This is a genomic window from Pseudomonas fluorescens (assembly GCF_902498195.1).
Classification (GTDB): domain Bacteria; phylum Pseudomonadota; class Gammaproteobacteria; order Pseudomonadales; family Pseudomonadaceae; genus Aquipseudomonas; species Aquipseudomonas fluorescens_BU.
This window is the reverse complement of the sequence record NZ_CABVIY010000004.1, coordinates 511,448-568,435: the sequence shown is the minus strand read 5'-3', so window position 1 is coordinate 568,435 and position 56,988 is coordinate 511,448. Positions and strand designations below refer to the sequence as shown.

General features: G+C 61.9%; 52 protein-coding genes and 3 pseudogenes (2 of these 55 only partly in view). 29 read left to right on the top strand and 26 right to left on the bottom strand.

Features of this window, described 5'->3' with window-relative positions:
- The 4 genes in view from F8N66_RS17855 to F8N66_RS17840 are tightly spaced (at most 29 nt apart) and all read right to left on the bottom strand, a layout consistent with a single transcriptional unit that may run on beyond the window.
- Positions 1–167, bottom strand: the 5' end (the start) of a protein-coding gene (locus tag F8N66_RS17855) for an amidase (RefSeq protein ID WP_150771427.1). It extends 955 nt beyond the left edge of the window; 167 of the gene's 1,122 nt are visible here — the first part of the coding sequence; its start codon is at positions 165–167; the stop codon falls past the left edge of the window.
- Positions 164–634, bottom strand: coding sequence for a nuclear transport factor 2 family protein (locus F8N66_RS17850; protein ID WP_150771426.1), 471 nt, complete (start codon positions 632–634; stop codon positions 164–166). The genes F8N66_RS17855 and F8N66_RS17850 overlap by 4 nt, the downstream gene beginning before the upstream one ends.
- 3 nt (positions 635–637) lie before the next feature.
- Positions 638–1,009 carry a hypothetical protein gene (locus F8N66_RS17845; protein WP_150771425.1) on the bottom strand — a complete coding sequence of 124 codons (372 nt, stop codon included), beginning with the start codon at positions 1,007–1,009 and terminating at the stop codon, positions 638–640.
- Positions 1,010–1,038: 29 nt separating this feature from the next.
- Positions 1,039–2,202: an acyl-CoA dehydrogenase family protein gene (locus F8N66_RS17840; RefSeq protein WP_150771424.1), complete on the bottom strand. Its 1,164-nt coding sequence runs from the start codon at positions 2,200–2,202 to the stop codon at positions 1,039–1,041.
- Between the two features lie 257 nt (positions 2,203–2,459).
- Between F8N66_RS17840 and F8N66_RS17835 the strand changes: the two genes are divergently transcribed.
- From F8N66_RS17835 to F8N66_RS17810, 6 genes are all read left to right on the top strand, one after another.
- The gene (locus F8N66_RS17835) at positions 2,460–3,941 is read left to right on the top strand and encodes a sensor histidine kinase (protein WP_150771423.1); all 1,482 of its coding nucleotides are present in this window, start codon (positions 2,460–2,462) and stop codon (positions 3,939–3,941) included.
- A gap of 224 nt (positions 3,942–4,165) precedes the next feature.
- Entirely contained in the window at positions 4,166–5,317 is a 1,152-nt protein-coding gene (locus F8N66_RS17830; protein ID WP_150771422.1) for an amine dehydrogenase large subunit, read from the top strand.
- A gap of 14 nt (positions 5,318–5,331) precedes the next feature.
- The gene (locus F8N66_RS17825; RefSeq protein ID WP_150771421.1) at positions 5,332–5,871 is read left to right on the top strand and encodes a MauE/DoxX family redox-associated membrane protein; all 540 of its coding nucleotides are present in this window, start codon (positions 5,332–5,334) and stop codon (positions 5,869–5,871) included.
- A 5-nt stretch (positions 5,872–5,876) separates the two neighbouring features.
- Entirely contained in the window at positions 5,877–6,512 is a 636-nt protein-coding gene (gene mauD, locus F8N66_RS17820) for a methylamine dehydrogenase accessory protein MauD (protein WP_150771420.1), read from the top strand.
- Between the two features lie 18 nt (positions 6,513–6,530).
- Entirely contained in the window at positions 6,531–7,052 is a 522-nt protein-coding gene (locus F8N66_RS17815; RefSeq protein ID WP_008062110.1) for a methylamine dehydrogenase light chain, read from the top strand.
- Positions 7,053–7,218: 166 nt separating this feature from the next.
- Positions 7,219–7,740 carry a cytochrome C gene (locus F8N66_RS17810; RefSeq protein ID WP_150771419.1) on the top strand — a complete coding sequence of 174 codons (522 nt, stop codon included), beginning with the start codon at positions 7,219–7,221 and terminating at the stop codon, positions 7,738–7,740.
- Here the strand turns inward: F8N66_RS17810 and mug are convergent.
- Together mug and F8N66_RS17800 are read right to left on the bottom strand one after the other, a co-directional pair.
- Complete coding sequence (gene mug / locus F8N66_RS17805) at positions 7,734–8,252, bottom strand: G/U mismatch-specific DNA glycosylase (protein ID WP_150771418.1); 519 nt, start codon at positions 8,250–8,252, stop codon at positions 7,734–7,736. The genes F8N66_RS17810 and mug overlap by 7 nt on opposite strands.
- 7 nt (positions 8,253–8,259) lie before the next feature.
- Complete coding sequence (locus tag F8N66_RS17800; RefSeq protein WP_150771417.1) at positions 8,260–8,886, bottom strand: TetR/AcrR family transcriptional regulator; 627 nt, start codon at positions 8,884–8,886, stop codon at positions 8,260–8,262.
- Positions 8,887–9,099: 213 nt separating this feature from the next.
- Here F8N66_RS17800 and F8N66_RS17795 point away from each other — a divergent pair, with 213 nt between their 5' ends.
- From F8N66_RS17795 to F8N66_RS17775, 5 genes are all read left to right on the top strand, one after another.
- Positions 9,100–10,215: an HlyD family secretion protein gene (locus tag F8N66_RS17795; protein ID WP_150771416.1), complete on the top strand. Its 1,116-nt coding sequence runs from the start codon at positions 9,100–9,102 to the stop codon at positions 10,213–10,215.
- 2 nt (positions 10,216–10,217) lie between these two features.
- Positions 10,218–11,696, top strand: a complete 1,479-nt coding sequence (locus tag F8N66_RS17790; protein ID WP_150771415.1) for a DHA2 family efflux MFS transporter permease subunit — start codon at positions 10,218–10,220, stop codon at positions 11,694–11,696.
- Between the two features lie 19 nt (positions 11,697–11,715).
- A complete protein-coding gene (locus F8N66_RS17785) occupies positions 11,716–13,182 on the top strand; it encodes an efflux transporter outer membrane subunit (protein ID WP_150771414.1) in 1,467 nt (488 codons plus the stop codon).
- 129 nt (positions 13,183–13,311) lie between these two features.
- The gene (locus F8N66_RS17780) at positions 13,312–14,262 is read left to right on the top strand and encodes an aldo/keto reductase (protein WP_150771413.1); all 951 of its coding nucleotides are present in this window, start codon (positions 13,312–13,314) and stop codon (positions 14,260–14,262) included.
- 180 nt (positions 14,263–14,442) lie between these two features.
- On the top strand, positions 14,443–15,387 hold the full coding sequence (locus tag F8N66_RS17775) for a LysR family transcriptional regulator (protein ID WP_150771412.1): 945 nt from the start codon (positions 14,443–14,445) through the stop codon (positions 15,385–15,387).
- A 53-nt stretch (positions 15,388–15,440) separates the two neighbouring features.
- On the opposite strand, the gene F8N66_RS17770 is transcribed toward F8N66_RS17775, so the two are convergent.
- From F8N66_RS17770 to F8N66_RS17720, 11 genes and pseudogenes are all read right to left on the bottom strand, one after another.
- Complete coding sequence (locus tag F8N66_RS17770; RefSeq protein WP_191623016.1) at positions 15,441–15,713, bottom strand: DUF2790 domain-containing protein; 273 nt, start codon at positions 15,711–15,713, stop codon at positions 15,441–15,443.
- A 413-nt stretch (positions 15,714–16,126) separates the two neighbouring features.
- Entirely contained in the window at positions 16,127–17,785 is a 1,659-nt protein-coding gene (locus F8N66_RS17760) for a BCCT family transporter (protein ID WP_150771608.1), read from the bottom strand.
- A 225-nt stretch (positions 17,786–18,010) separates the two neighbouring features.
- Positions 18,011–19,258: an MFS transporter gene (locus tag F8N66_RS17755; protein WP_191623015.1), complete on the bottom strand. Its 1,248-nt coding sequence runs from the start codon at positions 19,256–19,258 to the stop codon at positions 18,011–18,013.
- A 61-nt stretch (positions 19,259–19,319) separates the two neighbouring features.
- Positions 19,320–19,685 (bottom strand): ethanolamine utilization protein EutQ, encoded by a 366-nt coding sequence (locus F8N66_RS17750; RefSeq protein WP_150771411.1) that lies wholly within the window; start codon positions 19,683–19,685, stop codon positions 19,320–19,322.
- Positions 19,682–21,010 carry an NAD(P)/FAD-dependent oxidoreductase gene (locus F8N66_RS17745; protein WP_150771410.1) on the bottom strand — a complete coding sequence of 443 codons (1,329 nt, stop codon included), beginning with the start codon at positions 21,008–21,010 and terminating at the stop codon, positions 19,682–19,684. Before F8N66_RS17745 ends, F8N66_RS17750 begins: the two co-directional genes overlap by 4 nt.
- A gap of 10 nt (positions 21,011–21,020) precedes the next feature.
- Positions 21,021–22,262: an FAD-dependent oxidoreductase gene (locus F8N66_RS17740; RefSeq protein WP_224790504.1), complete on the bottom strand. Its 1,242-nt coding sequence runs from the start codon at positions 22,260–22,262 to the stop codon at positions 21,021–21,023.
- Positions 22,251–22,415: pseudogene (locus F8N66_RS31825) on the bottom strand (rubredoxin); the annotation flags it as partial. The gene F8N66_RS17740 and the pseudogene F8N66_RS31825, both read right to left, overlap by 12 nt.
- Positions 22,416–22,420: 5 nt before the next feature.
- The gene (locus F8N66_RS17735; RefSeq protein ID WP_150771408.1) at positions 22,421–23,866 is read right to left on the bottom strand and encodes an aldehyde dehydrogenase family protein; all 1,446 of its coding nucleotides are present in this window, start codon (positions 23,864–23,866) and stop codon (positions 22,421–22,423) included.
- Between the two features lie 12 nt (positions 23,867–23,878).
- Positions 23,879–25,066 carry an aromatic ring-hydroxylating oxygenase subunit alpha gene (locus F8N66_RS17730; protein ID WP_191623014.1) on the bottom strand — a complete coding sequence of 396 codons (1,188 nt, stop codon included), beginning with the start codon at positions 25,064–25,066 and terminating at the stop codon, positions 23,879–23,881.
- A gap of 276 nt (positions 25,067–25,342) precedes the next feature.
- Positions 25,343–26,260, bottom strand: coding sequence for a LysR substrate-binding domain-containing protein (locus F8N66_RS17725; RefSeq protein WP_150771407.1), 918 nt, complete (start codon positions 26,258–26,260; stop codon positions 25,343–25,345).
- A gap of 258 nt (positions 26,261–26,518) precedes the next feature.
- A pseudogene (locus F8N66_RS17720) lies at positions 26,519–27,370 on the bottom strand (cation:dicarboxylate symporter family transporter); the annotation flags it as partial.
- 2 nt (positions 27,371–27,372) lie between these two features.
- Between F8N66_RS17720 and F8N66_RS17715 the strand changes: the two are divergent.
- The 4 genes and pseudogenes from F8N66_RS17715 to F8N66_RS17700 all read left to right on the top strand — a co-directional run.
- Positions 27,373–27,972 (top strand): annotated as a pseudogene (locus F8N66_RS17715) (LysR substrate-binding domain-containing protein); the annotation flags it as partial.
- Between the two features lie 246 nt (positions 27,973–28,218).
- Entirely contained in the window at positions 28,219–29,754 is a 1,536-nt protein-coding gene (locus tag F8N66_RS17710) for a CHASE2 domain-containing protein (protein WP_150771406.1), read from the top strand.
- Entirely contained in the window at positions 29,751–30,173 is a 423-nt protein-coding gene (locus F8N66_RS17705) for a hypothetical protein (protein WP_150771405.1), read from the top strand. The genes F8N66_RS17710 and F8N66_RS17705 overlap by 4 nt, the downstream gene beginning before the upstream one ends.
- Before the next feature lie 27 nt (positions 30,174–30,200).
- Positions 30,201–31,298, top strand: coding sequence for a M48 family metalloprotease (locus F8N66_RS17700; protein WP_150771404.1), 1,098 nt, complete (start codon positions 30,201–30,203; stop codon positions 31,296–31,298).
- 10 nt (positions 31,299–31,308) lie between these two features.
- Here the strand turns inward: F8N66_RS17700 and F8N66_RS17695 are convergent, their stop codons facing one another.
- Together F8N66_RS17695 and F8N66_RS17690 are read right to left on the bottom strand one after the other, a co-directional pair.
- Positions 31,309–31,629 carry a DMT family transporter gene (locus F8N66_RS17695; protein WP_150771403.1) on the bottom strand — a complete coding sequence of 107 codons (321 nt, stop codon included), beginning with the start codon at positions 31,627–31,629 and terminating at the stop codon, positions 31,309–31,311.
- Between the two features lie 61 nt (positions 31,630–31,690).
- Positions 31,691–32,146, bottom strand: a complete 456-nt coding sequence (locus F8N66_RS17690; RefSeq protein WP_150771402.1) for a carboxymuconolactone decarboxylase family protein — start codon at positions 32,144–32,146, stop codon at positions 31,691–31,693.
- 222 nt (positions 32,147–32,368) lie between these two features.
- Here F8N66_RS17690 and F8N66_RS17685 point away from each other — a divergent pair, with 222 nt between their 5' ends.
- The 3 genes from F8N66_RS17685 (at position 32,369) to F8N66_RS17675 (ending at position 35,160) form a co-directional block, all read left to right on the top strand.
- Positions 32,369–33,787 (top strand): PLP-dependent aminotransferase family protein, encoded by a 1,419-nt coding sequence (locus F8N66_RS17685; RefSeq protein WP_150771401.1) that lies wholly within the window; start codon positions 32,369–32,371, stop codon positions 33,785–33,787.
- A 112-nt stretch (positions 33,788–33,899) separates the two neighbouring features.
- On the top strand, positions 33,900–34,532 hold the full coding sequence (locus tag F8N66_RS17680; RefSeq protein WP_150771400.1) for an FMN-dependent NADH-azoreductase: 633 nt from the start codon (positions 33,900–33,902) through the stop codon (positions 34,530–34,532).
- Between the two features lie 25 nt (positions 34,533–34,557).
- Complete coding sequence (locus F8N66_RS17675) at positions 34,558–35,160, top strand: TIGR00730 family Rossman fold protein (protein WP_150771399.1); 603 nt, start codon at positions 34,558–34,560, stop codon at positions 35,158–35,160.
- Between the two features lie 75 nt (positions 35,161–35,235).
- Here the strand turns inward: F8N66_RS17675 and F8N66_RS17670 are convergent, their stop codons facing one another.
- The 4 genes from F8N66_RS17670 to F8N66_RS17655 form a co-directional block, all read right to left on the bottom strand.
- Positions 35,236–35,892: a hypothetical protein gene (locus F8N66_RS17670; protein ID WP_150771398.1), complete on the bottom strand. Its 657-nt coding sequence runs from the start codon at positions 35,890–35,892 to the stop codon at positions 35,236–35,238.
- 698 nt (positions 35,893–36,590) lie between these two features.
- A complete protein-coding gene (locus tag F8N66_RS17665; protein ID WP_150771397.1) occupies positions 36,591–37,007 on the bottom strand; it encodes an organic hydroperoxide resistance protein in 417 nt (138 codons plus the stop codon).
- Positions 37,008–37,454: 447 nt separating this feature from the next.
- Positions 37,455–37,625: a hypothetical protein gene (locus F8N66_RS31510; RefSeq protein WP_191623025.1), complete on the bottom strand. Its 171-nt coding sequence runs from the start codon at positions 37,623–37,625 to the stop codon at positions 37,455–37,457.
- Positions 37,626–37,978: 353 nt separating this feature from the next.
- Positions 37,979–38,308, bottom strand: a complete 330-nt coding sequence (locus tag F8N66_RS17655) for a hypothetical protein (protein WP_150771396.1) — start codon at positions 38,306–38,308, stop codon at positions 37,979–37,981.
- A gap of 185 nt (positions 38,309–38,493) precedes the next feature.
- Here F8N66_RS17655 and potE point away from each other — a divergent pair, with 185 nt between their 5' ends.
- From potE to F8N66_RS17610, 8 genes are all read left to right on the top strand, one after another.
- Entirely contained in the window at positions 38,494–39,876 is a 1,383-nt protein-coding gene (potE, locus tag F8N66_RS17650; protein ID WP_150771395.1) for a putrescine-ornithine antiporter, read from the top strand.
- Between the two features lie 23 nt (positions 39,877–39,899).
- The gene (locus F8N66_RS17645) at positions 39,900–42,185 is read left to right on the top strand and encodes an Orn/Lys/Arg decarboxylase N-terminal domain-containing protein (RefSeq protein ID WP_150771394.1); all 2,286 of its coding nucleotides are present in this window, start codon (positions 39,900–39,902) and stop codon (positions 42,183–42,185) included.
- A gap of 170 nt (positions 42,186–42,355) precedes the next feature.
- On the top strand, positions 42,356–42,757 hold the full coding sequence (locus F8N66_RS17640) for a hypothetical protein (protein WP_150771393.1): 402 nt from the start codon (positions 42,356–42,358) through the stop codon (positions 42,755–42,757).
- Between the two features lie 223 nt (positions 42,758–42,980).
- A complete protein-coding gene (locus tag F8N66_RS17635) occupies positions 42,981–43,520 on the top strand; it encodes an RNA polymerase sigma factor (protein WP_150771392.1) in 540 nt (179 codons plus the stop codon).
- Positions 43,517–44,353, top strand: a complete 837-nt coding sequence (locus F8N66_RS17630) for a FecR family protein (protein ID WP_150771391.1) — start codon at positions 43,517–43,519, stop codon at positions 44,351–44,353. Before F8N66_RS17635 ends, F8N66_RS17630 begins: the two co-directional genes overlap by 4 nt.
- Positions 44,354–45,218: 865 nt before the next feature.
- Positions 45,219–47,558: a TonB-dependent siderophore receptor gene (locus tag F8N66_RS17620; protein ID WP_150771390.1), complete on the top strand. Its 2,340-nt coding sequence runs from the start codon at positions 45,219–45,221 to the stop codon at positions 47,556–47,558.
- 108 nt (positions 47,559–47,666) lie between these two features.
- Positions 47,667–48,935, top strand: a complete 1,269-nt coding sequence (locus tag F8N66_RS17615; RefSeq protein ID WP_150771389.1) for an OmpP1/FadL family transporter — start codon at positions 47,667–47,669, stop codon at positions 48,933–48,935.
- Positions 48,936–48,981: 46 nt separating this feature from the next.
- Positions 48,982–49,656: a DUF3313 domain-containing protein gene (locus F8N66_RS17610; RefSeq protein ID WP_150771388.1), complete on the top strand. Its 675-nt coding sequence runs from the start codon at positions 48,982–48,984 to the stop codon at positions 49,654–49,656.
- Between the two features lie 93 nt (positions 49,657–49,749).
- On the opposite strand, the gene ligD is transcribed toward F8N66_RS17610, so the two are convergent.
- Positions 49,750–52,329, bottom strand: a complete 2,580-nt coding sequence (gene ligD / locus F8N66_RS17605) for a DNA ligase D (protein ID WP_150771387.1) — start codon at positions 52,327–52,329, stop codon at positions 49,750–49,752.
- Between the two features lie 185 nt (positions 52,330–52,514).
- Here ligD and F8N66_RS17600 point away from each other — a divergent pair, with 185 nt between their 5' ends.
- Positions 52,515–52,955: a cupin domain-containing protein gene (locus tag F8N66_RS17600; RefSeq protein ID WP_150771386.1), complete on the top strand. Its 441-nt coding sequence runs from the start codon at positions 52,515–52,517 to the stop codon at positions 52,953–52,955.
- A 103-nt stretch (positions 52,956–53,058) separates the two neighbouring features.
- On the opposite strand, the gene F8N66_RS17595 is transcribed toward F8N66_RS17600, so the two are convergent.
- Both F8N66_RS17595 and F8N66_RS17590 read right to left on the bottom strand, forming a co-directional pair.
- Positions 53,059–53,817: a tellurite resistance TerB family protein gene (locus F8N66_RS17595; RefSeq protein ID WP_150771385.1), complete on the bottom strand. Its 759-nt coding sequence runs from the start codon at positions 53,815–53,817 to the stop codon at positions 53,059–53,061.
- Positions 53,818–53,927: 110 nt separating this feature from the next.
- A complete protein-coding gene (locus F8N66_RS17590) occupies positions 53,928–54,665 on the bottom strand; it encodes a GntR family transcriptional regulator (protein WP_150771384.1) in 738 nt (245 codons plus the stop codon).
- A 116-nt stretch (positions 54,666–54,781) separates the two neighbouring features.
- On the opposite strand from F8N66_RS17590, the gene F8N66_RS17585 reads away from it, so the two are divergent.
- Both F8N66_RS17585 and dctA read left to right on the top strand, forming a co-directional pair.
- Positions 54,782–56,137, top strand: a complete 1,356-nt coding sequence (locus F8N66_RS17585; protein WP_150771383.1) for an adenylosuccinate lyase family protein — start codon at positions 54,782–54,784, stop codon at positions 56,135–56,137.
- Between the two features lie 71 nt (positions 56,138–56,208).
- A protein-coding gene (dctA, locus tag F8N66_RS17580) for a C4-dicarboxylate transporter DctA (protein ID WP_150771382.1) crosses the window boundary here: on the top strand, positions 56,209–56,988 show its 5' portion. The gene runs 522 nt beyond the window's last position; the window shows 780 of its 1,302 coding nt (coding positions 1–780); the start codon lies at positions 56,209–56,211; its stop codon lies off the right edge, out of view.

Below are 56,988 nucleotides of genomic sequence, written 5' to 3'. Positions count from 1 at the left end.
GCGTTGATAATCGCGTCCACCACCTCAGCGTTTTGGGTCGCTGCCGGTGCATCGGCGAAGGCGCGGCTGCCCGAGCGGGTCGGGTAGCCGGCGATGTCGATGGAGTCCTTGATGGCAACGCGCTTGCCGTTGCCACCGAGGAGGAATTCGCTGATGAAGGTGCTCATACGCTCAGCTCCTGGTTGAAGAGGCGTTGCGTGCGGAAATGCGCGATCAGCCAGGTGCCGTCGACGCAGCGAAAATCGATGTTCAGGCGGGTGCCGAACATTTCAGTGCGGCCATCGGCGTAGGTGGAAATCTGCTGCATGATCCACTGCCCCTGCGCCGTGTTGCCGTCGACCGCAATCCACTCGCTGGTGAGGTAGTGCAGGTTCAGCCGGAAGTGATCCGACGGCGGCAGGTAGCCGCCGACGAAAGCGGCCACGGCCTCGCGTCCACGATGCTGGCCGAAGGTCTGCGCAGTCTCGCGCCCCACGCCTTCCCAGATCGCATCGAGGCAGAACAACGCCGCCAGTTCGCTGACTAGGGCCTGCGCCCTCGGCACATCGCACAGGTCCATGTAGCGCGCCATCAGGCGGCGCACTGCACTTTCCCCTTCCAGCGTCGCCAGACGCTGCAGCAAGGCCTCGTTCATGGCTTACACCTTGGCCGCGTCGGGAATGGTCAGCGGGCGACCGATGCGCGCTTCGACCTTGGCGTAGCGCCACAGGCTGTACTCGTTCACCGGCGTGGTGCGGAACAGGTTGCAGGCGTCGATCACCGACTGGTGGCAGTCGACGTCGGCCATGATGTACACGGTCCAGGGCGATGTGGTGGACGGGCCGACCATCAGGCGGTCGTCATCCATGGCGCCGAGCACGTTGATGCCGGGCATTGCACCGAGGTCCGCCATCATCCGGCTGAAGCCTTTCCACACGCTCAGGCCTTCGCCGGTGGGCAGGTCGAAAAAGTTCTGGGTGATGCCGATGCAGAAGACGACGCGCAACGGTTCCTGGGTAGCTTGGGACATGTTGTAGATCCTTAATCAAATAATGAAATTCAGATGTAGCCAGGGAACGGCGGCACGCCGAGGAACACCGAGCCGGCGCCGTCGTACAGCCCTTCGCTGAGGAAGGCGTGCTGGGTCACCACCATCGAGTCGCGCAGGTAGCGTTGCAGCGGATGGCGCAGGTAGATGGCGGTGGTCCCGGCCAGGCTGTAGGCGCTTTGCACCACGGCGGCACCGGCCTGGGACGCGTGGATCGCGGACAGGCGCAACAGGCTGGTCTGCTCAGGCGTGACCGGGTTGCCGGCCAGGATCGAGTCCCACACCTGTTCGGTGGTGTTGTAGAAGAACCCGCGAGCGGCGCTGAGCCTGGCTTCGGCCTTGGCGATTTCAATACGAACGTAGGCGCGGTCGGCCATTTTCGGTGCACCGGTGATGCCACCGCCGCCGGCCATGCGGCTGACTTCATCGAGGGCGGCACGGGCCAGGCCGAGGTTGACCACCGCCAGCACTTGCGCGGCGTAGGCAATCGACGGGTAGCGGAACAGCGGTTCATCAATGGTTGCAGCCCCACCCCTGATAAACGTCCAGCGCTCATCGATGTGCTTGTTGGTCACGCGCAGGTCATGGCTGCCGGTGCCCTTGAGGCCGACCACGTCCCAGTTTTCGACGATCTCGACCTGGTCCGGGCGGAACACGGCGGTGCGTGGCTTGCCGCCTGCCGCGCCGATGCCGACACCGAGCAAGTCGGCGCCTTTGCAGCCGCTGGCGAATTTCCAGGTGCCGTTGACCTGCCAGCCTCCGTCGACGGCTTCGGCCGGTTGCAGCGGGAACAGGCCGCCGGCGAACACCAGGTCCGGGCTGTCGGCGTAAATTTCAGCCAGGGTTTCTGGCGGCAAAGCGGCGAGATAGACACCGGCGCTGCCAAAACTGGCGACCCAGCCGGCGGAACCGTCGGCTTCGGAAATGCGTTCGATCAGTTGCAAGAACTGTGCAGGCGCCAATGCATCGCCGCCGTAGCACTTCGGCGTGGCGGCGCGATAGATCCCCACCTGCTTGAAGCGCTCGATCATGTCCCGTGGCACGTGGGAGACGCTGTCGAATTCGTCGCGACGTTGGCGCACTTCATCCAGCACTTGCTGGAATGCCAGGCTGTCGACGACAGGCTCGTCAACGCCGACCGGGGCGTCTTGTTGCGCAACCGCTGAACGCAGCATGGGCTTTCTCCGTTTTGCTTATTGTTTGGTGGGGTAACCGCGTGCCGCTCTTCGTAGGGGATCGGCGTCACCCTTGCATTGCGGTCCAGTGTAAAAACCGCGTCCCGGCGCAACTATTGGTGCGTGCAGCCCCCCGACTAAAGAAAACCCCTAGACCGCCCCCGGTTACCTCTGAGCGCATCACCGGGCGCGAGCCGGTATAAAAAGCCATACTTCCGGTTCCACCGGTCACCCCCCCTGCCGCCAAGGGCTGCGCGATGTACTTGCCAAAACACAACGACTTTTTCACCCTGATCGAAGCCATGCCGCTGTGCATCATTCTTCATGATGCCCACAGCAAGGAGATCCTCTGGGCCAACGCCGCCGCCCTGGCGGCGCTGGGTTTCACCCTCGAAGAACTCACCCCGCTCAAGGCCCCGGACATGACCCGCGACGCGCCCAAGTACCGGCGTTCGGTGGGGCTGCGCTGGCTCGAAGGCGCCGCGCGCACGGGCCAGCGCGCCATCGAGTGGTGCTATCGCTCCAAGCAGGGCGTGGAAATCCTGTCCGAGGCGGTGGCGACGCTGGTGCACCTGGAAGGCCGCGATGTGCTGATGGTGCAGTTCCGCGACATCTCCAAGGAAGACAAGGTCAAGCGCGACCTCAAGCGTTTCGAAAGCCGGCTCAAGGCGTTCATGCAGGACCTGGCCGAAGGCGTGGCGGTGCTGGGGCCCGAGGGTGAAATACGATTTATCAGCGACTCCGGGGCGCATTTGCTCAACAGCGATGTGCACAAGCTGATCGGCAAGAATTTCCTCCAATGGTGCGACGACGCTTCCCGCCAGCGCCTGTTAAAGCAACTGTCCAACGAAACGCCCGAACACCTGCCGTTCAGCGTGCACTACAAGCTGCAACGGCTTGACGGTGCGTGGCGCTGGCACGACGCGACCTGCCGATTCATTGAGATCGAAGACGATCTGGTGGGGCATCTGCTGCTGTTTCGCGACGTCACCGAACAGGTGCAAGCCGAAGAAGCCCGCCGGGTCAGCGAACAGAAAATCGAATACCTGGCGCGCTACAACGCCATGGGCGAAATGGCCGTGGCCATTGCCCACGAGTTGAGCCAACCCCTGGCCGCTACGCGCAATTTCATCGAAGGCACGCTGATTCGCCTGGGTAATGCGGGAGGCACCGACGAGGGTGTCGTCTGGGGTTTGCAAAGTGCCGTACGGCAGATCGAACACGCCTCGGTGATCATCAAGAGCGTGCGCGACTACGTGGTCAAGCTGGAGCAGAGCGAAGAACTGGTCGACCTCAACGAACTGCTGCGTGAAACCCGTTACTTCATCAGCTTGCGGGCCGATCCGAGCCTGATAAAGGTAGAAATCGTGCCGTCACCCGAGCCGCTGCGGGTGAGCTGCGAGAAGGTGCTGATTGGCCAGGTGATCCTCAACCTGGCGTTCAATGCCATCGAAGAAATGACCGACCTGCCCCTGGAACGCCGTGTGCTGCGCATTCAGGCCAGCGCCGAAAACGGCGTGGCGCGGGTGCGTATCGAAGACCGTGGGCGCGGGATTCAGGCCGAGGCGCAGGAGAAGCTGTTTGATGGTTTCTTTTCGTCCAAGGTCAGCGGCAACGGGATTGGCCTGGCGCTGTGCAAGAACATCATCGGCCGGCATCGCGGGGATATCTGGGCGCAGAACCTGGAGCCGTGCGGCGCTGTGTTCACCTTTTCCCTTCCCCTTGCAAATCCCGCCTGAAAGCAAAAGATCGCAGCCTGCGGCAGCGCCTACAGGGTTATGCGTATACCTGTAGGAGCTGCCGCAGGCTGCGATCTTATGATCTTCGCCACGACTGGCACAGATACACAAACACTTGGCAGGCAGGGCAATTCCCGAGTTGGACGGGCGAGGCACTATTCACTGGTCAGAATCTGCCCACTCACCCGCGATCCGCGTTACCAACAATTCAGGAAGTTCCCCTTATGCGAACAAACAGGATCTCCGTACAGTCAGCGCTAGGCCTGAGCCTGCTTGTACTCGGTTTGAACAGTGCCCGTGCGGAGCTGCCCGCCGATACCGGCATCGGCCAGACCACCCTGGCATTCCCGGCTGAACCGCACCGCGCGTTCGTCGTCGATGTCGAGTTCGAAAGTTTCGTCGCCGGTCGCGTCACCGTGGTCGACCCCGACCAGAAACGTGTGCTGGGCATGGTGCCGACCGGCTTTGCCGCGCCTTCGGCCCTGAGCCATGACAAGAAGACCCTCTACGCCGCCGACATCTGGTATTCCCGTGGCACCCGTGGCACCCGCACCGACGTGCTGACCGCCTGGGACACCTCGACCCTGTCGCCGGCCTGGGAAGTGCTGATCCCGAACAAGCGCGCCGAATCGCTGACCCAGCGCTACGGCCTGAAGACCAGCGGCGATGACCGTTTCGTCTACGTCTACAACTTCACCCCGTCCACCTCGGTGACCGTGGTCGATACCCAGAGCAAGGCCGTCGCCACCGAGATCGCGATTCCCGGTTGCGTACTCAACTACCCGATCGGCAAGCGCAAGTTCGCTTCGCTGTGCGGCGACGGCAGCCTGCAAGTGGTGACGATCAACGACCAGGGCCAGGAAACCGCGCGCAGCCGCACGCCATTCTTCGACCCGAACGCGGAAAAACTGGTGGAGCGTGCGGTCAACGTCGGCGACACCTACTACTTCACCACCACCACCGGCACCGTGCGCGCCGTGGATTTCAGCGCCGATGCGCCGAAGATCCTGCCGAGCTGGTCGCTGGTCACTGAAGAAGAGAAGAAAGCCGGTTGGGCGCCGGGCGGCTGGCAGCTGATGGCGGTCGCGCCGAAGCTGAACCGTTTGTACGTGCTGATGCACGACGCCCACGAACCGATGAAGTGGGAAGACCCGAGCACCCTGATCTGGGCCTTCGACCTGAAGACCGGGAAGAAAATCGGCACCCTGGAAGCGCCGGTTCCGGTGTGGAGCATGCAGGCCACCGGCGATGACAAGCCGCTGTTGCTGGGCACCGACGTCGAGGGCGGCTTGCAGATCTTCGACCTCAAGACCAACCAGCACACCGGCGCCATGGCCAAGGTCGCGAAAACCGCGACTCAGGTCATGAGCTACTAAATAGAGGTTCGGCCATGCATTCAGATCCGATCTTCATCATTGCCAGCGCCATCGCCATCGCGGTGCTGCTGGCCAGTGCCGCGACCCACAAGGTGCGGGCTCCGGCGCGCTTTCGCAAACAGCTTGCCGATTATCAACTGCTGCCCGACGCGCTGGTGCGCCCGGGCGCGCGGTTGATCCCGGTGCTGGAACTGGCCATCGCGTTCGCGTTGCTGGTGCCAGTCAGCCGTCCCTGGGCGGCGCTGAGCGCGGCGGGCCTGTTGGCGCTGTACGCCGCCGCCATCGGCATCAACCTGTGGCGCGGTCGTCGCGACATCGATTGCGGCTGTGCCGGTCCCGACCAGGCGCAACCGCTGCGCCCGGTCCTGCTGCTGCGCAACGGCGTGCTGGTGGCGCTGGCGCTGCTCGCCAGCGTCGCGCCGATCGTGCGCGACATGACTGTGTTCGATGGCTTCGTGACCCTGGCCTGCGCCACCGTCGCGCTGCTCATCTACGCCGCGGCCGATGGCCTGGCGGCGAACTCCCCTCTTCTGCTCAAATTGATTGGTAGGTAATCAAAATGGAAGGCTTGATCGTTTCCAACGTTCTGCTCTGGGTATTGCTGGTGGCCGTGGCGTTCGTCGTCATGGGCCTGGTCCGTCAGATTGGCGTGCTGCACGGCCGCCTGGCCCCGGCCGGCGCGCTGATGATGGACAAAGGCGTGGCTGTCAACGAAGCCGCCCCGCAAGTGACCGCTGCCGACCGTCATGGTCGCCCGGTGAACTTCGGTTATGCCGGCGAGAAATCGCAACTGCTGTTCTTCCTCTCGCCGACCTGCCCGATCTGCAAGTCGCTGCTGCCGGCGATCAAATCCATCGCCAAGGAACAAGCCAGCACCCTTGATGTGGTGTTCGTCAGCGATGGTGACATGGACGCCCAGCAAGCGCTGATTCGCGAACACAAACTGGAAGACGCCACTTACGTGGTCGGTCCGGAAGTGGGCATGACCTATCAGATCGGCAAGCTGCCGTACGCCGCGCTGATCGACAAGTCCGGCACCTTGCGCGCCAAAGGCCTGGTGAATTCACGCGAGCACCTGGACAGCCTGTTCGAGGTCGAGCACTTGAAGCACGCCACGCTGCAGCAGTACCTCAATGCTCAGCCTCAAGAGCATAACCCTCACAACCACGACCACAGCCACGGCCATAGCCACTGATAAGGCAGGGAGACCTTCATGAAACTGCTGGATCTGTTGTTCGAGCGCTCCTCGCGCCGTGTTGCCGACACCACTTCGCGCCGCAAACTGCTGGCTCGCATGGGCTCGCTGATCGTGGCCGGTGCCGCCCTGCCCGTGCTGCTGCCGCTGGACCGTACCAGCAAGGCACTGGCCGCCACTGACCCGAAAGCCGGCGACCCTGGCGATCCGAACAGCTGCGACTACTGGCGCTACTGCTCCATCGACGGCTTTCTGTGCAGCTGCTGCGGTGGTTCGGTGACCTCCTGCCCACCGGGCACCGAGGCCTCGCAAGTCACCTGGATCGGCACCTGCCGCAACCCGGCGGACGGCAAGGACTACATCATTTCGTACAACGACTGCTGCGGTAAGCAAAGCTGCGCCCAGTGCGCCTGCACCCGTAACGACAGTGAAGAACCGGCCTACCGCCCGTTCAACAACAACGATGTGAACTGGTGCCTGGCCGCCAAATCGCACATCTACCACTGCACCGTGTCGATCATTCGCGGCGTAGCGGTTTAACGCGCAATACCGCCGGTTATTCAAGTAACCGGCGGTTTTTCTTTTCTGTAGGAGCTGCCGCAGGCTGCGATCTTTTGATCTTGATCTTTTCGATACCGCTCATGAGCAAGATTAAAAGATCGCAGCCTTCGGCAGCTCCTACGGGGTCGCCAGCAGAGGTTTTTTTATGCGCAGGTTGCTGATCCTCGGTCTTGTCTGCCTCATGACCACCCCGCTCGCCCATGCCCGGGCCATCCCCAATCCAAACCAGCAACACGCACCGGGCAACGAATCGCCGCAAACACCCATCGCCCAGGCCAATTACAGCGTCGGCGTGAACTATCAGTTGCAATGCGCCGGCTGCCATTTGGGCGATGGCACGGGTTCGGCGGCCAACGACACGCCACGGATGAAAGGTTTTGTCGGCAACTTCCTGAAAGTGCCCGGTGGCCGTGAATTTCTGGTGCGCGTGCCGGGCATGTCGCAGTCGGCGCTGAACAACGCGCAACTGGCGGACCTGCTCAACTGGCTGATGCGCGAAGACGGCATGGCGGGTGCGAGCATGCCGGCGCATTACCAGCCTTATACCGCCGAGGAAGTCATGCAATTGCGCGCGGCAACCATGCTCAACCTGCCCGGCACCCGCGCCGAATTGATCAAGGCCATGCGGGCACAGGGCATCGCCATCGACGACGGCATGAATTACTGAGCGGGATCGATGGCCGCCAGCCTGAGGGTTCGATAGGCGTCCACCAGCTGATCCTGGCTGAACGCACGATTTCGCCCGCTCGGGTTGGGCAACACCCAAACGGCGGCATTGCCGAATGTCCGGGCCTGTAGCCCCCACGCCACTTCTCGTTGCCCTGATAGCGCCGAGTACGCCGCCTTGCCGAGAAACGCCACGCAGCGTGGCGCATAACGGGCAATCTTCCCTTCGAAATCCGCTGCCGCCGCAAGAAATTCCTGCGTCGACAGTTGATCGGCCCGCGCCGTCGGTCGCTCGACCACGGCGGTCAAGCCGCACTGGTACTGCAAGATCGACCGATCGTTTTCCGGCCGCACTTCCATGGACGTGAACCCCGCCAAGTGCAAGGTGCGCCAGAAGCGATTGCCGCGCCCGGCAAAATGATGCCCCTGGGCGGCGGCCATCACGCCAGGGTTGATGCCGCAAAAAATCACCGCAAGGCGTTCGGCCAGAATGTCTTCGAGTCCTTCACTCACATCGACCTCACCCACCGCAGATCACGTTGACCGCGTTACGCGCCAGCTCGCTCAGTTCTTCACGCGGTTTGCCCGCCCGTGCACGGATCGAAATGCTGTGCAGCAAGGAAGCGGCGAGCACCGCCAGCGCGCCGGCATCGACATCGCCTTTCAATTCGCCGGACTCGATGGCCGTTCGCAGGCGCACCTCCAGATCGGAATCCAGCCGGCTGAGCCGGTCTGAGAGCACGGCGCGAATTTCCGGGTCTTCGACGGCTTCGGTGGTCGCCGTACCAATCGCAAAGCAGCCCCGCGCCGCGCCTTCGCCCGAGTAGTAAATCGACAACTGCCCCTCGTAGAAGCGCAGCAACGCGTCGCGCAGGGACATCTCGGTGTCCGCCAGCGCTGCCTGCATGTCGGCGGCGGCAAATTCCCAGTACTGCTCCAGTGCCTTGATGTACAGCGCGTGCTTGTCGCCGAACGCGGCATAGAGGCTGGGGCGGTTCATGCCGGCCGCCGTGGCGATGCTGTCCAGGGACGCGCCGGAATAGCCTGTGTTCCAGAACACACCCAGCGCTTGCTGCAGCGCGGTCTGGGGGTCGTAGGCGCGGGGCCGGCCGCGGCCTTTTCCTTCTGTCGATTTATTTTGTGCCATGTCGTACAAAACTCTTGTGAGAAGTGGGGGTGCAGGGATATTCTTACATCATCGCACAAAAAGAAGGAACCAGAAGTTCCTGAATTTCACGTTTGTTGAAGCGAAGCTCGAAACGGGTCTTGCGGCGACGAAACAAGCGAGGCGGAGCAACCCTCCTCACCGCGCACGGGTTTGCTTTCTCACAGCAATTATTCGTTTTGAGGTGTATTCGTCATGACCAAACAGTTCGATATCCCGGCTTCGCAGACCTTCGAGCACCCCGAGCGGATCAAAAAGCCGTTCAAGGAAAAGCTCCGCCCCTGGCTGATGATCGGCGTGCCTGCCCTCTTCGCCATCGTCAGCTACGCCAAATACGTGGCCGGCGAACCCTTCGTCACCACCGACAACGCCTACGCCCGGGTCGCCAAGGCCTCGATCAACACCCGGATTTCCGGGCAAGTCGTGGACATCGCGGTCGAGGACAACCAAAAGGTGCACAAGGGTGACGTGCTGTTTCGCATCGACCCCAAGCCCTTGCAGATCGCGATTGACCGCGCTCAGGCTCAACTGAGCGTTGCCCGGTTGCGTATTGATGGCCTGAAAGCCAGCTACCGCCAGCAGCAGGCGGAATTGCAGTCGGCCAAGGAGTCCGCCGACTTCGACCAGAAGGAGTTCGGCCGCAAGAAAGCCCTGGTGGCCACCGAGTTCGTGTCCCGTGCCATTTATGAGCGCGCCGAAACCGACCTGAAGATTTCCCGGCAGCGCATCGCCTCGATCGAACAACAGATCGCCAGCACCGTCGTGGCCTTGAACGGCAACCCGAACATCGAAGCCGACAGTCACCCGACGGTACGCGAAGCCAAGGCGCAACTGGACGAGGCGCAGCTGTACCTGTCCTACGCCACGGTCTACGCGCCGGCCGACGGCATCGTTGCCAAGGTCGATGATCTGCAGGTGGGCAACTACCTCAACAACGGCGCACCGGCCTTTGCGCTGATATCCGATCACGAGATCTGGGTCGAGGCCAATTTCCGTGAAACCCAGGTCACCCACATGCGCCCGGGCCAGGAAGCGACGATCAGCATCGACACCTACCCGGACCGCGTGTTCAAGGCCCACGTCACCAGCATGAGCCCCGGTGCCGGCTCGGACTTCTCCCTGCTGCCACCGGAGAACGCCACCGGCAACTGGGTGAAAGTGGTCCAGCGGGTACCGGTGCGTCTCGAACTGGATGACGCCGACCCTGCCCTGCCGCTGTTCTCCGGCACCAGCGCCACCGTGAAAGTCGACACCGGCCACCGCACGCCGTGGTGGAGCCCGCTCAAGTCGCTGTTGACCGCAGGTAACTAGTGATGAACGCCAACACGACTACAGATTCAGGTGCCGCAGGCTCGCTCAGGTTCGCTGTTCTGTTGGCGACCTGGATGCAGTCGGCGAACCTGCCGCTGCCGAACGCGGTGCTGCGGTTGATTCAAGGCTCGCTGTCGATGACCGATGACCAGGCCGGCTGGATTTTCACTGCCTACCTGGCGGCCAGCGCCATCACCCTGCCGATTGCCCAGTGGCTGGGCGCGCGCTTTGGCTTGAAGCGGGTTTATCAGGCTGCATTGGCCTTCTTCATGCTCGGCCTGCTGTTGGCTACGGTGTCGACGACGCCGCTGGAATTCATCGGAGCCCGCATCATTCAAGGCCTGGCCGCCGGTGTGTTGGGGCCATTGTCGATGGGGATTGCCCTGGAGACGCTGGCACCGGAAAAGCGCCTGAAATTCGGCGTAACCCTGACGGCAACCGTACTGTTGGGCATTGCGACCGGCCCGGCGCTCGGCGGCTGGATCGGCGAGCATTTCGACTGGCGGCCGATCTTCTACCTCAGCCTGCCGTTGTCGGCCTACATCTTCATGGTGATTGCGCTGTGGCTGGCCGAAAAGAAAGCCGACAAGGCGCCGACCTACGATTTCTTTGGCTTCACCAGTTTCACCGTGGCGATGATCAGCCTGCAAATGCTGCTCGACCGTGGCGAACGCCTGGACTGGTTCGACTCGCCGGAAATCTGGACCGAAGCGATTGCCTGTGGGCTGGGGCTGTATCTGTTCTTCGTCCACGCGCTGACCCGGAATGTGCATTTCTTCAGCAAGAGCCTGCTGCGTGATCGCAACTACGTGCTGTCGACGCTGATCTTTTTCGCCATCGGTTTCGTGCTGTTGTCGACCATGGCCCTGACCTCGCCGATGCTCGATGAAATCCTTGGCTACCCGCCAGACACCACCGGCGCCCTGACCCTGCCGCGCGGCGCGGGCATGGTGGGTGCGTTCCTGCTGACCATGCGCCTGCCGGAGCGCTTCGACCGCCGGTTGTTCGTGGCCATTGGCGTCGCGCTGGTGATCTATGCCAACTGGCTGATGCTCGGTTACTCGCCGCTGATGGACTGGCCACCGGTGGCGATTGCCGGCGCGATCCAGGGGTTCGGCATCGGCATGTCGATGGCGGCGCTGGCCAAGGTGGCGTTCAGCACGCTTGCCGCCGCCATGCGCCCGGAGGCCACCGGTCTTTACAACCTGCTGCGTACCTATGGCAGCACCCTGGGCGTGGCGATTGTGCAGATCTATTTCTTCAACAACACCCAGGCGATGCATATGGCCCTGGGCGCCAACATCACGCCCTATGGCGCCGCAGCGTCGATGTCCTTGCCGGCCCTGGAGGGGATCAACCATCTGGTGACCCACCAGGCCGCGTTCATCGCGGTGATCGACCAGTTCAAGATTTTGATGGTGGCGATGCTCGTCGTGAGCCCGCTGGTGCTGTTTCTTCGCAAACCCGCTGCGACCAACTAGTTATTGTGGAGTGTGCCCAATGAAATCCCGTCTTTCGTTCCAAACGCCATTCCCAGCCAGACTCAGTGCCCTGTCGGTGTTTGTTTTCCTCGCCGCCTGCACCGTCGGCCCTGACTTCAAAACCCCTGAAGACAGCCCGACGCAGCACTATGACCAACAGGCCGAGCAGCGCCTTGGCCAGGGCGGCGAGCAGCACATCCAGTTCGGCAAGCACATCACCGGCCAATGGTGGTCTGCGTTTCGCTCGCCCAAGCTCGACCAGGTCGTGCGCCGGGCCATCGACGGCAACCTTGAACTGGTCGCCGCCGACGCCACCATCCGCCAGGCGTCCTCCTCCGTGGCCGCGGCCGAAGGTGCGCTGTATCCGCAGGTCGACTTCGGCGCCACGGCGGGTCGTGCGCGGGTGCACAACGCCAAGGACCCGGCGATCAACAACTTCTACGCAATCGGGCCACGAGTCGGTTTCGACCTGGATGTGTTCGGCGGCAACAAGCGCCTGGTCGAACAGCAGCAAGCCTTCACCGATCTGCAAAAACGTCGTTACGACGCGGCGTACCTGAAGCTGACCAGCGATGTCGCCAGCCAGGCGTTGCTGGTGGCCTCGGCCAACGCGCAAATACAGGCCGTGGAAAAACTGCTGGCCAACGACCGCAAGAACCTCGAACTGGTGCGCGCAGCGCATCTCAATGGCACCACCACGCAGATTGATGTGTCGCTGGCCGAAACGCGTCTGGCCCAGGATCGCACGCTGTTGCCACCGTTGGCCCAGCAGCGTGATGCGGCGCGTCATGCGCTGTCGATCCTGACCGGCAAAGGCCCGGCCGACTGGATCCCGCCGTCGTTCGACCTGGCCGATTTCACCTTGCCGGCCAATGTGCCCGTGAGCTTGCCGTCGGAGATGGCCCACGCCCGGCCGGACGTGCAGCAAGCCGAGGCCGAGCTGCACATCGCCAGCGCAGCCGTGGGCGTGGCCACGGCCAATCTCTATCCGAAAGTGACGCTGTCCGCGTCGTTGGCCCAGGCCGCATCGGGCAATGGCGGCGCGGCGCTCTGGGGCTTCGCGGCGGGTGTCGCCGGGCCGATCTTCAATGGCGGCACACTCAAGGCTGAACGCCAGGCTGCGGTCGAGGGCTACAACGCGACGCTCGCCGGGTACCAGCAGACGGTCATCAGCTCCTTCGGCCAGGTCGCCGACACGCTGCAGGCGATCAACCATGACGCCGAGGAATTCCGCGCCCAGGAAGACGCCTTGCACGCCGCCGAGACCAGTTCGCGCCTGAACCAGCAAGCCTATGCCATGGGCGAAAACAGCATCCTCCAGGTGCTGGAAGCCGAACGGGCGTATCAGCAGGCCCTGCTCGGTTTCATCCGCGTGAAGACCTCGCGCTATCTGGACACGGTGCAGTTGTTCGTGGCGCTGGGCGGCAATTCGGTCGGGGTGTTCGATCAACAAGTGGCCAGCCGCGACGCCCGCAACCCACTGTAGGAGCGAGCCTGCTCGCGATGGGCTTTAGAGCGCCGCGTTCATCCAGCGAACCCGCGTCATCGTTGACGACCTTCGCGAGCAGGCTCGCTCCTACAGGGGCCTTTTTCAGAACCTTTGTGGAATCCAGACATGTCCTACGAACCGATTTTTGATGAACTTGCCGATACCCGATTTGCCCTGAACAACGATGCGGGGAAGATGCCAGCCGTCGGCTTCGGCACCCTGTTCGAGGATCCCGGTGTGACCAGCGAGGCTGTCACCCATGCGCTGCAAAGCGGCTTCCGTCATTTCGATTGTGCCGAGCGCTTTCGCAATGAAGAGCAAGTCGGTGTTGCACTGCGAGCGTTCATGGACGCGGGCAAGGCGCGGCGTGAAGACCTGTTCATCACCAGCAAACTGTGGAACAACAATCATCATCCGGAACGGGTGTTACCGGCCTTCGAAGCCAGTCGTCAACGGCTGGGGGTGGACTACCTCGATTGCTACCTGATCCAGACGCCTTTTGCCTTTCAGGCCGGTGACGATCAATACCCCATGGATGCGTTCGGCCAGGTCATCTACGACTCGGGCGTGACGCTGGTCGACACCTGGCGGGCCATGGAGCGCCTGGTGGATAAAGGCCGCTGCAAGTCCATCGGCCTGTCCAATATCAGCCTGCACGCGTTGCAGGAAATCGTCGCCGTGGCCCGGATCAAACCTGCCGTGGTGCAGGTCGAGTCCCACCCGTACCTGCCGGAATGGGAACTGCTGGAGTTTTGCCAACAACACGGCATTATCCTCCAGGCCTATGCTCCCCTCGGGCATGGCATGGAGCCGAACGTACAGAAAGACCCAGTGCTGACCCAAATGGCCCGGCGCCTGCAAAAGACGCCGGCGCAAGTGGCACTGGCCTGGGCCGTACAGCGCGGCACGGCCTTCCTGACCACTTCGGCAACCCTGGGCCACATCCAGCAGAACATCGACATTTCGACCCTGCCCCACCGGGCGATGCATGAGATCCGGCAAGACATTACAACCCGGGTGCGATTCAATTCGGTGGCTGAAACCGGTGTTCACCTGTTTTTGTCACCGACCCGGTAACCCCGAAACCCCGAAACCCTGTAGGAGCGAGCATGCTCGCGATGAATGTCCAGACAGCGCGATCATTCAGACAGGGCGCGTCATCGTTGACGTCCATCGCGAGCGTGCTCGCTCCCACAGGGGGCGGCATGGTTCCCGCCAGCCCCTATAATTTCGACGTCTCCCCCCGAGGTGAAACCGATGGATGTTTTCCAGACCATGCGATTTTTCACGGCGGTCGCGCAAAGCGGCAGCTTTACCGCAGCCGCCGAGCTGCTGGACACCTCCACCACCAACGTCTCCAAGGCTGTGTCGAGCCTGGAAACAAGGTTGCAGACACGCCTGCTCAACCGCACGACCCGGCGCCTCGCCTTGACCGAGGCCGGGACACGTTATTTGCAGCGCTGCGAGAGAATCCTGGAGGAGTTGCGCGAAGCGGAGGAGGAAGCGGGCACGGCACAGATCAACCCGGTGGGCCGTTTGAAGATTCACGCGATGTCGGCCATCGGCAACCATTACGTGATCGATGCCATCGCCCAATACCGGGAGACGCACCCTTCGGTCCTGTTTGATTTGACCCTGACCAATCGGCTGCCCGATATGCTGGAGGAAGGCTATGACATGTCGATCGTGCTGGCGCGGGACCTGCCCGATTCCGGATTTGTCGCTCAACGGCTCGGCATCACCTACAGCATTCTCTGCGCCTCGCCGACCTACCTGAAGAAACGCGGAATGCCCGACACGCCGGGTTCGCTCAGCGCACACGACTGCCTGAGACTGGTCAACACAGTCATGCCGGCCGAACACTGGGTATTTGAAGGGCCCGAAGGCGTGGAGACGGTCCACACCCCGGCGTCGCCGTTTCACGTCAACACCGCCGACGCCATGACCACCGCCCTCATCCGGGGCATGGGGATCGGGATTCAGCCACTGGCTTCCGCCGCGGCCGGTCTCAAGGCGGGAACGCTGGTTCGGCTATTGCCCGAGTACCATTTTGAAGAGTTGAATCTGTTTGCGATCTATCCGTCACGAAAGTTCGTCGATGCAAAAATAAAAACCTGGGTGGAGTTCCTCAAGGAATACCTTCCCGGGTTGCTGGCTGCCGATGAAAAAATTGCACGTGCCTCGAACACCAAAAAAGCCTGATGGATCCCGCGCGGCCCGGATGGAGTGTCGACCCTCCACCTTGCGCACCGCGTTCAACCGCTGGTGCATCCATTGCCCATGACCTGGTATTGCAGGACGTGGCGTTGACCTTGAGAGTCTTCATACGTCATCTGCGCCGGCACCGGGCCGCATTCATTCCCCACATCGCTCACGGCGATTACCTTCTTGATGTCCAGGTTCGAACCGTAGCTGTACGTCTCGATCGGGGTTTTGTGGGCGGGTACCTTGGCCTGGCTTTCTTCGGCATAGGCCTGGGCGCCGATGCAACTGAGGGCGAGGATAATCGCGATTCTTGAGATGTTCATGAAGTTCACCGTCTCGTTAAGGTTGCTGGTTTTTTGCCTTGTGAACCGCTTGCGTGGGTTCATTCGGTAGAGACGATGCTAGGGGTTTGCTTCGGTGCCAAACAGCGCCGGGGTGGATAAACACTGTTAACAAAATGAGTGGGAATGGGGTTGGGTTGGGTGAATATCCGTTGCTGCGGCAACGGCGGCCCGATTGTCGACCTGGCCTTGGCGGGCGGCACATCCCTCTGTGGGAGCGGGCTTGCTCGCGAAGGCGGTGTGTCAGTTGACAGATGCAGTGACTGACACACCGCCTTCGCGAGCAAGCCCGCTCCCACAATGGAAATTGTGGTCAGGGATAGCCCAGAGCGGCTCGCACAGGCTCTTCCATGTGACTCGCCGTCAGGGCGAAACCATACCTCCAGCAGTGCCCGCTAAGCGTGCGCCACAGCCACCTTGCCCACAGCCGATTCCGCTGCCCGACGCTCAACCTCATCCATCGAAGGCGTCCACGCCGGCACGGCAGGCATCTCCTTGCGCAGGCTATGAATCAGCGTGTACGACATCACCAGCAGCAACATCGCAATCGGCAAGCCCGCGGCAATACTCGCCATCTGGATTGCCTTGAGCCCCCCCGCCAGCAGTAGCCCCGCCGCAATCGCGCCCTCCAGGAGGCACCAGAGCACCCTGATCCAGTTCGGCGGATTGGTGCTGCCCAAGGCACACAAGGTGCACAACACCTGGGTTCCGGCGTCCGCCGTGGTGACAAAATGCACCCCGAGCAAGACACAGACCAGGATCGAAAGTGCCGCGCCAATGGCAGGACCATCGAGCGATTGCAGCAGCGTGAACATGGCCGCGGTGGTTTCTTTCTTGGTGGCCAGCAACACCGTGCCGCCTTCGAACTTGGGTTGGTCTTGAGCGACCACTTGAGTCGCCACGGACGCCTGGTACGCCTGACGATCCTGTTGCTCATTCTTCAGCGCGGCGCCACCGAACACCGACATCCACAGAATGGTCACCATCGTCGGCACCACCAGCGCGCCAATCACCAGTTCACGAATGGTCCGCCCCTTGGAGATGCGTGCAATGAACAACCCGACGAAAGGACCCCAGGTCATCCACCAGGGCCAGTAGAACGCCGTCCACCAGTTTTGCCATTCAGTGTCCTTCTGGGCATCCATCCAGAAACTCAGGCCGACAATGTTTTGTACATAGTCCCCGGTGGATTCAAACATCAGATTAAGAATGTAGCGAGTCGGGCCAATGGCAAGTACCGCCAGCATCAATATGAACGACAAATACATATTAAGCGTGGAAATACGCTTCATGCCTTTGGACAATCCGGCCAACAGCGAAATACAGGCAACAATACTGACGAACAGGATAATCGATAGTTGCAAACCAACGCTGACCGGAATACCAAACACCTGGTGCAACCCGGTATTGATCTGAACGACGCCCAGGCCCAGGGACTGGGAAACACCGAAGGCAGTGATCACAACACCCATGATGTCGACGACATGTCCGATCCAGCCGTAGATACGGTCGCCAATCAATGGATACAACAGCGAGCGCAGTGCCAGCGGCAAGCCTTTACGGTAGGCGAAGTAAGCGAGGCTCAGGCCGATCATGGAGAAGATCGCCCAAGGGTGCAGGCCCCAGTGGAACAGGGTGATACGCATCGCCAGGGTCGCGGACTCATCGGTCAACCCCTTGGAAAACGGGTTGTCGGCATAGTGCAGCATCGGCTCGGCGACGGACCAGAAGATCAGGCCGATCCCCATCCCCGCACTGAACAGCATCGCAATCCATGAGGCAAAACTGAACTCGGGACGATCATGTTCGGCGCCCAGTTTGAGATTGCCGAAGCGGCTGATCGAGATATACAGCAGTACACCCAGTACACCGCTGATCAGGGCAATGTAATACCACTTGAAGTTATGCAGGATAAACACCGAAGCCATTTCAAAGGCCTTGGATGCCTGTTCATCTTTAAAGGCACAAAACAGAACAAATGTGATCACTGCCAATATGGAAGCCACTGTCACATTCGGATTAAGGCCTTTTAACATGCCGGATTGCGCACGCATTGTTTTCCCCTTTTGTTTTTGTTTAAGGGTGTAGTTACTGTTCCGCAGAAAACTGATCGCCGGGTATCGAACGACGCCCAACGCTTTATCCGCAGGTTAATTCCGGACTATCTCGGTTTTGCCAGCATCGCCAAGATGATTGAAACCTGAACACCGTTCAAACCATTTTTAGTCACCGACTCATGAGAAAAACGCATCAATAAAACCGTCAAACGCCCTTCTCCCTTAACGCGTGTCGGCGCCCTCGCCCACGGCCTCGCCAACGGTCACCAGGCTGGAGCTGGCCATCCCGTTGGGCGTCACGGGGTGCTGGAGCGGCGCATCCTTTTGCAGGTGCTTGCCGGTGATTTTTTTCTGGCCCACGAACAGCGCGAGCAACAGCGCACTGCCGGCGTAGAAAAAGTAGAAACTCGGTGCGCCGAGGTACTCCATCAGCGCCCCCGCGATCAACGGCCCGAAACAGGCGCCGACGCCGAAGGTGATCAGCAACATGCCCGAGAGCGACACGCGCAACGCCGGCTCCATGTTGTCGTTGGCCAGCGCCACGCCCAGCGGGTACAGGCAGAACTGCAAGAAGCCGATGCCGGCGCCAAACCACAGCAAGGTGGCAAACCCAGGCGCTTGCTGGAACGCCAGCGGCAGGCTGACGACAATCAGCAACACCGCCACGGCGCGGATCAGGCTGGCGCGAGGCAAGCGGTCCGAGAGCCAGCCCAACGGTAGCTGCGCCAGCAACCCCGCACCGATGGTCAATGCCATGAACTGACCGACCTGGGCGGTTCCCAGCCCCTGCTTGCTGGCATAGATCGCCGCCAGTCCGTAGAAGCTTCCGTTGATCATCCCGGACACCAGGATGGTCACCAGCGACTGCGGAATCCGTTGCAGGAACAAGCGCAGGTCTATGGACGCCGCCGGCACTGCCGTGGGGTGCGCGCTGCGGGTCAGCGCCACCGGCACCGAACAGATCGCAAACACCATGGCCACCGCGAGCAGTGCGCGAATGCCCAGCCCTTCATCGAGACTCAAGGCCAGTTGACCGAGCATCATGCCGACGTAGCTGGCGACCATGTACAGCGCCAGTACACGGCCACGCTGTTCGGTCCGGGCCTGGTCGTTGAGCCAGCTTTCGAGCACCATCAACTGGCACATCATCGCCAGCCCCACCAGCGCCCGCAGCACCAGCCACAACGGCAGCGAGGTGCTGAACTCGTGGGCCAGCACCGCCGCCGCAATGATCCCGGCACAGGCCGAGTAGGTGCGAATGTGCCCGACCTGGGCGATCAGGCTGCGTCCGACCCACCCGCCCAGCACCATGCCCAGGGCATTGGCGGCCATCAACGCACCGCCCGCCGTTTCCGCCGCCCCCGAACCATTGAGGCGCAGGGCCAGCCAGGTCATCAGCAAAGTCGATCCCAGTTGCATCAGCAAGCTGGCCAGATACAGCGCGCCGAACGTCTTCGTCAGTCCAAACACGGTGCTGATTCCCAAACAATGAGGAGGCGAAACCCGAGGCGTTCAGCCCCGGGTCATTGGCTCAAGTCAAACCGTGCAGCGCTTTCCAGTTGCCCGGATGCACGACATAGCCGAACAACGCATGCCCGCCGTACACCAGCGCGGTCCCTTCGGGAATCCACAACAACTGGCCGGGCGTGACCCGGAACAGCTCATCGCCGACCTGCAATTCAAAGCAACCCTCGATGACGAAAATCACTTCGTCGTAGAGCACCGTCCAGGCCACTTGCGCCCCTTCCCAGCGAGCGAAACCCACGCCGATGTTCGGCGAGATTTCATTGCTCAGGGCCCTGGCCACATAGGCGGCGCCCGGTGGGCCGCCACGGAAAGTGAAATCCAGGTCCTGCTGGTCGATGCGCAGTACCCCACTCTTTGCGGGCGCACTCATAATTCGCTCCGGCTGTTCCACGCGGCCAGGTGAATGCGCGAACGCACACCGAGACCGAGGAAGGGCTCCGGCGGGTTGAGCGACGGCATGCCGGTCACCGCGCGAATGTCGTTCAGCTGCGAGGACTCGGCGCCCACCGCAAGGTCCGCCAGCAAGGTGCCGGAGATCGTGCCCCAGGCGGCACCGACACCGTTGTCGCACGCGGACGCATGCACGCCCGGCTCCAGCTCGCCGAAGAAGTTGGTGAAGTTGCGTGAGATCGCGTAGACCCCACCCCAGGTGTGCGTGAAGGGCACGTCGGCCAGTTGCGGGAAGCGCGCCTGGAAAGCCTTGCGGTGCGACTCGCGAACCTTCAAGCGCATGCCATCGCTGGTGCTGCGCCCGTACTTGGGCACGTGCTTGTAGGTGTTGCGGATGATCAGCCGACGGTCCTGGGTCATGCGCACCGTCGTGCCGGCGTGGTCCGCCGGGGTCAGGCCCCAGTCCAGTTGGCCGCCATAGGTGGCCAGCTCCGCATCGGTCAGCGGACGAGTCCAGCTGGCGAAGGTCATCACCGGCAACAGGCGGTTGCGCAGGTAGCCGAATTCCTGGGTGAAAATGCTGGTGCCCAGCAACAGTTGCGGGGTGCGGATCACACCGTTGCTGCCATGCAGGATCCAGCCGCCGCGACCGTCACGCTCCAGGCGCTGGATCGGTGATTCCTCCAGCAGTTCGACATTACCCGGCAGCGTGCGCGCCAGACCGGTGACCAGTGCGGCCGGCTGCATCAGGTAACAACCGGGGGTGTAGATCGCGCCGCTGTAATGCCGGGTGCCCAATACACCGGCCAGCTCTTTGGAATCGACCCGGCGAAACGGCTCGCCGAGGTCGCTCATCAGCCGCTCGAAGTGGTCCAGGTACGCCAGGCCACGAGCGCCCACCGCCCCTTGATACTTGCCGGCATGGGACCACTGGCAATCGATGCCACGGGTTTGCACCAGGCCCTGCAATTGCGAAATGGCCGAGCGGTTGAGCGACAGCAAGCGTTGCTTGTGCGCCGGGTCCGGATGCTCCAGCGCAAACTTGTGCGGCAGGTCGATGACGAACCCCGAGTTGCGCCCCGAGGCGCCATGGGCGACCCGTTGTGCATCCACCAGAATGATCCGCGCTTCGGGGTGATGCTCAGCCAGACGACGAGCAGCGGCCAGGCCGGCAAAGCCTGCCCCCACCACCGCGAAGTCGGCGCGTTGTTCACCGGACAAGCGCTTGCACGCCGGTTGCTCGGGCAAGGCTGCGTACCAGCCGCAGCTGGCATCGTCATAAGGCAAATTGATCGAGTTTTTCATGATTGCGGCCTCAGGCAACAGCCTGCTGAGCGTTCTGACAGGACTGCAGCAATGCGCTGCGTTGTGTTTGTGCGTGGCGACCCAACAGCACAAAGCCATTGAGCCTGCCCTCGGCGTCATAGAACCCGGCGCTCAATCCGTCCGGCGTCGGCGTGCAGCGCCACTCACCGTCACTGGCCATCGCCGGCGCCAACAGGCACAGCGGCGCGGCCGGCGTTTTCACCGTGACCGGCATCAGCGGATAATCGACGGCCGTAGGTTGGCCGAGCAGGGTTTTACTGAGCGCCTGAATGCCCTGATTGATCGGCGCCAGATACGGCAGCAACTGGCCGTCGATCTCGATGCAATCGCCCAATGCGTAGATGCCCGACACCGAGGTTTGCAGCTGGGCATTGACCTGAATGCCGCGCCCGACTGCGATACCGGCAGTTTCGGCCAGAGTCAGATCAGGACGAAGACCCACCGCCGACAGCACCAGATCGGCCTCAAGGCTCTGGCCGCCCGCAAGCTTCAGTCGATAGCCCTGCCCACTCGACTCAATCGCTTCCACGGTGTTCTGCAAATGCCACTTCACGCCCAGTTCACCCAGCGCGTGTTGCAGCACCTGCCCCGCCTCGACGGGCAGCAGGCGCTCCATCGGCCAGCGACCAAGGCCGATGACATCGACGCTGAATCCGTTGTGCGCCAGGTCATTGGCAAACTCGCAGCCGATCAGGCCATCGCCCAGAATCGCCACGCGCTTCACGCCGGTCAGGCGCTCGCGGAACCCGTGGTAATCCTGAAGGTTGTTGACGCTGAGCATCGCGCCCGTGTCGCCCTGGATCGGCAAGCGGATGGGTTGCGCGCCGCTGGCGAGCACCAGTTGGCCGTACTCCATTTCACCGAAACTGGTGCGAAGGCGCCGCTTGGCACTGTCGATGCCCAGCACCTTGCAGTGGGGATAGACGCGGATGTTCAAGCGCTGTTCGATGGCCAGCGGTGACTCACCGGACAACGCCTCGGCGCTCTTGCCCTGGGACAAACCGATCGACAGCGCGGGCTTGGAATACAGATGCCCGGACTCCTGCGTCAGCACGCGGATTTCGACTTTGGCATCCGCCTTGCGCAACGCCTGGGCCAGCCCGTAACCGGCGTAACCACTGCCGATGATGACAATCGGTCCGCGCGGCAATGCCGCGACAACAGGCACGGCTACCGCTGGCGCAGGTGCGATAGCCACCGCCGCCTCGGCGTACTCACTGATGTCGAGCATCTCGAAATCAGCCTTGCCGACGTGGCATTCGGGGCAAACCCAGTCCTCGGGAACATCTTCCCAGCGCGTGCCGGCGAGGATGCCGTCCTCGGGCCAGCCCAGCGCTTCGTCGTAAATCAGGCCGCAGACGATACAAAGCCAAGTCTTGAACATGGTGCTCACTCCCCGGCGATCCGGATCGCCACGTTTTTGGTGCGCACGTAGCTGTACAGGGCTTCCTGACCTTTTTCGCGACCGAAGCCCGACAACCCGACCCCGCCAAACGGCGTCTCGATGCCGCCGGCGTACCATTCGTTGATGAACACCTGGCCCGATTTCAGTCGACGGGTGCAGCGCATGGCGCGGCTGATGTCCTGGGTGAACACCCCGGCCACCAGGCCGAACTCGGTGCCGTTGGCGATGGCAATGGCCTCTTCTTCGGTGTCGAACGGCATGATTGCCAGCACCGGCCCGAACACCTCTTCCTGGGCAATGCACATCTGCGGCGTGACGTCGCGGAACACCGTCGGACGCATGAAGTGCCCGGCACGGTCAGCGAACGCTTCGCCACCGGTGACCGCGACGGCGCCCTCTTCCACGGCCCGTCGGCACAAGGCTTCGATGCCCGCCAGTTGCCCGGCGCTGACCACCGGCGTGAGGTCGGCGTTGTCCTGGCCCAGGCCGACACTGAGGCCCTCAGTCATGGCGATCACCGCCTCGACCACCTCTTCATAAATCTCACGCTGCACCAGCAGCCGCGACATCGCCGAACAGACCTGGCCGGCATTGAAAAAGATGCCCGACTGGACGCTGGCCAGCAGTTGTTCACGGTCGGCATCGGCAAAGGCAATCGCCGCCGATTTGCCGCCCAGTTCCATGACGCTGGGGATCGCGTGTTGAGCGGCATCGCGCAATATCGTCTGCCCGGTCGGCACGGAGCCGGTGAACACGATCTGATCGACGCCGCGATGGCTGACCAGATGCGAGCCCACTTCACGACCACGGCCGCAGATCAGGTTGACCGCGCCGTCAGGCAAACCGGCGTTGGCGATGGCGCGGATCAGCACGCACATGCCCAACGGTGAAAGCTCCGGCGACTTGATCACCACCGCGTTGCCGGCCGCCAAGGCAGGCGCCAGTGAACGGGCACAGATCGACACCGGGAAGTTCCACGGCACGATCTGCGCCGACACGCCCATCGGGTCGTACAGGGTGAAGTCCATGTAGCCGTTGCCCAACGGAATCGACGTACCCTCGATCTTGTCCGCCATGCCGGCGTAATACTCGAAGTAGCGCGCCGCCTCGATGAACTCGTCTTTGGCGTCGATCAGGCGCTTGCCGTTTTCCTGGCACAGCACCCAGGCGCCTTCATCCGCCACGGCGCGAATTTCCTCGGCGATGCGCAGCAGCCAGGTCACCCGTTGCGCCGGACGCGCGCGGGTCAGCTCGCCGCTGTCGGCGCAGCGCCGGGCCGCCTGCACGGCCCGCTCGGCATCGGCCACGCTGGCCTGGGCGATGGTCGCCAACGGCTCGGCGGTGCCGGGGTTGTTCACCGTCAGGCGCTGGACACTGTCGCTCCATTGCCCGTCGATGTAGTTGAGCCAGTGAGAGGCTATCGGATACATGGAATAACCTCCTCAGGCCGACGGCGTGGTGGCGAGCAGTTGACGCGCGGCCCACTGGTGGAAGAAGTGCGTCGGGATGTCCATTTCCGGGGAGAACGCGCCGCCCTTGTAGCCAGGGGAATGACGGCCTTTCTGCATGCCTTCGACCGAGCTGATGTCTTCGGCGAACACCACTTTCCAGGACTCCAGGATGGCGTCGCGGCAGGCTGCGAATTCATCGCTGCTCGCGGCTTCGTCACCGACGTAGAACAGGCGCAGGTGTTCGATGGTGCGACCGGGAGCCACCGGTTCGAGCTGCATGGCGAAGGCGTGGTCAGCCTGGATGCCCAACAACACGTTAGGGAAAAACGCCACGTATTCGGCATTGCGCAGACGGTCCAGCGGCCAGGCCGGGAATTTGGGCAGGTGCGTGCCGGCCACGTCCGACAGGTTGTAGGCGTAGCTGCCCTGCCCGGCGAAATGTTCGTCGAAAATGATGTTGTAGTGGTCTTCCAGACGCGAGTACGAGTTCAGGCTCGGGTGGACCCACGGCAGGTGATAGGCCTCGCAATAGTTCTCGACGGCCAGCTTCCAGTTGCAGTTGATATCGAGGGTGGTGGCGTCGTGGCCCGGACGGCGGCTCAGCAGGCTCATGCCGTCTTCGCCGAGGAACTGCGTCCAGCGCTGGGTCAATGGCGCCAGCATGTCTTCGAGCGGTTGCGCATCGCCCGACAGGTTGATGAACACCATGTCCATCCAGATAGCGCTGCGGATGGCTTTCAAGCCGTGTTTTTCACAGGCGAAGCGCTCATCCTTGTGCTGATCGATCCCGCCAACGTGAGGCGTGCCGCGCAGGCCGCCATTGAGGTCGTACGTCCAGGAGTGGTAAGGGCAGCGAATCACGCCTTGCACCTCACCGGCCTCCTCCACCAGCTTCATGCCGCGGTGGCTGCACACGTTATGGAACACCTGCACCAGGCCTTCACGGTTGCGCATCAGCAGCAACGGCAGGCCCATGAAGTCGACGGGCTTGACCGAACCGGCCTTGCCCAGGTCGCTGGCAAAACCGACGCAGGCCCAGGTTTTACCCATGACCTGATCGCGCTCAAGTTCGAAGTAACGTTGTTCGGTGTAAAACTCGTTGCTCAGGCCCGTGGCTTCGTGGATCGGATTGAGCACGGTTTCGAGGTGATGCACTGGAATTTGTTGGAGGGTGGTCATTATTGTTTTCCCCTGCTGGGCACGGTTTGGAAAGGTCGGCAGGCTTGATTCGCCAGGTCCGCTGGCGGCAAGTTTCGGAAAACGGAGGGGGTGTCGACAAACGATATTTCGGGAGGGATTCATGACTTTTGATCATGAATATGACCATCTGTGGCCCGCCAACCTGTAGGAGCGAGCTCTGCTCGCGATGGTCGCCAACGATAACAAGTGCTGTCTGAATGACCGCGCTGCCTGGACGTTTTTCGCGAGCAGGGCTCGCTCCTACAGGGGGTGCGGTTATTTGATATCAGGCTTCGACGGGAGTTGATTCATCAACCAGCTGCGAAAGCGTTTTACGCTTTGGCGCATGCCGCCGCGAGACAGCGGTTCAAGCAGACAAAACTGTGCATCGGTGCGCAATACCGCATCCAGCGGTCGCACCAGCGCACCGCTTTGCAGGTAGTCATCGACAAGGTTCGACCAGGCCAGCGCCACGCCCTGTCCATTGAGGGCCGACTGGATCACCATCGAATAACTGTTGATATTGATCCGGCGCTTGGGCTCGACGTTATTCAAGCCCTGGCTGTGAAACCATTCGGGCCAGCCAAGCCAGTCACGCTGCGGGTCGTCGAGCACCAGCCAGGTACAGGCCGCCAGGTCTGAAGGCATGCTCAAGGCCGGATGCTTGGCCAGGTAGGCGGGGCTGCACACCGGATAAACCTCTTCGGAAAACAACGGCGTGACCTGCATGTCCCGGGGCGGCGTACTGCAGTAATACAGCGCCAGGTCGCAATCCAGGCGGGAGAAATCCTTCACCTGGTCATGGGCGATGATGCGCAGGTCGATCTCTTCATTTTCCCGTTGAAACTCGGTGACTTTGGGCAGCAGCCACAGTGAGGCCATCGCGGTACTGGTGGCTACTGTGACTTGCTCGGCACCCTGCCAATGGCGGATTTCACCCGTGGCCTGGGCTACTTGCAGCAAGGAGGCGCGGACCGTTTCGTAATACTGACTGGCCGCCGGACTCAGGTGAATCGTGCGGGTGGTGCGTTCGAACAGGACTTTGCCCAGATAGTCTTCAAGCAGGCGTACTTGTCGGCTGATTGCGCCCTGAGTGACGTTCAGTTCCTGCGCGGCCAGGGTGAAACTCAAGTGACGCGCAGCGGCTTCGAACGCGACCAGACTGTTGAGCGGTGGTAACGGGTGGATTTTCATGCAGGCAGGTCACGTCGTTATTTTGGTTTTATCGCGGGAGTTTAGTCCTTGGTGTCGGTGCTGGACAGCGGAGTTGGTGGTGGCTGTCCCTACACCTTGACTCTGTGGGAGCGGGCTTGCCCGCGATGAGGCCGGCAAATCCAGCATTGATGTCACCTGACACGCCGCTATCGCGGGCAAGCCCGCTCCCACAGGGATAATGTGCCAGGCAGCACGGATCCTTGTAGGAGCGAGCCTGCTCGCGAAGGACGCTAACGATTACACGGGCTGTCTGAAGGGGCGCGGTGCCTGGACATTTTTCGCGAGCAGGCTCGCTCCTGCAGGGGCCGTCTCCGGCTTCTCCTCCACCACTTCCCCATTCAACGCCTTGTGCATTTTCACCGTATCCAGCGCCCCCACCCACTTGGCAATGGCCATGGTGCCAACGCCATTGCCAATGGTGTTGGTGATCGCCCGCGCCTCCGACATGAACCGGTCCACGCCCAGCAGCAACACCATCCCCGCCACCGGAATCGTTCCGAGTGACGACAACGTCGCCGCCAGGATGATGAAGCCGGAACCGGTGACCCCCGCCGAGCCCTTGGAGGTGAACATCAGCACCGCCAGCACGATCAATTGATCGGTCAACGTCAGCGGCGTATTGGTCGCCTGGGCGATAAAGATCGCAGCGATGGTGTAGTAGATCGCCTGCCCGTCCGGGTTGAAGGTCAGGCCGGAGGGGATGATCATCCCGGCGACGGGTTTGGACACGCCGGCCTTTTCCATCTTGGAAATCAGCTGCGGCAGCACCGATTCCGAAGAGCTGGTGCCCAGCACCGTGAACAGTTCTTCCTTGATGAACTTGAGGAATTTCCACAGGCTGAAACCGCTGTAGCGGCAGATCGGGCCGAGCACGAAAATCACGAACACCGCGCAGGTCAGGTACACGCAGGCCATCAGCTTGCCGAGGGAGAACAGCGAGCCGAAGCCGTATTTGCCGATGGTGAACGCGATGGCGCCGAATGCGCCGATCGGGGCCAGGCGCATGACCATGTTGACGATGCGGAACATGCCCTGCATCAGGCTGTCCAGGGTGTCGACGAACGCTTTGCCGCGTGGGCCGACATGGGCCCCGGCGCCACATCGGCCCGGCCCTGGCCGCGTTCTACGCCCAATACCCCGAAGTGGAAATCCAGCTGGAAATCAGTGATCACCCGCTGGACCTGGCCACCCACGGCTTCGACCTGGGCATTCGCTTCGGCACCCTGCCCGACGCGGCATTCCATGCGCGCAAGATTGCCTCCAACCGTCGCCTGCTGTGTGCCTCGCCGCTGTACCTGGACAAATTCGGCACCCCGCAAAAGCTCGGCGACCTGCAACACCACAACTGCATTTTCATCCGGCAGAACGAGTCGCCCTATGGCGTCTGGAGCTTCACCAACGGCGGGCACACCGACAACATCAAGGTGCATGGCGCCCTGGGCTGCAACGATGGCGAGGTGGCCCTGAACTGGGCGCTGGAGGGATACGGCATCTTGCTGCGGGCCGAATGGGACATCGCCCGCTATGTGCGCAGCGGCCGCTTGCGCCTGGTGCTGGAAGACCAGACACCCACTCGCGCCGACGTGTATGCGGTGTACCCGCAACAGCTGCATCTGTCGGCGCGGGTGCGCAGCCTGATCGATTTCCTGATCGAGCGTTTCAAGCACATCGACAATGTCGAGGACAGTTGAACGAAATGGATCCGAAAGTGTAACAGCCGCGAAACAGCCGGGATCAAGCGGTCTATTTCGCCGATAAAGGGCGCTTGCGAGCAACTGGCCAACTGCTAGTGTGAACAGGGAGCGCAACGGTTGAACATGCCATTTTTTGCAGAGCTGTAGGTCATTGCTCAGTACCGGAACGCAACAACGGCAGACTCCTGCACAGTCCCCAGCGGATTCCTGGGTTGGCGTTTCGTGGATGACGGAAACTTCGGCATGACCGGCCATGACAAGTCCGAACACTGGATCGCCCGTTTCATATCTGCCGGCACCCACCATTTGCCTGCGGCATTGATGGTCACGGCCATCGTGAGTATCTGTCATCACGATTTGCATATGCTCGACGCCATCGACGGCTATGCGTTTCTCGCCATTGGCAACCTCACGGCCAATAGCGTTGCAAGGGAGACCGGCAGCGATCCCAAGGTGGCGGTAGTGCTGATCGACCAGAAAAGCAATGAAGACTATTACCGGGAACGCAGCCCCCTGAACCGCTGCCAGCTGAAAAATGACCTCCAAGCCATATACGACCTGCCTGGGCGACCGAAGCTGGTGGTGGTCGACCTCGACCTTTCACCTGTTCTGCTTGACTCGCCCTTGACCCCCCTCAACGCTCCGGCTAATGCCGAGGCCAAGCTATGCGACGAACAGCTCCTGACGCTGCTCACGAAACATCGAGAGGGTATCGAGACCGTGTTGATGGCCCCTTTCAAGATGCTGGATGCCGGAGCCAGGCAGAACATCAAGAATTGGAGAACAGCACTTGAGGGTTTTGTGTCCTTCGCGGATGACCCCACCATCAGAGTCAGCTATGGATTGGTCAACGACCTTGAATGCGAAAAATCATCGCTGGCTGCCGCCGCATACGACAAGTACCCGGACAAACCACTCACCAACTGTCTGAAGGAAAAACAAAAAAAACTGACGGTTAACCCAGGTCACTATTTTTCCGGATTGCGCGCCGTTTCGCTGAGCCAGCTGCCCACACGGCTAGTCGGGAGCCAATGCAGCGCCAAGACCCCGTATGAAGCGCTCTATTTGCCGGTCGTGTTTCTCGGCACCAGCTTTGGTGACAGCGATACCTTCCTGACCCCGCTCGGTACGATGTATGGCGTGGAGGTGCATGCCGCGGCGTTCATGTCGTTGGTGCAACCCACCACTCAAAACGAGGTGCTGGCATTTGTCCTCGACCTCGGCCTCGGTCTGTTGATGGGCGGCCTGATTGCCTGGGCCTGGCGCCGCTATTTCAACCTGCGATTTAGCTCCCGGGCCTTCGACCGCCAAAGGGCCCCCTGGCTGATCCTGATACTGGCTATTGGCTTCGTGGTCCTGGTCGCCGTGCTGACGTACTTGTCGTTTTTGCTGTTGCGCTACCGCAACATTTGGCTGTCACCGATTCCGATTGCATTGGGGATGCTGATCGAAAGTTTTTTCAACAGTGCCGTGAGTGCTGCCGTGGGCGAGGGCTACGAGCAGCGCCAGGCCCTGATCAAGCGGCTGAGAGCGGCACACAAAAAGGGCACCGAGAACTTTTCCAGCCAAGTGGCGGTGGAACTCGAACAGCGCCCACACCACGCCCACAGCCTTCAAGAGCGAGCATTGCGCTTCATCTACCTTGACTGCAAGCGCCTGCGGCGTAGCGGACAGTATGGCGCAGTGATCCTGCTGTGCTTTCGCCGCACGGCGTTTTTCCTGCTGCTGCTTGCTGCGTTCCGAGAACAGCTTTTGCACATCCTCGAGAAAATCCTATGAATGCTTTCTGCTGCAAACTCACCATCGCCACCCTGCTGCTGCCTGCCTCGGTGTCAACCATGGCCCAGGACTGCCAAGGTCTGCAGGACGTGCAACAAGCCAGCCTGCAACGCATCCGCGAGGAAAAGGAGCAGACCGATTGCGGCACCCTGATGTCCGTGATCAACAGGTTGCTCAGCACCCACAAGACCGGCGGCCGCAAACTCGAAGAAGACCGCCCCTTCAACGCCCAGGAAGCCCAGGCCAATCTGGCCAAGGCCCAGGCCGACCCTGAAGTGCGCCCACGTCTGGATAAGATTAAGAAGGAGGTGTCCGACCCGACCCGTCGGCTGGTGTATGAAGCCGCGGTCCTCGACGAAGAGGGTTACTACAGCGCCAGGGACTTGCGCATCAACCAGCTCAAGCAACAGCTCAAATGACAGGCATGCACCTGTCGGGGATACCCCATGAATGCGCGCGTGGCCCTGCACGGGGTGCTGGCGCTGGCGATACTGGCCAGTGCCTGCAGCACCCCGAAACTGTCCAACCCCTTCAGCAGCCAGGACAATCCGCAACACATCAAGGACTTCGACAGCCTGCCGCCCCGGGCGCTTGTCGTCCTCGACCGGCATTGTGCCGATCTGGTGCAGCCGTACCGGCTGACCGATAACTTCGCCTCGCTCACGGTGTTCGGCATGCAGGAAGGACTCAAGGCCGTGCCCGGACAGCTGAGCAGGCTGCTCGGCGGCGGCGGTTCGCAAGCGGCGGCCAGCAGCGACAAACTCGGCGAGTCGGCAAAACTGGCGGCCAAGCAATTGAACTGGATGCCCATGAGCGCCGAGGTGATGTACGCCGAGCGCCAGCATCAGTCTTCCGAGAGCGAGTTGCTGGGCCGCGACGGCAAGCAGGGCCGCAAGTTCTACCCGAGCGCCGACAAGATGCTCAGCGATATTCTGGCAAGCGTCCACGAGCCCTACGACTATCAGTTCAAGCTGTTCATCGTCGGGACCGACAACCACAACGCCCTGGCCCTGCCGGGGGGTTACCTGTATCTGGACAAGGGTTTGCTGGACACGCCGCAGATGCAGAAAAAAGCCTACTTTGCCCTCGCCCACGAAATCGCCCATGTGTTGCAACGGCACGAAACCAAGGAGATGCAGAGCCTGGTGGTCGATTCCTTCAGCGCCAAGTCAGAGTTGCTCAAGGTGATGAAAAACGCCCAGGGCAATCCCAAGGCCGTGGTCGACCGGGTCAAGCTGGAGAAAGGCCAGTTCACCCGCCACCACATCGACCAGGAACTGCAAGCTGACTCGTGCGCGGTGAAAATGCTCAGCCGGATCTATCCCGATCGCCAGCAGCTGGCGGAGGCGATCAACGCCTTCATCAAGGACTTGCCGCCGGCGAAGGCCGAACCCACTGCAAAAGCCGCCAGCAACCAGGCCGAAGCGATGGCGGGCGATGTGGAAGACATCGTCAAGTCCCCGGCCTTGCGCCACCCCAATACCCAGGAACGCAAGGCCAACCTGCAGGCGATTTACCAGGAGATAACGGCGGGCGGGAAATGAGGCCTGTGCCTCAATTCGCCGAGACCAGTTTCAGCCCGATGACACCGGCCAGAATCACGCCGATGCACAGCAGCCGCAGCGGCGCCGTGGAATCGCCGAGCAGCGCCATGCCGACCAGCGCGGTGCCCGCCGCGCCAATGCCGGTCCACACCGCGTAGGCCGTTCCTACCGGCAAGGTGCGCAACGACAGTGAAAGCAGAAAGACGCTCGACAGGCCGGTGACGACCGTCAAGACGCCGGGGACCAGTCGTGTGAAGCCTTCGGAACTCTTCATGTAGAAGGCGAACGCGATTTCCAGAATGCCGGCGATACCCAGCAGTGCCCAGGCCATGTGTGATTGCTCCGTCAGGTGGATTCGCCCGGCAGGAGTGCCGGGCGAGCGAGCGTTAGGTTCAGGCTTTTTCAGCGGCCGCCGGTGTCGAGCGGAACGCCACGCCGAAGCGATTGAAGGCGTTCATCAAGCCGATGGCGTAGGTCAGGTCCGCCAGTTCCTTTTCGCTGAACTCGGCCGCCACCGCCGCATAGGCGGCATCGGGAACGCCGGTTTCGGCCACCCGGGTGACCGCCTCGGCCCACGCCAGGGCCACACGTTCACGTGGGGTGAAGACGCTCCCGGCGTCGTGCCACACAGGCACCAGCACCAGTTTTTCCACCGCGACACCGAGCTTGATCAAATCCCGCGAATGCATGTCGATGCAAAACGCGCAGCCGTTGATTTGCGAAACCCGCAGGTAAACCAGATCGATCAGCTCGGCGTGCAGGCCGGTCTTGAGCAGATAGCCGTACACATTGCCGAATGCCTTGTAACCTTCAGGGGCAGCGCTGGCGTAGTCGATACGTTGAGTCATGATGAATCCTCGTGTTTGCTGTTTGGAGGACGCCATGGTGGGCCTGCTTGGTCTATCGATGAAGGTCCATATTCTGGCTTTTGCATTGGGCCATGAGGGTGGCGTCGGTCATCCTCATGGCCCAGCCTCCAAAGCGATTCATGGCCCTTGGATGAAAGCCATGGGGCTTGTACGATCACGGTCGATGGCGGCCACGCCTGCGTTTTTATCCGGAGTGAGCCCGTGACCCAGCCCCTCAACAGCCTGTCGCCCCTGGACCCCACCTCGAAGGAACCGATCTACCGGCAAATCTACTGGCGGTTTCGCGGCGCGATCAGCGACGGCGTACTCGCGCCGGGCGAACGCATTCCTGCGGCCCGGGCACTGGCCAAAGAGCTTGGGGTGGCCCGGGGCACTGTCGATACTGCGTACTCGCTGCTGACGGCGGAGGGTTACATCCAGTCCCGTGGCCAGGCCGGCACGGTGGTGGCCGCCGGGCTGAACCTGCGGCCGGCGTCGACCCGCGCCGAGTCCACCTTGAGTCCATCGGCCGGCACCTCGGTGCGGCACAAGGCGCCGGTGCTGCCGTTTCAAATGGCCCTGCCGGCGCTGGATGAATTTCCGCGCAAGATCTGGGCGCAGATCGGTGCACGCTGCGTGCGCGCCACGCGGGTCCCGGACATGGCCAATCCGTCGGCACAAGGCCTGGAGTCGCTGCGCAATGCAATTGCCAGCTACCTGCAAGTGGCGCGTGGCATCAGTTGCCAGCCTGCCCAGGTGTTCGTGACCTCGGGCTATCGCAACACCCTGACCCTGATCGTCCACGCCTTGCTCCAGGCGGGCGATCGCGTGCTCGTGGAAAATCCCGGCTACCCCCCTACCCGCCAGTTGCTCGACTATTTGCAGATTGCCATCGAGCCTGTTGCTGTCGATCAGGACGGCATGGACGTCGCGCAAGGCATCAACCACTCGCCGAACGCGCGTGCCGCGATCGTCACGCCCGCGCACCAGAGCCCGCTGTGCATGTCGCTGACTTTGCCGCGACGCCTGGCACTGCTGGAGTGGGCGAGCCGCGAGCAGGCCTGGATCATCGAGGATGACTACGACGGCGAATACCGCTACGTCAGCCGGCCGCTGCCCGCGCTGAAAAGCCTGGACCGCGAGGGGCGCGTGCTCTATGCCGGCACGTTCAGCAAAGTGTTGTTTCCGGGCATCCGCCTGGCTTACCTGGTGGTGCCGGCGGCCCAGGTCGAACGCTTCGAGCATGTCAGCCAGACCTTCCTCGGCGGCTGCCCGGAACTCACCCAGGCGATCGTCACGACCTTTGTGACCGAGGGCCATTTCGCCCGGCACATCCAGCGCATGCGCAAACTCTACGGCGAGCGCCGCGAGGCCGCCGTCAGGGGCCTGGGCGATGCCTTGGGCGAGCACATTCGCATCGACGCGCAGCCCGGCGGCATGCACCTGATCCTGCGATTGACCCGGCCGCAACCGGACCGCGCGCTGGTCGAGCGCCTGCTGCAGGCGGGGATCTACGCCGAGCCCTTGAGCGCCTGTTGCATCGGCCCCCAGACCCATAGCGGCCTGATGCTCGGCTTCGCCAACATCGACTCCCAAGCCAGCGCCGAGCAGTTGGGCAAACGCATCCTCGCGCTGCTCTGAGCCTGCCCGCTCTCACTCATGGTCCATACACGCAGGCAATTCTTGGCTCTTTGGCACAGGGCCAAGCGGCGACATCATGCAGGCCTTGTCCTCACCAACATCCAAGGCTCCCATGAAAATATTGCGCGTGATCTGCAGCCCGCGAGGGACAGCCTCCGAGAGTTACCGGCTCTCGCAGACCCTCATCAATCACCTGATCGACAGCCACCGCGGTGGCGATTTCATCATCACCGAACGCGGCGTCAGCGGGCTTGCGCATATCGATGCCGACTATGCCGAAGCGGTGAGCAAGCGGCGCGAGACGTCGGGCAGCCATGCCGCCACAGGCGCCCTGCTGCGGTCCGAGCAGTTGATCCGCGAACTGGAAAAAGCCGACTGCGTGGTGATCGCCACCCCCATGCACAACCTGATGGTGCCCTCGGCACTGAAGGCCTGGCTCGACCATGTGATCCAGGCCGACCGGACCTTTCGCATCACCGCTGAAGGCAAGGTCGGCGCCCTGCACGACCGGCCGGTGTACGTCGCCATCGCTTCGGGGGGCACCTTCAGCGGGGTCAACGCCCAGCAACCGGACTTCCTGCGACCCTGGCTCAAGGCCGTGCTGGCGAGCATCGGCTTGCGCGACGTGACATTTTTCTCGGTGGAAGGGACCGGTCAGAAACCGGATGCCTTGAAGGCCAGCCGGGAAAAAACCGCGCGGGAAGCAGCGCAGTATTTTTCCAGTGCCGCACCCGTGCCGGCCTGAACCCGTCCACCACAGGAGAAACTCAATGATCCACGCGACGCCCCTGCGCAGCATTGCCGTGTTCTGCGGCTCTAACGACGGCTTCAACCCCGCCTATGTCGAAGGCGCCCGCGCCCTGGGCCGGGAAATCGCCCGGCGCGGTTTGCGCCTGGTGTACGGCGGCACTCACAAGGGCTTGATGGGCGTCATCGCCGACAGCGTGCTCGCCGAGGGCGGCCAGGTCGACGGCATCATCACTCGTCTGCTGTTCGAACTCGGGCATGCGCACGCAGGGCTGGCCCGCATTGAAGTGACGCCGGACATGCGCAGCCGCAAGACGCGCATGAGCGAATGCGCCGATGCGTTCATTGCCTTGCCCGGCGGACTGGGGACCTTCGAGGAATTGTTTGAAGCGGCGACGCTGACGCAGTTGGGCGAACACCACAAAGGCGTTGCGTGCCTGAACATCGGCGGTTTTTTCGACCCGGTGCGCAGCCTGCTCGACCATGCGGTGAAGGAAGGGTTCATGAAGGCCGAACACAGCGCGATGCTGATTTTCGACACTGATCCATCGGCGCTGATCGATGCGCTTGAACGCTGGCAAGCACCGACCGTCACCAAGTGGATCGGGCCGGCTCCCGCCATTTGAACGTTTTCAGGTCCTGGCGACGTTGCTCCCGAAACCGGTCGCCAGGACCTTTTTTATCTCAGCGCCAGCCTGAACCTAAGCGGCCGGCTGCGCCCCCGCAGTGGCCCACTGCGGCGCCATGAACGAGCCCTGGCGCTTGGCGCGTTGCGTCAACGCCAGCATCGTCAGGAAGCCCAGGACAATCAGCACCGGATACGCCATCAACAGTTCGGAGAGCGAATATTTCCAGGCCAGCGGACGCCCGACACCGAGCAAGGCGGCATACATCCAGGACACCGCGGACAGCGAACCACAAAACAGCGCCAGCATCCGCGCACTGAAGCCGAGTTCGAGCAACGAGCCGGCCTTTTGCAGGGCAGGCAATACCAGGCGATGCAGCACGATGCCGTTGTAGGTCAGCAGCAGGACAATAATCACCTTGGCGTGCAGCTTGGGGTTCATGAAGTACTCCATGCCCTTGCCCAGGTAATCGATGCCGATAATGGCCGCGCCCGTCACCCATAGACCGATCAACGCCATCACGACAGATCGCTGAAGACTCTCCATGTGCGCATGATCATGCTCAGTGAGGGCCTTGCGCTTCAACATGTCCCTGACCATCGCCATATCACTGGTCAGCACCAGGCCTATCGCCACGCAACAGGCGACCAGATGAACGTAAAGAACGCCCAGTCGCAAAAACTCCATGAATTCTTTATGTTCGATCAGGCTCATAATTGTATTTATCGCCACGGGTATTATCTCCACCTTATTCGATAGTACAGATCGGCCAATCTACAGGACATTTGTTTTAAACAACCTGCACGACCTTGCTCATACAAGAAATCCAGACAATAGGTTAGTTATTGAGTGCCCTATTGAACGGGTAAGGAAATCGATGATTACTGAGTGAGCACCTCTCAAATTCCGGGTAAAAAAATCCCCAATTGCATTCAATGCATTTGAGGTTCGGTTCACTTCGGCATTACGACTTCAACAGCAGGTCATGGGCTGACGTGCTGCAGAATCTGAGGGCCGCAGCCCCGGAATGTTCATTTTTCGATCAGGCCACCGACAGGCGGTCGCTGGTGTAAGGGCCAATGGGAACGGCATTTTCCCTTCAACTTTTGTGTCGATGCCCATGCCAACTGGGCTGGTTGACTTAGATGACAATCGACATGACTGATTGGATCCGTTAGTTGCCATACGAGCAAAAAACCCCGGTATGAGTGGAGCAACTATCACCCACGACCCATCGTTCAAAACAGTCATACTATTTTTGCCGAGATTGGATCCTTTATATCAAGTCACGCCAGTACAAACGCACACCTATCACGCACGGCAAATAAACTTTGCGATGAAGTCATTAATGAAAGTGTTTAAACCGAAACAATACTGGCCCTGGCGGCGCTACTTGTGAAATCGGTCGCCAGGACCATTCTTGTTTGAACTCAGACGAGCTTGACCACCGCGTTGATGTTGTTACGCGTGGCTTTCGAATACGGGCAGTATTTGTGCCCGGTATCGACGAGTTTCTGCGCGGTTTCGCGATCGAGCCCCGGCAGGCTGACATTCAGCCGAGCCTGCAGCAGGTAGCCTCCTTCATTGGTGCCCAGGTCGACTTCGGTGTCGACGGCCACGTCCTTGGGCAGGGTCACTTTCAGTTCCTTGGCCGCGACGCCCATCGCGCCGATAAAGCACGCTGACCAACCGGCGGCGAACAGTTGCTCCGGGTTGGTGCCACCGCCCCCCGTGCCCGGGGACGACAGTTTGACATCGAGAATGCCGTCCGAGCTTTTGGACGCGCCGTCCCGGCCGCCCGTGGTGTGGGTTTTGGCGGTGTACAGGACTTTGTCGAGCTGGGTCATGATGTTCTCCTGATTGAAATGAGGTTTATGCACTTTCAGGTGAATCAGAAAAGCGGCCGTCGGGCCTGATGCCAGTCATTCAATATAGACGTCGCTGCACAACCGGGTGCCTGATCCGACAAAGCCGCCTTTTTGTTCAGGGTGGGGATGTGGGGTTTGTGCGAATCCGGGTGGGAGCGGGCTTGCTCGCGAAGGCGTACATACGTACATATCCGTTGCTGCGGTAACGGCGGCTATTGGTTCCGCTTTTACAGCGGGTTACTTGGAAAAGCGCCAAGTAACCAAGCGCTCTTGCCCCACCACTCGGTGCCTCGCTTGGGCTCGGCATGCCCGAACGAAGGCATTGCTCCGTGGGTCGCCGCGATGGGCCGTCCCTGGCCCAGCGCGGCTAAACCGGCGTCCTGCCGGTTTACCCACGGAGCAATGCCTGCGTTCGGCCAGCGTGGTTTAACGGGGCGCCCAGATCAAAATCAAAAGCCAAAGCGAGGCGGCCTGAAAGCCGACCTGGCTTTGGCTGGGGCCCCGATCCACTGTAGGAGCGAGCATGCTCGCGATGAACGCCCAGACACCGCGTTCATTCAGACAGCCCGCGTCATCGTTGACGACCATCGCGAGCATGCTCGCTCCTACAGGGGATTGCGTACACCAGCGAAAAGCAGGTCGGCTTTAAGGCCGCCTCGCTTTTGCTTTGGCTTTTGATCTTCTTGCCCCCTCGTGAGGCCGAGCGCAGGTTCTGCGCAGTGGGTAAACCGGCATGGATGCCGGTTTAGCCGCGCTGGGCCAGGGATGGCCCATCGCGGCGACCCACGGAGCAGGACCGAAGCGAGGGCATGCCGAGCCTTAGCGAGGCACCGAACGAAAGGGGCAAAAGCGCTTGGTTACTTGGCGCTTCTCCAAGTAACTCGCTGTAAGAGCGAAACCGCCAGCCGCCGTAACCGAAGAAATGGATATGCCCCCCAATCCCCAATCCCTCACTTACGCGCCAACTTATACCTCACACAATCCTCATAAAAACTCTCCCGAACCGCCGCCGGCTTATACCGCGTAGGGCTGTCATAAGTCTGCTCGGTAATCCCCATGGCCATCATCCGCATCCACGACTTGGCAAACTTGTACGACTGGATTTTCTGCCGCGCGGCATATAACGAAACCCCGGATAACTTCAGTTCCTGCGCTCTAGCGGCCGTCCCCGCGCCCCAACTACACATGTAACGATCATTAGGCATCAGTTCCTTGGCCTGGGCACATACGGCAAGGCCCGCGACACCCACCGAGATCAGTACGATCCATATATTGCGCATTCACTTCCCACCCTAAGCGCCTGAAATTGCGGCGATTCTGGCGACAAGCGAGGCACAGGGGGGCCAGCATAATGCCTTCTTCTCAATACACTGACCCACGTCAGTAAACGCGAGTCATTTTCTTGCGACATTTCAAACCTTTGCTATAGCTATGAGTCTCTTCTGCCAACTAATGGGGCAACGGAATGTCAGTCGCAAAGAAAATGAGTGTGGGGCAACTGACCATGTTGACCGCCGTCAACATGTTGGGGTCGGGCATCGTGTTGCTCCCGTCGAAACTGGCGGAAGTGGGCGCCATTTCCATTCTGTCCTGGCTGGTGACAGCCACCGGCTCACTCGCACTGGCCTACGCCTTTGCGCGTTGTGGGATGCTCAGTCGAAAGACCGGCGGCATGGGTGGTTATGCCGAATACACCTTCGGCAAGGGCGGTAACTACATTACCAACTACACCTATGGCCTCTCGCTGTTGATTGCCAACGTGGCGATCAGTATCACGGCGGTGGGCTATATCCAGGAGCTGTTCCACATAAAACTCGACTCACTGCAAGTGGGTCTGGCGACCATCGCGCTGTTGTGGATCACCACCTTCGCCAACTTCGGCGGCGCGCGCATTACCGGGCGCATCGGATCCATCACGGTCTGGGGGGTGATCGCGCCGGTGGTGCTGGTGTCCACCATCGGCTGGTTCTGGTTCGACAGCAGCGTCTACGCCGCCGGCTGGAACCCGCACAACATGGGCTGGTTCGAAGCCGCGGGCGCCTCGGTGGCCATCACCCTGTGGGCGTTCCTCGGCCTGGAATCGGCGTGCGCCAACACCGACGCGGTGGAGAACCCCGAGAAGAACGTTCCGATTGCGGTGCTGGGCGGCACCCTGGGCGCGGCGGTGATCTACATCGTTTCGACCAACGTCATCGCCGGCATCGTCGACAACCCTGAACTGGCGGCCTCCACCGCGCCGTTCGGCCTGGTGTTTGCCAAAATGTTCACCCCCATGATCGGTAACCTCGTGATGGCGGCCATGGTGCTTGCCTGCATCGGTTCGTTGCTGGGTTGGCAGTTCACCATTGCCCAGGTGTACAAAAGCTCGGCGGACACCGGTTACTTCCTGCCGATCTTCGCCAAGGCCAACAAGGCCGGCACGCCCATCGTCGGCATGCTGGTCCTGCTGGCGGCACAGACGGCCCTGGCACTGCTGACCATCAGCCCGGACCTGAGCAAGCAGTTCGACACCCTGGTCAACCTGGCCGTGGTCACCAACCTGGTGCCCTACATCCTGTCGATGGCCGCCGTGATGACCATACAAAAGGTCTCCAACGTGCCGGAAGGCAAGGCACTGGCCACCAACGTCATCGCCCTGATTGCGGCGGCCTACAGCTACCTGGCGCTGTACAGCTCGGGTGAGCAGGCGCTGATGCTCGGCGGCGTGGCGACCATCTTCGGCTACACACTGTTCGGCTTCGTCAACAACCGCCTGATTCGTCTGGAAGCACTCAACAAAAGCGTACCGACACAGACCGTCAGTGCGCAGCACCTCACTGAAGAACCGGTACCGGTCAATCACGTGTAATCCGCCAATCTGGAGGTTCAATCATGACGGAATATAGACACTCACTCGGGATGCTGGCGCTGCTGGTCAGCAAGTCCCCGGACAAACGCACGGTCTTCGGTCGCGCCCTGACCCAGTTGATCAACGATGTGGAAGAACGCGCGATCCACGTACTGGCCTCCGAGTCCCTGACCGACGCCACGTCGATCCTGCGCTCGGATCCGGCCATTCAATGTGTGCTGGTCAGTTGGGAAATGGACGAAAGCGAAGGCCACGAGGAATGCATCAAGTTGCTGGTCAGCCTGCGCGAACGCAACACCCGCGTACCGGTGTTCCTGATCAGCGACCGCAGCACTGCCTCGAGCATCCCGCTGATCGTCATGCAGCACGCCGACGACTTCATCTGGCTGCCCGAAGACACCAGCCGCTTCCTCAGCGGACGCATCCTGGCGGCTATCGAGCGCTATCGCCAGGCCGCGCTGCCGCCGATGTTCGGCGCGCTGGTGAAGTTCTCCCGCAACTATGAATATTCCTGGCACACCCCTGGCCATGCCGGCGGCACGGCCTTCCTGAAGAGCACCGCCGGGCGCGCGTTCTACGAGTTCTTCGGCGAAAACCTGCTGCGCTCCGACCTGTCGATCTCGGTCGGCGAACTCGGTTCGCTGCTCGATCACAGCGGCCCCATCGGCCAGGGCGAACGCTACGCCGCCAAGGTGTTCGGCGCCCACCGTACCTACTACGTGACCAACGGTTCGTCGACGTCCAACCGCGTCATCCTGATGGCCAGCGTCACGCGCGACCAGATCGCCCTGTGCGACCGTAACTGCCACAAATCCGCCGAGCACGCGATGACCCTGTCCGGGGCCATCCCGACCTACCTGGTGCCGACGCGAAACCGCTACGGCATCATCGGCCCGATCCTGCCGCAAACCCTCAGCGCCGAAGGCGTGAAGGCGGCCATCGCCAACAACCCGCTGGTCAAGTCCGGCATCGATCCCACGCCCGTGCACGCGATCGTCACCAACTCCACCTACGACGGCCTGACCTACAACGTCACCCGGGTCGAAGAACTGCTGGGGCAGAGCGTCGACCGTCTGCATTTCGACGAAGCCTGGTACGGTTACGCACGCTTCAACCCGCTGTATCGCGAGCGTTTCGCCATGCACGGCAGCCCCGACGATCACGACGACTCCAGACCCACCGTGTTCGCCACCCAATCGACCCACAAGTTGCTGGCGGCGCTGTCCCAGGCCTCGATGATTCATGTGCGCAACGGTCGCAACTCGATCAATCATGCGCGCTTCAACGAGTCGTTCATGATGCACGCCTCGACCTCGCCGAACTACGCGATCATGGCCTCCTGCGACGTCAGTGCGGCGATGATGGAAGCGCCCAGCGGGCAGATCCTCACCAGCGAATCCATTGAAGAAGCCGTTGCCTTCCGGCAGGTCATCTCGCGCATGCACAACGAGATGGCCAGCAAGAACGACTGGTTCTTCACCTGCTGGCAGCCGCCGTCGGTACAGGTGGGCAATGCCGCGGTGCCGTTCCACGAAGTGGACCCGGCGCTGCTCAAAACCGAACCCAATTGCTGGGTGCTGCACCCGAACGAGGTGTGGCACGGTTTTGGCGACATCGAGGACGGCTACTGCATGCTGGACCCGATCAAAGTCTCGGTGCTCAGCCCGGGCATGGGCGACGACGGCTGCCTGCTCGCCTCGGGTATCCCGGCCTGCGTACTCACGGCGTACCTGGGGCGTCAGGGCATCGTCGTCGAGAAAACCACCGACTTCACCATCCTGTTCCTGTTCTCCATCGGCATTACCAAAGGCAAATGGGGCACGCTGGTCAACGCCCTGCTCGACTTCAAGCGCGACTATGACGACAACGTCGAACTGGAGCTGTGCCTGCCGGACCTGCTGGCCGGCAACCAGGCCCGCTACGCCGGCATGGGCATCAAGGACCTGGCCGACGAAATCTTCGCCGCCATGAAGCAACACAAGACCACCGCCAACATGTCGCAGGCATTCGGCACACTGCCCAAAGCCGAATTCAGCCCGGTGGAGGCCTACGAGAAACTGGTGCGCAACGACATCGAGCTGGTGACGCTGGAAGAGGCTGCCGGTCGTATCGCCGCCACCGGCATCGTGCCGTATCCACCGGGCATTCCCTTGTTGATGCCGGGCGAGAACGCAGGTCCCGCGGACGGGCCGTTGCTGGCCTATCTCAAGGCGCTGGAAGCCTTCGACAAATCCTTCCCCGGATTCACCCACGACACCCATGGGATCGAAGCCGAGGCCGGGGTTTACCGGATGCTGGTATTGAAATAGCGGATTCACACAAGTCCGAAATGTGGGAGCGGGCTTGCTCGCGAATGCGGTGTATCAGACATGAATAATGTCAACTGACCCACCGCATTCGCGAGCAAGCCCGCTCCCACATTGAATCTCCATCAATCCCTATGGGCAAACTCGATCACAGCGCTCTATGATTGAACCCCATGACCACCTCTGCTCCGATCCGCCAACCCTGCCCGCCCGGTGCCTGCGATTGCGGGCGTGACCCGTTGCTGGAAACACCCGGCGCGGACGTGCGCATCCTGTTTTTGACCCGCAACGAAGAAAAGCGCCTGATCGAGCGCCTGGAAAACCTGCAAAGCCTGCAGGACCTGGAACACCTGCAACGGCGGATGTTCGAGCAATTAGGCATCCGCATCGACATCGTCCCAAGCTTCAACGAAGTGCGCACCATGCGCGGCATCGGTATCTACGTCGACGAACTGCCGGGGCTGTGCCGCAAGACCCGCGCCTCGATCCCGGCCGCGATCCGCCGCGCCATGGAAAAGCGCCCGGAAATCGCCTACGACCTGCTCAACGCCAACGACCTGCTGCGGGACGCGTGATCAACCCCCTCATCGAATTCTCTTCTGCCCCCCAACGTTCGGTGACCGATGAGCAGATGGCGCCGCTGCTGGCGGGCATCGTCGGCCAATAAGCGTCATCAAGGCGGCGGGTGATGCCCGCCGCCTCCTCGCCTGGGCTCGGGACAGACTGTATCGACGAGGCTATGAATGAAAAGCTTTCTCATTTATATTCGCCATCGTTCTGCCTCGCCTCAGGTCTGTCATGCCCTTCGATCCCGTCAAACCCTCGCTGATCAGCACCCTGGTACGTCACTACGACGAACTGGTCGACCATGTGCGCCGGCGCTTCGGTGATCGCGGATTTGCCCGGGAGGTGGTGCATGACGTCTGCGTGCAGTTGCTGGAAAAGCGTGAAAAGGACGACGTCCACACGCCCCTGGCCTTGCTGCGCAAGATTTCTCACGATCAGGCGGTGAGTCGTTATCGCAGCGAACGTCGGCGCCAGGCCTGGGTGGTGGCCATGCCCCAATTGCCCGACGCGGCTTGCCAGGCCCCCTTGCCCGCGCAGCAGTATGAGGCGGCCCGGGAATTGGAACGCCTGGCGCAGGCCATCGCCGAGCTGCCGCCGCGTTGTCAGATGGTGTTCGTCATGCACAAGATCCATGCTTTGCCCCAGGCCGAAGTGGCCGCGCGCATGGGCATTTCCCTGAAGACCGTGGAAAAACACCTGCGCCTGGGCCTGGCCGCCTGCCGCGCGCACCTTGATCGCGCAGCCCCTGATGATACGGAGCGTGCCCGATGAACCCATCGCCAGCCCCAACGCCACTGTCCCGGGAGGAAGAAGCCCTGGCGCGCCACCGCGAAGCGTTGCGCAATCGCTTCCCGATGCCCACCCCCACCCCGCGCAAACCACGCAAGGCACTTGGCGCAGCGGCGTTGCTGGTGCTGCTGGGCGCGGGGCTGGCGTGGTTCGACCCCGCCTATGACAGCGAGCAGTACCACACCGTGATCGGCGAGCGCCGGGTGGTGAAACTGATCGATGGCAGCCGCATGACCCTCGACAGCGACAGCCGCGTCACGGTGGCCTGGCATCTGCGCTCACGACGGGTGGAACTGCAAAGCGGGCAGGCGCTGTTCGATGTGTCCGGGACCCTTGTGCGCCCCTTCCAGGTCGACGCCGGGGTCGCGCAGGTCGAGGTGCTGGGCACGCTGTTCAGCGTCAGCCATCTCGATGACGCGGTGCGGGTCACCCTGGTGCGCGGCGCCGTCAGCGTGAACGACACCACCGAAGCCCGCCACACCGTGCAGCTTGTGCCGGGCCAGCAGGTCGAGGTGCGACAAAAGCTGCTGCAACCACCGGTGACGGTCGACACCGACACGGCGATTGCCTGGAAGGACAGCCGACTGATCTTCGAGCGCACGCCACTGGCCGAAGCCCTGGCGCAGATCCAGCGCTACCGCAAGCCGACGATCGTCCTCGATGACCCGAGCCTGGCCAGCCTGCCGATCAGCGGCGTATTCGATACCCGTAACGTCGAAGACCTGCTCAACCTGTTGCCGAACATCCTGCCGCTGAGCCTGAGCACCGAGTTCGATGGCACCCTGCATGTGCGGCGCAAGGCGGTGAAGAAGTGATTTTTGCTTGGGATTTGGGGTTGTTTGCTTAACGGAGATGGGTTCGGGTGTAGATCCATTATTTGGGTAATGGCTGCTAATGGTTCCGCTCTTACAGCGGGTCACTTGGAAGCGCGGAACGCCGCCCGGCGCCAAGTAACCAAGCGCTCTTGCCCCACCACTCGGTGCCTCGCTTAGGCTCGGCATGCCCGAACGAAGGCATTGCTCCGTGGGTCGCCGCGATGGGCCATCCCTGGCCCAGCATGGTTTAACGGGGCGCCCAGATCAAAATCAAAAGCCAAAGCGAGGCGGCCTTAAAGCCGACCTGACGTTGGCTGGTGTACGCAATCCCCTGTAGGAGCGAGCCTGCTCGCGATGGACGTCAACGATAACGCGGGCTGTCTGAATGATTGCGGTGTCTGGACATTTTTCGCGAGCAGGCTCGCTCCTACAGGGGGGAACGCATACGTCCGGGAAAGCAGGTCGGCTATCAGGCCGCCTCGCGTTGCTTTGGCTGTTGAGGTGCACGCCCCCTCGTGAGGCCGAGCGCAGGTTCTGCGCAGTGGGTAAACCGGCATGGATGCCGGTTTAGCCGCGCTGGGTCAGGGATGGCCCATCGCGGCGACCCACGGAGCAGGACCGGAGCGAGGCACCGAACGAAAGGGGCAAAAGCGCTTGGTTACTTGGCGCTTTTCCAAGTAACTCGCCGTAAGGGCGAAACCGCCAGCCGCCGTTACCGCAGCAACGGATATTCACCCAACCCAATCCAACCCATCCGCGCCCCCAAAGCCCCCACCCTTAAAAAAATTTCAAAACCAAAGGTAGGGTTTCCTCGCCCCCGTGGCGGCTAGTCATTACAGCCCCCACTTCCCGAGGAACACCGTCCATGAAGCACCGCCGGCCTTTGCCATTGTCCGCCCTCACCGCCAGCCTGCTGTTCGCCCTTGCGACACCGGCCCAGGCACAGGACAAGGTCGAACTCGACCTGCCGGGCAGCAGCCTGGACAAGGCGCTCAATGCCCTGGCACGGCAATCGTCGGTGCAGATCATTTTTGCCAGCGACCTCACGGCGGGCAAAACCACCCAGGCGCTCAAGGGCCGCTACACGCCGCAGCAGGCCCTGTCGCAACTGCTGGAGCGCAGTGGCCTGAAAACCCGGGTGCGTGACGATCACACCTTCATCATCGTGCCGGCACCCACCCTGGAACCCGCCGCCATCAAGCCCGCCGAGGTCGAGTACATCGCGCCCATGGTGATCCGGGGCGACGTGCTCGGCAGCGCGACCGACCCGGAAGTCCTCGCCTATCCCGGCAGTCGCTCGATGGTCAAGGACGCCGACCTGCAAAAAGCCAGCGTGCGTGGCGTGGACGATGCGCTGCAACGGGTGCCCGGCGTGAAAATCTTCGACGAAACCGGCACCGGCGCTCTGCCGCAGATTTCCGTGCGCGGCCTGTATGAAAGCCGCAGCGGTCGGGTGCAAGCCTTGTCCGACGGTATTCCCCTGGCCCTGGCGCCGTACGGCCAGACCGGCTTGTCGCTGTTCCCGGTGACCCTGGCCACGGTCGACCGGATCGATGTGGTGCGCGGTGGCGCCGCCGTGCAGTACGGCCCGAACAACGTCGGCGGGGTGATCAACTTCATCAGCAAGCCGATTCCCAAACAATGGGAAACCACCTTGCAGGAGCGCACCACCTTCAACGCCGGCGGTCACCAGCTGTGGGATACCTACCTGGGCACGGGCGGCTACCTGACCGACCACTTCGGCCTGCAACTGGACCTCAACACCCTCAACGGCGACACCGCCCGCGAACACTCCGACAGCGACATCCAGAACTATCGCCTGCGCGGCCAATGGAACATCGACGATGACCGCGACCTGAGTTTCGGCGTGCAGCATTACGAGGCCGACATGGACCTGGCCGGCGCCCTCAGCGTCAAGGATTACAAGGACGACCCACGCCAGTCGACCCGCCCGCTGGACCGTTTCGAGGGCGACACCGATCGGGTCTGGGGCACCTACACGCAACAGCTTGGTGCCATGGGGCCATTCGATTCCGTGGCGTTCAGCTGGACTAATTTCGCCCACAACAGCTACCGCAACTTCGTCGTCGGCCTGCCCTTCACCCCGGACGGCGCGGCGGTGACCCAACAGGACGGCCCGCGCGACTTCAAGGTCTGGGGCAGCGAACCGCGCCTGAGCATGATCATCGACGGCGACCGACTCAGCCAGACCTGGCTGCTGGGCGCGCGCTACGTGCGCGAGGACATCGACTACAAGGTCAACCGCCAAAGCCTGGCCACGGGCAAGACCACGCCGTTCCGCGACTGGACGTTCGATGACGAAGCCAAGGCGTTCTATGTCAGCAACGCCATCGGCCTGCTCGATAACCGCCTGACCATCACCCCCGGCGTGCGTTACGAAAACGCAACCATGCACTACGACGACGGCATCACCGGCTTCCAGCACGAGAACAAATCCGAGGAATGGCTGCCGGGCCTGACCGTCGGCTACCAGGCCAGCGACGACTGGTTCGTCTATGCCAACGCGCAGAAATCCCTGCGTCCGCCGCAGGTCACGCAGATCGTCAAGGAAGGCGACGTCGGTGCCGAACTGGCCTGGAACTATGAAACCGGCGTGCGCTACACGCCATGGCAAGGCTTGCGCGTGGACGTCGGCCTGTACCGCATCGATTTCAGCGATCAGATCGTCTACAACGCCACCATCGACCGCTTCGTCAACCTCGGCAGCACCCGTCACCAGGGGATCGAAACCGAGGTGTTCTGGACCCCGTCGGCGCTGCCCGACCTCGACCTGCACGCCAGCTACGCCTACCTCGACGCGAAACAGCGCAACGGCGCGTTCAAGGACAACGAAGTGCCGTTTGCCTCGCGCAACCAGTTCAACGTCGACGGCCGCTACCACTTTGCCGAACACTGGACCTACAGCCTCGACGGCCTGTTCGTCAGCAGCGCCTACACCGACGCCGCCAACACCGGTAGCGAAGATGCCACCGCCTCCGTGGGCAAACTCCCCGCGTACTGGGTCTGGAACACCGCGATCGAACGGCAATTCAAGTTGCAGGACCACAGCGTCCTGACCGCCTCGGCCGGGGTCAGCAACCTGTTCAACCGCGAGTACTACTTCCGTGGCATCGACACCAGCCCCTGGGGTCGCCAGCCGGCGCCGCAGCGCTCGTTGACGTTGGGGCTCAACTATCGGTTTTGAGTGCAGCGCAGGGATGCCACTGGCTTTTTAACGATTTGAACCTACGCTCTTTTCGCGGGGACAACACATTTGCGCAGCTGTCGGGGGACGGCTCCGGGTACTGACGCCATGCAGCCAAAAATATCTGTTCTGCCCGCCGTCACGCTTTACGCCTTGTGCTGCCAGCCAGCCTGGGCCGGCGGCATCATGCTTTACGAAATCGCTACCGATAACGTCGGCCTGGCCAACGCCGGTGCCGCCGCCCGGGCCCAGGGCCCGTCGACCATTGCCAGCAACCCGGCGGGCATGAGTTTCCTGCCGGGCACGCAGATCACCGGCGGCCTGCAGCTGCTGTACGGCGACATCACGTTCGATCGCGACGACGACACCAACGTGTCGGGCAGTGGCAGCGGCAATGCGCTCGACCCGATGGCCGGCGCGAGTTTTTTCATCAGCCATGAACTGGACGATCACTGGAGCGTCGGCTTCGGCCAGTACGGCGACTTCGGCCTGGCGGTCAATTACGACAACGATTGGTCGGGGCGTTATTTTTCGCAAAACTCCAGCCTGCTCGGTTTGTCGATGGTGCCCAGCATCGCCTACCGCTTCAACGAGCAATGGTCGGTGGGCGTCGGCGTCAAGGCCATGTACGGCATGCTGCAAGCCCAGACCGCCATCGACCGCTCACCGTTCGGCCTCACCGAGCGCGGCGACGGCCAGTTCAAATACAAGGACAAGGACTGGGGTTTCGGCGCGAACGTGGGGGTGATCTACACCCCGCAACCCGGCACCCGCATTGGCCTGACCTACACCAGCAAGGTCGACCTGGAGTTCGAGGACGGCCTGGACATCAAGGGCAACGGCCCCTTGTTGCAACGCCTGGATGGCACCCAGACCCAACTCGACATCACCGTGCCGCAAACCCTCACCCTGAGCCTGTTCCAGCAGCTGGACCCTCAATGGGCATTGCTCGCTTCGGTCAATTGGCAGGACTGGTCGGAATTCGGCGATATCGGCGTGCAGGTCGACACCACGGCCAACGATGCCCGTTCGACCAACATCGACGCAGGCTTCAAGGACACCTGGCACCTGTCACTCGGCGCCCAATACCAGGCCACCCCGCAACTGCTGTGGAACGTCGGCGTGGCGTACGACAGCAGTGCCGTTTCCGACAGCAAGCGCTCGGTGATCGTGCCAATGGCCGAGTCCTGGCGCATTGCGACGGGCGCCACCTATGCTCTGAACAGGGACACCGACGTCAACCTCAGCTGGGCGATGATCTGGATGGGCGACATGCCGGTGGACCAGAGCAAATCCGCATCGGGCAATCGAATCTCCGGTCAATTCGACAGTGCCTGGATTCAAGCCGTGACCGGAAACATGACGTGGCGTTTCTGATTGTCTGTGAACGAACAACGACTTTATCCAAGGAGCACACAGCACTATGAACCTGTCCCGAAACCTGCTCGTCGGCGCCGCGCTGACCGGGCTCCTGCTTGGTGGTTGCACCTCGAAAGTCATCGATAAGGAGCAGTACTCCGGCTTCCTGTCCAACTACAACAACCTGCAAGAGGTCACCACGCCCAGCGGCGGGACGGCCATGCGCTGGGTAAGCCCGTCGTGGAACCCCAATGCGTATGACACGGTGGCGTTCAACCGGCTGGAGCTGTATCCGGCGCCCAAGCCCAATGAGCAGGTCAACAAGCAGACGCTCAACGACATCCAGACCTACATGACCAACAAAGCCAAAGCCACGCTGGGACAGAAATACCGAGTGGTCAACAGCCCGAGCGCAGCACCGGCCGGCGCGAAAACCCTGATCATGCGCGCGGCCATCACCGGGGTCAGTGCCTCGAACGAAGGCATGCAGTGGTACGAAGTGGTGCCGATCGCAGCGGTGGTCGGCGCCACCCAGGCCGCTACTGGCCACCGGGACCAGGACACCGAACTGTTTATCGAGGCCGAGTTCATCGACGCGAAAAACAACCAGACCGTGGCCAAGGTCGTGCGCAAGGTGTTCGGCAAGCAGCTGTCGAACACCAGCCAGAAAGTCACGGCGCAGGACTTCAAGGCGGCGATCGACAAGTTAGGCGCTGACTTCCAGGCGTTTATCCACTAATACACGGCCCCTGCAGGAGCTGCCGCAGGCTGCGATCTTTTGATCCTGAATATTAAAATCAATAGATCGCAGCCTGCGGCAGCTCCTACATAATCAGGTCTTTTTCATCCCGACCCGCCGGCGCATCTCGGCAGTGATCGTCTGCCGGGTTTTCTTCAGGTCCGCCCAGGGCTCGTCGCCCACCTCGGCCAGGCGTTCGTGCACGTTGTGCACGTTCCACTGATTGCCACCTTTAAGCTCTGCCACCTCTTCCCGGAAAAGCGGCACCGATACCGGCAACCCTTCACGGGTGCGCGCGGCATACGCACAGATGGTGGTGGCGCCCAGCCCGTTGCGCAGGTAGTCGATGAAAATCCGTCCCACCCGGTTCTTCGGCCCCGACACCGCGGAAAATCGTTCCGGCAGCATCTTCGCCATGTGGCTGACGATCCCGTGGCTGAAATCCTTGACCTCATCCCAGCCGAGCTTGCGGGTCAGCGGCACCACCAGGTGAATGCCCTTGCCGCCGCTGGTCTTGAGGAACGCCTTGAGCCCCAGTTCATCGAGCACCGAGAGGGTCAGCTGGGTCGCCTCGACCATGCGTTTCCACGGCAGTGCCGGGTCCGGGTCGAGGTCGAGGACGAAGCGATCCGGTTTGTCGAGGTTGTCCGAGGTGGCGTTCCAGGTGTGCAGCTCCACCGTGCTCATCTGCACCGCGCCGACCAGCGCTTCGGCGTTGTTGATGATCATCACCGGTTGACCCGTGACGTCCTTGTCCAGGGTGGCGATGCCGGGGATGGCCAGGCGCTCGGCGTTTTTCTGAAAGAACAACTCGCCGGCGATGCCGTCCGGGGCACGCACCAGCGCCACCGGGCGATCCTTGAGCTGCGGCAGGATCCACTCGGCGACACTGGCGTAATACTCCGCCAATTGCATCTTGGTGGTGCCGCTCGTGGCGTCGATGACCCGGTCCGGGTGGGTGATGCGCACTTTGCCTTCGTCCAGGCCAAGTTGTGAGGGCGCAGGCTCGGTGTGCTTTTTCGCGGCAGAAGCTTTGGCCGCTGGCGTTTTCTTCCCAGGGGTGGTTTTCACGGCGCTCGGGCGCTCCTCGGAGATGGCTTTGGCAGGTTTATCGTCACGCAGGCCATGGAACACCGCATGCCGCACCGAACCGTCCTTGGTTATTTCAGCAAAGGCCACTTCCGCCAGCAGACGCGGCTTGAGCCAGTGCACGCCGTTCAATTCCACGCCGCCGGGTGGGTTGACCACCGACGGTTTTTTCGTGCGCAGCGGTTTGAGTTGCTCATGAAGGCTGCCCAGGGTCGCCTCGGTGAATCCGGTGCCGACCTTTCCGGCATAGCGCAACTCGCCGCTGTCGCGGTCATGCAGCCCCAGCAGCAAGGCGCCGAAGGCACTGCGCGAGCCTTTCGGATCGGTGTAACCGACGATGACGAACTCCTGGCGGTGCTTGCACTTGAGCTTGATCCAGTCGCTGCTGCGCCGTGAGACATAAGGCGAACCCAGGCGCTTGCCGATCAGCCCCTCCATGCGCATCTGGCAGGCGCTGTTGAGCAAGGCTTGCGGGTCTTCGCCGAAGCTGTCGGAGAACCGCAGCAGCGGATCGTCAGCGGTTTTGAGCACAGTCGCCAAGGCCGCCCGGCGCTCTTCGACCGGCACCTCGCGCAGGTCGACGCCATTGAGGTACGGCAGGTCGAACAGGTAGTAAAGGATATTGCCGCTACGGTTGGCGTCGAAGGCATTTTGCAGGGCCTGGAAGTCCGGAATGCCCTGCTCGTCAGCCACCACCATTTCGCCGTCTAACCACGCCGACTCCAGGCCCAGCCCCGCCAGCGCCTTGGCCTGGCCGGGCAGCTTGTGGGTCCAGTCGTGGCCGTTGCGGGTGAACAGCTTGACCTCGTCGTGATCGATGCGCGCCATGATCCGGTAGCCGTCGAACTTGACCTCATAGCTCCACTGGCCGTCCGGGACCTTTTCCACCAGCGTCGCCAGTTCGGGCTTGATCTGGTCCGGCAATCTGGCCTTGTGCGCGCCCGTCAGTTGCCCGGACTTTTCCTTGGGTGCCGCAGGGCCCGGTTTTTTGATGGCTCTGGATCTGGTTGCCTTGGCCACCACCGTTCGATCACTGAGCACACTGTCGGGCTCGGCGGCGACCACGTCGTAATCCTCTTCGGGCCGGGCGGCGCCGTCCTGATGCTTGATCAGGAACCACTGCTCCTGCTTGCCCGGCATGTGTGTGCGCACCAGGTTCCACAGGCCGGCGAGTTTCTCGCCCTGCAACTCGAATTTCAGGCGCCCCTTGGCGTAGGCCTTGGCCGGGTCTTCCCGGGGAATCCATACGCCACGGTCCCAGACAATCACATCGCCCGCGCCGTAGTGCCCTTCGGGGATGCTGCCCTCGAACGTGGCGTAGTCCAGTGGATGGTCTTCGACATGCACCGCCAGGCGCTTGACCCTGGGGTCCAGCGACGGGCCCTTGGGTACTGCCCAGCTCTTGAGCGCGCCATCGAGTTCCAGGCGAAAGTCGTAATGCAGGCGCGAGGCATCGTGCTTCTGGATGCAGAACTGCAAGGCATGATCCCTGGCATTTTTGCGGCCCGTGCGCTTGACGGCGGCCGGCTCGGACGTCACCGAAAAATCGCGCATGCGGTTGTAGTCGTCCAGGTCCTTGTTCATGGCTCACCCTGCTGGTCACGGCAGGACGCGCAATCAGCGCGCCTGTTCCTCAGCAGAGCAGGCCCCGCGGATAAAAATTCCATCGGCGTTGAAAATGCCCGGACAGACGGCCCCGTGGCCGGGCTGCCGGTGGACGTTCAAGGGCATACAATCGGCCAGTGCCGTCTCATTCCCGGAGCGTCATCATGCGCACGACTCACGTCATCGACGTCCCCCCTGCACCGGTCAATGTGGTGGGCGAAACCATCACGGTACTTGCCGGCGGTGACCTCACCAAGCCCTTTGAAATGCATATCCAGGAAGGTGTGTCGGGTGGCGGGCCGCCGCCGCACTTTCACCCCTGGGACGAAGCGTTTTTCGTGGTGGAGGGCGAAGTCGAAGTGACGGTCGAGGGCAAATCCACCACCGTCTCGGCCGGGGGTTATGTGCATATCCCTGGCGGGACGGTCCACGCCTACAGGAACCTCAGCCGCACCGCGAAGATGATCGGCGTAGTGTCCGATCCCCGTGGCGGGCAGTTTTTCACGGCAATGGATGGGTTCAAGGTGCCCGAGGACTTGCCGAGGATATTCGAGGTCGCGGAGCGCTATGGCGTGACTTTTCTGGTGCCCAAACCGGCAGGTTGACCGCGTTATCGTTCTTCGCGAGCAAGCCCGCTCCCACATTTGACCGAGCTCAAATGTGGGAGCGGGCTTGCTCGCGAAGACGTCCCGACAGGCGCCGCTTCCTTCAAGCAGCCCCACCCCTGGCCTGCTGTTCCAGATGCACCTGCAAATCCGGCTCGATCTGCAGCGCCGCCGCCAATTCATCCAGATAACTGCGCTCGGCATCCTGCTGATCATCCACCAGCATCACGCTGGCCAGGTACATCTCGGCAGCCATGCCGGGGTCGGTGGCCGATTGCGCCACCTCGGCAGGGTCCAGCGGCTTGGCCACTTCATCGTCCAGCCACTGCTGCAATTGTGGATCGTCGGTATGGCGGGCGATTTCGGCGTTGATCATTTGCTTCTCGGCATCGTCGAACCGACCATCGGCCTTGGCGGCCGCAATCAGGGCGCGAAGGATCGCATGGCTGTGCTCCTCGATTTCCGGTCCCGCCAGCATGTCCACCGTGCGCACCGCCTGTTGCGGCGCGGCTTGCTGTTGCGAGGCCTGACTGCGTTGCCAGGCCTGATACGCCTGGAACGCCATCATCCCCAGCGAAGCGAGCGCGGCGTAGTTGGCGCCGCCGCCCCCGGAGCGGCCCTGGGTCGAGCCGCCCATCGGCGAACCGCCGCCCAGCAAGCCACCGAGCAAACCGCCCAGCCCGCCCATGCCACCGGCGCCCGCACCGGCACCACCACCGCCACCACCGCCGAGCAAGCCACCGAGCAACCCGCCCAGGTCCCCGAGCCCACCTTGCGCCGATGCCCCGCCGCCGCCCTGTCGCGGCATCCCGCCCTGGCCGGCGCCGCGCAGTAATTGTTCGAGCAGATCGCTGGTGTTCATGACGACGTCCTCTTCGAAGGGAGTGATCCGTCAGGCAACGATAGTCCTCGTCGGCAAATGCGCCAGCACCGTTGGGCCGGCCCGCTACCTCATGCCTGCAAACCCGCGAACTAGGCTGATGTGCGCTCGCGCTTCATCTGCGTCACCAGGGTAAACCGGTCTTCGGGATGGGTGGTTTCCGACACCACCATCAGCGCGCCATCCTCGTCGCGGTACTGGCGAATGATGTTCAAGCCCGGGGAGCCAGGTTCCGCATTGAGGCTTTTGGCTATGTCCGGGGTCAGCAAGACCGCGCGTACTTGTTGATCCACCACGTCGATGGTCCGGGCGAAATGCTGTTCGATCAGCGCGGCAATCAGCTCGTCGGGGTGCTGCTCGGCCAGCTCGATCACCTCGGCGTAGATGTCCTGGGCATAAACGTCGGTCCAGCACAGCGGCGCGCGCGCGTTCTGCTGATCGACCCGAATGCTCGATACGCAAAAATAATGCTCGCCCGGCTCCAGCCCCAAGCGCCGGGCCTGGGCGATGTCGGCGACGAAGTGGTGCACATGCTGAATGCTGCGGATCTGGGTTTCGGCCAGGTGAACCAGGTCCGATACCGAGGCCAGCGATTGCGAATACCCCCCTTGCGGCGAGGACGCCTCGACCCGCGTCCCGACCCTTTTGCGCCGGGAAACCAGCCCCTGATTCTGCAATTGGGTGATGGCCGCGCGCACCGTATGTCGGCTCACTTCATACAGCTCGCACAGTTCGAATTCCGTGGGCAACAGCGTCCCGACCGGGTAGCGCCCACTGGAAATCCCCTCCATCAAGTCTTTTGCAACGACCGCATAGCGCGTCTGGTTCATACCTTTCATCAGTCCCGAGCGTTCACCGAGTTGACAGTGTATCAGCGAGCACGTAAGAATTATGTACGGACATATTAAATATGTCCGATCAATAACAAACATATCAGGATCAACTCATGTCCAGCACCGTCTTCGATTCCGCCCTCTTTCGCGACATGTTCGGCACCGCCGAGATGCGCGGCGTGTTTTCCGACAAAGCCCTGATCGAACGCTACATCGAAGTGGAAGTGGCACTGGCCCGCGCCGAAGCCCGTTGCGGCGTGATCCCTGCCGATGCCGCCGAGCAGATCGCCGAACGCGCCACCTACGCCTCCCTCGACCTGGCACTGATGCAGCACGAGACCGAAATCGTCGGTTACCCGATCCTGCCGCTGGTGGAACAACTGTCGAAAACCTGTGGCGAGGCCGGGCGCTACGTGCACTGGGGCGCCACCACGCAGGACATCATGGACACCGCCGTGGTCCTGCAAGTGCGTGCGGCGCTGGCGATCGTCGAGCGTGACATCCAGGCCGTGCGCGGTTTGCTGGCCGACCTTGCGAAACGCTATCGCGATACCCCGATGGCCGGCCGTACCCACCTGCAACACGCCCTGCCGATCACCTTCGGCTACAAATGCGCGGTGTGGCTGAGCATGTTCGATCGTCATGCCGAACGTCTGGTGGAACTGCGCCCACGGGTGGAAATCGGCCAGTTTGCCGGTGCGGCGGGTACGCTGGCCTCTTTGGGCGACAAGGGCCTGGAAGTCCAGGAAGCGTTGATGGCCGAACTGGGCCTTGGCGTGCCGCAAGCCACCTGGCACGTCGCCCGCGACGGCCTGGCCGAAACCCTGAATTTCCTCGGGCTGGTCACCGGTTCGCTGGGCAAAATTGCCCTGGACGTGATGATGATGATGACCAGCGAGTTGGGCGAAGTGTATGAACCCTTCGTCAAGGGTCGCGGCGCCAGCAGCACCATGCCGCAGAAGCGCAATCCGATTTCCTGTGAATTGATGTACGCCGCTGCCAAGGGCGTACGCCAGCACGCCGGCCTGATGCTCGATGCGATGATCCAGGATTTCGAACGTTCCACCGGTCCATGGCAAGCCGAGTGGATCGCCATTCCAGAGGCATTCGCCCTGAGCGCAGCCTCCCTTGGCCAGGCGAAATTCATGTTGGCTGGCCTGGAAGTGCGCACCGAGCGCATGCGCAAGAACCTCGACATGACCCAGGGCCTGATCGTCGCCGAAGCGGTGATGATGGGGCTGGCCCCGGCACTGGGACGGCAGGTCGCCCATGACGTGGTGTATGCCGCGTGCCGCCTGGCCAACGACGAAGGCACCAGCCTGCTCGACGCCCTGCTCGCTCAAGGCGAAGCCACCGCGCAACTGGATATCGAGGAACTCAAGCGCCTCACCGACCCGTCCAATTACCTGGGTCTTGCGCCGCAGATGGTCGATATCGCGCTGGCTCGCGAGGGTCGCGTCAAACGCTGATCGTTGCGGGGCTCGCCAGCCGCGAGCCCCTCTGCCTACCGCTCGCCAATAACAACAACGAGATCGCAGACATGACCACTATCAACAAGAAACCGTTCTACAAGGACCTGACCTTCCAGGTCATTGCCGCCATGGTCCTGGGGATCGCCTTCGGTTTTCTCGCGCCGGAGTTCGCCGCCAAATTCAAGATTCTCGGCGATATCTTTCTCAAACTGATCAAGACCGCCGTCGCGCCGCTGGTGTTCTTCACCGTGGTCCATGGCATCGCGTCGGCCGGCGACATCAAGCGGGTCGGCAAGGTCGGCTTGCGGGCACTGATCTATTTCGAGATCGTCTCCACCATTGCCCTGGCCATCGGCCTGCTGTGGGGCAACCTGTTGAACATCGGCTCCGGCATGCACGACGCTCATCCGAGCAGCGCCACGGCCGCCGCCGCCAGCGCGGCAGTCGCCAAGGGCCATGCGCCCGCCTCGACCATGGACTTCATCTACGGCATCTTCCCGGACAACTTCGTCGGCGCGTTCGCCGGCGGCCAGTTGCTGCAAGTGCTCGTCATTTCGGTACTGTTTGGCTTTGCCCTGCTGGCGCTCAAGCCTGAGCGGCGCAGCGTCATCGAGGACGGCTTGAGCCGGATTTCGGAATGCTTCTTCGAGTTCATCAACCTGATCATGAAGTTCGCCCCTCTCGGTGCCTTTGGCTCCGTGGCTTACGCCGTGGGCAGCAATGGCAGCGCGGTGCTGATGTCGCTGGCCAACCTGGTGCTGATGTTTTATGTCTGCGTTGCGTTCTTCATCTTCGTGGTGCTGGGCGTGGTCTGCCGCATTTCCGGGTTCAGCCTGTGGAGATTCCTC

What these genes read in the sequence shown, in the direction of transcription:
- F8N66_RS17850 (WP_150771426.1), bottom strand. Translation starts at nt 634, where the DNA reads ATGAACGAGGCCTTGCTGCAGCGTCTGGCGACGCTGGAAGGGGAAAGT.
- F8N66_RS17845 (WP_150771425.1), bottom strand. Translation starts at nt 1,009, where the DNA reads ATGTCCCAAGCTACCCAGGAACCGTTGCGCGTCGTCTTCTGCATCGGC.
- F8N66_RS17840 (WP_150771424.1), bottom strand. Translation starts at nt 2,202, where the DNA reads ATGCTGCGTTCAGCGGTTGCGCAACAAGACGCCCCGGTCGGCGTTGAC.
- F8N66_RS17835 (WP_150771423.1), top strand. Translation starts at nt 2,460, where the DNA reads ATGTACTTGCCAAAACACAACGACTTTTTCACCCTGATCGAAGCCATG.
- F8N66_RS17830 (WP_150771422.1), top strand. Translation starts at nt 4,166, where the DNA reads ATGCGAACAAACAGGATCTCCGTACAGTCAGCGCTAGGCCTGAGCCTG.
- F8N66_RS17825 (WP_150771421.1), top strand. Translation starts at nt 5,332, where the DNA reads ATGCATTCAGATCCGATCTTCATCATTGCCAGCGCCATCGCCATCGCG.
- mauD (WP_150771420.1), top strand. Translation starts at nt 5,877, where the DNA reads ATGGAAGGCTTGATCGTTTCCAACGTTCTGCTCTGGGTATTGCTGGTG.
- F8N66_RS17815 (WP_008062110.1), top strand. Translation starts at nt 6,531, where the DNA reads ATGAAACTGCTGGATCTGTTGTTCGAGCGCTCCTCGCGCCGTGTTGCC.
- F8N66_RS17810 (WP_150771419.1), top strand. Translation starts at nt 7,219, where the DNA reads ATGCGCAGGTTGCTGATCCTCGGTCTTGTCTGCCTCATGACCACCCCG.
- F8N66_RS17800 (WP_150771417.1), bottom strand. Translation starts at nt 8,886, where the DNA reads ATGGCACAAAATAAATCGACAGAAGGAAAAGGCCGCGGCCGGCCCCGC.
- F8N66_RS17795 (WP_150771416.1), top strand. Translation starts at nt 9,100, where the DNA reads ATGACCAAACAGTTCGATATCCCGGCTTCGCAGACCTTCGAGCACCCC.
- F8N66_RS17790 (WP_150771415.1), top strand. Translation starts at nt 10,218, where the DNA reads ATGAACGCCAACACGACTACAGATTCAGGTGCCGCAGGCTCGCTCAGG.
- F8N66_RS17785 (WP_150771414.1), top strand. Translation starts at nt 11,716, where the DNA reads ATGAAATCCCGTCTTTCGTTCCAAACGCCATTCCCAGCCAGACTCAGT.
- F8N66_RS17780 (WP_150771413.1), top strand. Translation starts at nt 13,312, where the DNA reads ATGTCCTACGAACCGATTTTTGATGAACTTGCCGATACCCGATTTGCC.
- F8N66_RS17775 (WP_150771412.1), top strand. Translation starts at nt 14,443, where the DNA reads ATGGATGTTTTCCAGACCATGCGATTTTTCACGGCGGTCGCGCAAAGC.
- F8N66_RS17770 (WP_191623016.1), bottom strand. Translation starts at nt 15,713, where the DNA reads ATGAACATCTCAAGAATCGCGATTATCCTCGCCCTCAGTTGCATCGGC.
- F8N66_RS17760 (WP_150771608.1), bottom strand. Translation starts at nt 17,785, where the DNA reads ATGCGTGCGCAATCCGGCATGTTAAAAGGCCTTAATCCGAATGTGACA.
- F8N66_RS17750 (WP_150771411.1), bottom strand. Translation starts at nt 19,685, where the DNA reads ATGAGTGCGCCCGCAAAGAGTGGGGTACTGCGCATCGACCAGCAGGAC.
- F8N66_RS17745 (WP_150771410.1), bottom strand. Translation starts at nt 21,010, where the DNA reads ATGAAAAACTCGATCAATTTGCCTTATGACGATGCCAGCTGCGGCTGG.
- F8N66_RS17740 (WP_224790504.1), bottom strand. Translation starts at nt 22,262, where the DNA reads ATGCTCGACATCAGTGAGTACGCCGAGGCGGCGGTGGCTATCGCACCT.
- F8N66_RS17735 (WP_150771408.1), bottom strand. Translation starts at nt 23,866, where the DNA reads ATGTATCCGATAGCCTCTCACTGGCTCAACTACATCGACGGGCAATGG.
- F8N66_RS17730 (WP_191623014.1), bottom strand. Translation starts at nt 25,066, where the DNA reads ATGACCACCCTCCAACAAATTCCAGTGCATCACCTCGAAACCGTGCTC.
- F8N66_RS17725 (WP_150771407.1), bottom strand. Translation starts at nt 26,260, where the DNA reads ATGAAAATCCACCCGTTACCACCGCTCAACAGTCTGGTCGCGTTCGAA.
- F8N66_RS17710 (WP_150771406.1), top strand. Translation starts at nt 28,219, where the DNA reads ATGACCGGCCATGACAAGTCCGAACACTGGATCGCCCGTTTCATATCT.
- F8N66_RS17705 (WP_150771405.1), top strand. Translation starts at nt 29,751, where the DNA reads ATGAATGCTTTCTGCTGCAAACTCACCATCGCCACCCTGCTGCTGCCT.
- F8N66_RS17700 (WP_150771404.1), top strand. Translation starts at nt 30,201, where the DNA reads ATGAATGCGCGCGTGGCCCTGCACGGGGTGCTGGCGCTGGCGATACTG.
- F8N66_RS17695 (WP_150771403.1), bottom strand. Translation starts at nt 31,629, where the DNA reads ATGGCCTGGGCACTGCTGGGTATCGCCGGCATTCTGGAAATCGCGTTC.
- F8N66_RS17690 (WP_150771402.1), bottom strand. Translation starts at nt 32,146, where the DNA reads ATGACTCAACGTATCGACTACGCCAGCGCTGCCCCTGAAGGTTACAAG.
- F8N66_RS17680 (WP_150771400.1), top strand. Translation starts at nt 33,900, where the DNA reads ATGAAAATATTGCGCGTGATCTGCAGCCCGCGAGGGACAGCCTCCGAG.
- F8N66_RS17675 (WP_150771399.1), top strand. Translation starts at nt 34,558, where the DNA reads ATGATCCACGCGACGCCCCTGCGCAGCATTGCCGTGTTCTGCGGCTCT.
- F8N66_RS17665 (WP_150771397.1), bottom strand. Translation starts at nt 37,007, where the DNA reads ATGACCCAGCTCGACAAAGTCCTGTACACCGCCAAAACCCACACCACG.
- F8N66_RS31510 (WP_191623025.1), bottom strand. Translation starts at nt 37,625, where the DNA reads ATGCTCGCGATGGTCGTCAACGATGACGCGGGCTGTCTGAATGAACGC.
- F8N66_RS17655 (WP_150771396.1), bottom strand. Translation starts at nt 38,308, where the DNA reads ATGCGCAATATATGGATCGTACTGATCTCGGTGGGTGTCGCGGGCCTT.
- potE (WP_150771395.1), top strand. Translation starts at nt 38,494, where the DNA reads ATGTCAGTCGCAAAGAAAATGAGTGTGGGGCAACTGACCATGTTGACC.
- F8N66_RS17645 (WP_150771394.1), top strand. Translation starts at nt 39,900, where the DNA reads ATGACGGAATATAGACACTCACTCGGGATGCTGGCGCTGCTGGTCAGC.
- F8N66_RS17640 (WP_150771393.1), top strand. Translation starts at nt 42,356, where the DNA reads ATGACCACCTCTGCTCCGATCCGCCAACCCTGCCCGCCCGGTGCCTGC.
- F8N66_RS17635 (WP_150771392.1), top strand. Translation starts at nt 42,981, where the DNA reads ATGCCCTTCGATCCCGTCAAACCCTCGCTGATCAGCACCCTGGTACGT.
- F8N66_RS17630 (WP_150771391.1), top strand. Translation starts at nt 43,517, where the DNA reads ATGAACCCATCGCCAGCCCCAACGCCACTGTCCCGGGAGGAAGAAGCC.
- F8N66_RS17620 (WP_150771390.1), top strand. Translation starts at nt 45,219, where the DNA reads ATGAAGCACCGCCGGCCTTTGCCATTGTCCGCCCTCACCGCCAGCCTG.
- F8N66_RS17615 (WP_150771389.1), top strand. Translation starts at nt 47,667, where the DNA reads ATGCAGCCAAAAATATCTGTTCTGCCCGCCGTCACGCTTTACGCCTTG.
- F8N66_RS17610 (WP_150771388.1), top strand. Translation starts at nt 48,982, where the DNA reads ATGAACCTGTCCCGAAACCTGCTCGTCGGCGCCGCGCTGACCGGGCTC.
- ligD (WP_150771387.1), bottom strand. Translation starts at nt 52,329, where the DNA reads ATGAACAAGGACCTGGACGACTACAACCGCATGCGCGATTTTTCGGTG.
- F8N66_RS17600 (WP_150771386.1), top strand. Translation starts at nt 52,515, where the DNA reads ATGCGCACGACTCACGTCATCGACGTCCCCCCTGCACCGGTCAATGTG.
- F8N66_RS17595 (WP_150771385.1), bottom strand. Translation starts at nt 53,817, where the DNA reads ATGAACACCAGCGATCTGCTCGAACAATTACTGCGCGGCGCCGGCCAG.
- F8N66_RS17590 (WP_150771384.1), bottom strand. Translation starts at nt 54,665, where the DNA reads ATGAACCAGACGCGCTATGCGGTCGTTGCAAAAGACTTGATGGAGGGG.
- F8N66_RS17585 (WP_150771383.1), top strand. Translation starts at nt 54,782, where the DNA reads ATGTCCAGCACCGTCTTCGATTCCGCCCTCTTTCGCGACATGTTCGGC.